General features: G+C 40.3%; 56 protein-coding genes and 1 riboswitch. Of the genes, 17 read left to right on the top strand and 39 right to left on the bottom strand.

Annotation, left to right across the window (positions count from 1 at the left end; all coding sequences use genetic code 11):
• Positions 1-30 precede the first annotated feature (30 nt).
• Complete coding sequence (locus tag I2483_RS15235) at positions 31-480, bottom strand: DUF1569 domain-containing protein (protein ID WP_207277966.1); 450 nt, start codon at positions 478-480, stop codon at positions 31-33.
• Between the two features lie 176 nt (positions 481-656).
• Positions 657-1,265, bottom strand: a complete 609-nt coding sequence (locus I2483_RS15230; RefSeq protein ID WP_207277965.1) for a hypothetical protein — start codon at positions 1,263-1,265, stop codon at positions 657-659.
• Between the two features lie 226 nt (positions 1,266-1,491).
• On the opposite strand from I2483_RS15230, the gene I2483_RS15225 reads away from it, so the two are divergent.
• Together I2483_RS15225 and I2483_RS15220 are read left to right on the top strand one after the other, a co-directional pair.
• Positions 1,492-1,815 (top strand): helix-turn-helix transcriptional regulator, encoded by a 324-nt coding sequence (locus tag I2483_RS15225; RefSeq protein WP_186671748.1) that lies wholly within the window; start codon positions 1,492-1,494, stop codon positions 1,813-1,815.
• Positions 1,808-2,836 carry a DUF4097 family beta strand repeat-containing protein gene (locus I2483_RS15220; protein ID WP_186671751.1) on the top strand — a complete coding sequence of 343 codons (1,029 nt, stop codon included), beginning with the start codon at positions 1,808-1,810 and terminating at the stop codon, positions 2,834-2,836. The genes I2483_RS15225 and I2483_RS15220 overlap by 8 nt, the downstream gene beginning before the upstream one ends.
• Before the next feature lie 287 nt (positions 2,837-3,123).
• Here the strand turns inward: I2483_RS15220 and I2483_RS15215 are convergent, their stop codons facing one another.
• Positions 3,124-3,627, bottom strand: coding sequence for a DinB family protein (locus I2483_RS15215; protein WP_207277964.1), 504 nt, complete (start codon positions 3,625-3,627; stop codon positions 3,124-3,126).
• A gap of 226 nt (positions 3,628-3,853) precedes the next feature.
• Between I2483_RS15215 and I2483_RS15210 the strand changes: the two genes are divergently transcribed.
• The 4 genes from I2483_RS15210 to I2483_RS15195 all read left to right on the top strand — a co-directional run bounded on the left by I2483_RS15210 (position 3,854) and on the right by I2483_RS15195 (position 7,501).
• Positions 3,854-5,179, top strand: a complete 1,326-nt coding sequence (locus tag I2483_RS15210) for a M20/M25/M40 family metallo-hydrolase (protein WP_207277963.1) — start codon at positions 3,854-3,856, stop codon at positions 5,177-5,179.
• 60 nt (positions 5,180-5,239) lie between these two features.
• Positions 5,240-5,686 carry a YaiI/YqxD family protein gene (locus I2483_RS15205; RefSeq protein ID WP_207277962.1) on the top strand — a complete coding sequence of 149 codons (447 nt, stop codon included), beginning with the start codon at positions 5,240-5,242 and terminating at the stop codon, positions 5,684-5,686.
• 192 nt (positions 5,687-5,878) lie between these two features.
• Positions 5,879-6,958 (top strand): type III polyketide synthase, encoded by a 1,080-nt coding sequence (locus I2483_RS15200; protein ID WP_207277961.1) that lies wholly within the window; start codon positions 5,879-5,881, stop codon positions 6,956-6,958.
• Between the two features lie 12 nt (positions 6,959-6,970).
• A complete protein-coding gene (locus tag I2483_RS15195; protein WP_207277960.1) occupies positions 6,971-7,501 on the top strand; it encodes an isoprenylcysteine carboxyl methyltransferase family protein in 531 nt (176 codons plus the stop codon).
• Between the two features lie 412 nt (positions 7,502-7,913).
• Here I2483_RS15195 and I2483_RS15190 read toward each other — a convergent pair whose 3' ends face one another.
• From I2483_RS15190 to I2483_RS15140, 11 genes are all read right to left on the bottom strand, one after another.
• Complete coding sequence (locus I2483_RS15190; RefSeq protein WP_207277959.1) at positions 7,914-8,855, bottom strand: hydroxymethylglutaryl-CoA lyase; 942 nt, start codon at positions 8,853-8,855, stop codon at positions 7,914-7,916.
• A gap of 15 nt (positions 8,856-8,870) precedes the next feature.
• Positions 8,871-10,088 (bottom strand): CaiB/BaiF CoA transferase family protein, encoded by a 1,218-nt coding sequence (locus tag I2483_RS15185; RefSeq protein WP_207277958.1) that lies wholly within the window; start codon positions 10,086-10,088, stop codon positions 8,871-8,873.
• 66 nt (positions 10,089-10,154) lie between these two features.
• Positions 10,155-10,904: an IclR family transcriptional regulator gene (locus I2483_RS15180; RefSeq protein WP_207277957.1), complete on the bottom strand. Its 750-nt coding sequence runs from the start codon at positions 10,902-10,904 to the stop codon at positions 10,155-10,157.
• Positions 10,905-11,066: 162 nt separating this feature from the next.
• Positions 11,067-11,513, bottom strand: a complete 447-nt coding sequence (locus tag I2483_RS15175) for a DUF3598 family protein (protein WP_207277956.1) — start codon at positions 11,511-11,513, stop codon at positions 11,067-11,069.
• A 54-nt stretch (positions 11,514-11,567) separates the two neighbouring features.
• Positions 11,568-12,980 carry an aldehyde dehydrogenase family protein gene (locus I2483_RS15170; protein WP_207277955.1) on the bottom strand — a complete coding sequence of 471 codons (1,413 nt, stop codon included), beginning with the start codon at positions 12,978-12,980 and terminating at the stop codon, positions 11,568-11,570.
• Positions 12,977-14,041, bottom strand: coding sequence for a nitrilase-related carbon-nitrogen hydrolase (locus I2483_RS15165; RefSeq protein WP_207277954.1), 1,065 nt, complete (start codon positions 14,039-14,041; stop codon positions 12,977-12,979). Before I2483_RS15165 ends, I2483_RS15170 begins: the two co-directional genes overlap by 4 nt.
• A 36-nt stretch (positions 14,042-14,077) precedes the next feature.
• Positions 14,078-15,310 (bottom strand): MFS transporter, encoded by a 1,233-nt coding sequence (locus I2483_RS15160; RefSeq protein ID WP_207277953.1) that lies wholly within the window; start codon positions 15,308-15,310, stop codon positions 14,078-14,080.
• Positions 15,311-15,456: 146 nt separating this feature from the next.
• A complete protein-coding gene (locus I2483_RS15155) occupies positions 15,457-16,515 on the bottom strand; it encodes a DUF1838 family protein (protein WP_207277952.1) in 1,059 nt (352 codons plus the stop codon).
• Positions 16,516-16,599: 84 nt separating this feature from the next.
• Positions 16,600-17,340 carry a DUF4437 domain-containing protein gene (locus tag I2483_RS15150; RefSeq protein ID WP_207277951.1) on the bottom strand — a complete coding sequence of 247 codons (741 nt, stop codon included), beginning with the start codon at positions 17,338-17,340 and terminating at the stop codon, positions 16,600-16,602.
• Positions 17,341-17,463: 123 nt separating this feature from the next.
• Positions 17,464-18,846 carry a dihydroorotase gene (locus I2483_RS15145; protein ID WP_207277950.1) on the bottom strand — a complete coding sequence of 461 codons (1,383 nt, stop codon included), beginning with the start codon at positions 18,844-18,846 and terminating at the stop codon, positions 17,464-17,466.
• Between the two features lie 48 nt (positions 18,847-18,894).
• On the bottom strand, positions 18,895-19,587 hold the full coding sequence (locus I2483_RS15140; protein WP_207277949.1) for an isochorismatase family protein: 693 nt from the start codon (positions 19,585-19,587) through the stop codon (positions 18,895-18,897).
• Between the two features lie 274 nt (positions 19,588-19,861).
• Between I2483_RS15140 and I2483_RS15135 the strand changes: the two genes are divergently transcribed.
• Positions 19,862-21,094: a 3-isopropylmalate dehydratase large subunit gene (locus I2483_RS15135; protein ID WP_207277948.1), complete on the top strand. Its 1,233-nt coding sequence runs from the start codon at positions 19,862-19,864 to the stop codon at positions 21,092-21,094.
• A gap of 18 nt (positions 21,095-21,112) precedes the next feature.
• Complete coding sequence (locus I2483_RS15130) at positions 21,113-21,610, top strand: 3-isopropylmalate dehydratase small subunit (protein ID WP_207277947.1); 498 nt, start codon at positions 21,113-21,115, stop codon at positions 21,608-21,610.
• A 606-nt stretch (positions 21,611-22,216) separates the two neighbouring features.
• On the opposite strand, the gene I2483_RS15125 is transcribed toward I2483_RS15130, so the two are convergent.
• From I2483_RS15125 to I2483_RS15060, 14 genes are all read right to left on the bottom strand, one after another.
• Positions 22,217-22,480, bottom strand: a complete 264-nt coding sequence (locus tag I2483_RS15125) for a GlsB/YeaQ/YmgE family stress response membrane protein (RefSeq protein ID WP_481886352.1) — start codon at positions 22,478-22,480, stop codon at positions 22,217-22,219.
• A gap of 330 nt (positions 22,481-22,810) precedes the next feature.
• Positions 22,811-23,221: an NUDIX hydrolase gene (locus tag I2483_RS15120; protein WP_186671764.1), complete on the bottom strand. Its 411-nt coding sequence runs from the start codon at positions 23,219-23,221 to the stop codon at positions 22,811-22,813.
• A gap of 48 nt (positions 23,222-23,269) precedes the next feature.
• Positions 23,270-23,635: a hypothetical protein gene (locus tag I2483_RS15115; protein WP_207277945.1), complete on the bottom strand. Its 366-nt coding sequence runs from the start codon at positions 23,633-23,635 to the stop codon at positions 23,270-23,272.
• 181 nt (positions 23,636-23,816) lie between these two features.
• A complete protein-coding gene (gene nhaC / locus I2483_RS15110; protein WP_207277944.1) occupies positions 23,817-25,214 on the bottom strand; it encodes a Na+/H+ antiporter NhaC in 1,398 nt (465 codons plus the stop codon).
• A 547-nt stretch (positions 25,215-25,761) separates the two neighbouring features.
• A complete protein-coding gene (locus tag I2483_RS15105) occupies positions 25,762-26,496 on the bottom strand; it encodes a thermonuclease family protein (RefSeq protein WP_207277943.1) in 735 nt (244 codons plus the stop codon).
• 28 nt (positions 26,497-26,524) lie between these two features.
• Entirely contained in the window at positions 26,525-26,881 is a 357-nt protein-coding gene (gene crcB, locus I2483_RS15100; protein WP_207277942.1) for a fluoride efflux transporter CrcB, read from the bottom strand.
• Complete coding sequence (locus I2483_RS15095) at positions 26,878-27,255, bottom strand: fluoride efflux transporter FluC (protein WP_207277941.1); 378 nt, start codon at positions 27,253-27,255, stop codon at positions 26,878-26,880. The genes crcB and I2483_RS15095 overlap by 4 nt, the downstream gene beginning before the upstream one ends.
• Positions 27,252-29,408 carry an ATP-dependent helicase gene (locus tag I2483_RS15090; protein WP_207277940.1) on the bottom strand — a complete coding sequence of 719 codons (2,157 nt, stop codon included), beginning with the start codon at positions 29,406-29,408 and terminating at the stop codon, positions 27,252-27,254. Before I2483_RS15090 ends, I2483_RS15095 begins: the two co-directional genes overlap by 4 nt.
• Positions 29,409-29,537: 129 nt before the next feature.
• A complete protein-coding gene (locus I2483_RS15085; RefSeq protein WP_207277939.1) occupies positions 29,538-30,086 on the bottom strand; it encodes a GNAT family N-acetyltransferase in 549 nt (182 codons plus the stop codon).
• Positions 30,083-30,670: an AAA family ATPase gene (locus I2483_RS15080; protein ID WP_207277938.1), complete on the bottom strand. Its 588-nt coding sequence runs from the start codon at positions 30,668-30,670 to the stop codon at positions 30,083-30,085. Before I2483_RS15080 ends, I2483_RS15085 begins: the two co-directional genes overlap by 4 nt.
• The gene (gene lepB, locus I2483_RS15075; protein ID WP_207277937.1) at positions 30,667-31,194 is read right to left on the bottom strand and encodes a signal peptidase I; all 528 of its coding nucleotides are present in this window, start codon (positions 31,192-31,194) and stop codon (positions 30,667-30,669) included. Before lepB ends, I2483_RS15080 begins: the two co-directional genes overlap by 4 nt.
• Before the next feature lie 184 nt (positions 31,195-31,378).
• Positions 31,379-33,379: a methyl-accepting chemotaxis protein gene (locus tag I2483_RS15070; protein WP_207277936.1), complete on the bottom strand. Its 2,001-nt coding sequence runs from the start codon at positions 33,377-33,379 to the stop codon at positions 31,379-31,381.
• Positions 33,380-33,564: 185 nt separating this feature from the next.
• Positions 33,565-34,149, bottom strand: a complete 585-nt coding sequence (locus tag I2483_RS15065; RefSeq protein ID WP_207277967.1) for a histidine phosphatase family protein — start codon at positions 34,147-34,149, stop codon at positions 33,565-33,567.
• A gap of 51 nt (positions 34,150-34,200) precedes the next feature.
• Positions 34,201-34,989 (bottom strand): alpha/beta hydrolase, encoded by a 789-nt coding sequence (locus I2483_RS15060; RefSeq protein WP_207277935.1) that lies wholly within the window; start codon positions 34,987-34,989, stop codon positions 34,201-34,203.
• 119 nt (positions 34,990-35,108) lie between these two features.
• Here I2483_RS15060 and I2483_RS15055 point away from each other — a divergent pair, with 119 nt between their 5' ends.
• A complete protein-coding gene (locus tag I2483_RS15055) occupies positions 35,109-35,621 on the top strand; it encodes a gamma carbonic anhydrase (protein ID WP_207277934.1) in 513 nt (170 codons plus the stop codon).
• 281 nt (positions 35,622-35,902) lie between these two features.
• On the opposite strand, the gene metK is transcribed toward I2483_RS15055, so the two are convergent.
• Entirely contained in the window at positions 35,903-37,099 is a 1,197-nt protein-coding gene (metK, locus tag I2483_RS15050; protein ID WP_207277933.1) for a methionine adenosyltransferase, read from the bottom strand.
• 190 nt (positions 37,100-37,289) lie between these two features.
• Positions 37,290-37,407: riboswitch (SAM riboswitch) on the bottom strand.
• 182 nt (positions 37,408-37,589) lie between these two features.
• Between metK and pckA the strand changes: the two genes are divergently transcribed.
• Complete coding sequence (gene pckA, locus I2483_RS15045) at positions 37,590-39,176, top strand: phosphoenolpyruvate carboxykinase (ATP) (protein ID WP_186671802.1); 1,587 nt, start codon at positions 37,590-37,592, stop codon at positions 39,174-39,176.
• Positions 39,177-39,291: 115 nt separating this feature from the next.
• On the opposite strand, the gene I2483_RS15040 is transcribed toward pckA, so the two are convergent.
• The 5 genes from I2483_RS15040 to I2483_RS15020 form a co-directional block, all read right to left on the bottom strand.
• The gene (locus I2483_RS15040) at positions 39,292-40,083 is read right to left on the bottom strand and encodes an alpha/beta hydrolase family protein (protein WP_207277932.1); all 792 of its coding nucleotides are present in this window, start codon (positions 40,081-40,083) and stop codon (positions 39,292-39,294) included.
• Complete coding sequence (locus I2483_RS15035; protein WP_207277931.1) at positions 40,073-40,534, bottom strand: NUDIX domain-containing protein; 462 nt, start codon at positions 40,532-40,534, stop codon at positions 40,073-40,075. The genes I2483_RS15040 and I2483_RS15035 overlap by 11 nt, the downstream gene beginning before the upstream one ends.
• A gap of 46 nt (positions 40,535-40,580) precedes the next feature.
• Entirely contained in the window at positions 40,581-40,889 is a 309-nt protein-coding gene (locus I2483_RS15030) for a transposase (RefSeq protein ID WP_255485789.1), read from the bottom strand.
• An 88-nt stretch (positions 40,890-40,977) separates the two neighbouring features.
• The gene (locus I2483_RS15025) at positions 40,978-41,154 is read right to left on the bottom strand and encodes a putative motility protein (protein WP_218624979.1); all 177 of its coding nucleotides are present in this window, start codon (positions 41,152-41,154) and stop codon (positions 40,978-40,980) included.
• Positions 41,155-41,223: 69 nt separating this feature from the next.
• The gene (locus I2483_RS15020) at positions 41,224-41,673 is read right to left on the bottom strand and encodes a Dps family protein (RefSeq protein ID WP_207277929.1); all 450 of its coding nucleotides are present in this window, start codon (positions 41,671-41,673) and stop codon (positions 41,224-41,226) included.
• A gap of 101 nt (positions 41,674-41,774) precedes the next feature.
• On the opposite strand from I2483_RS15020, the gene yidD reads away from it, so the two are divergent.
• Positions 41,775-42,005 carry a membrane protein insertion efficiency factor YidD gene (gene yidD / locus I2483_RS15015; RefSeq protein WP_207277928.1) on the top strand — a complete coding sequence of 77 codons (231 nt, stop codon included), beginning with the start codon at positions 41,775-41,777 and terminating at the stop codon, positions 42,003-42,005.
• A 159-nt stretch (positions 42,006-42,164) separates the two neighbouring features.
• Positions 42,165-43,148, top strand: a complete 984-nt coding sequence (locus I2483_RS15010) for a metal ABC transporter solute-binding protein, Zn/Mn family (RefSeq protein ID WP_207277927.1) — start codon at positions 42,165-42,167, stop codon at positions 43,146-43,148.
• Positions 43,149-43,327: 179 nt separating this feature from the next.
• Here I2483_RS15010 and I2483_RS15005 read toward each other — a convergent pair whose 3' ends face one another.
• From I2483_RS15005 to I2483_RS14985, 5 genes are all read right to left on the bottom strand, one after another.
• Entirely contained in the window at positions 43,328-44,773 is a 1,446-nt protein-coding gene (locus I2483_RS15005; protein ID WP_207277926.1) for an o-succinylbenzoate--CoA ligase, read from the bottom strand.
• A gap of 68 nt (positions 44,774-44,841) precedes the next feature.
• Positions 44,842-45,660 (bottom strand): 1,4-dihydroxy-2-naphthoyl-CoA synthase, encoded by an 819-nt coding sequence (gene menB, locus I2483_RS15000; RefSeq protein WP_186671824.1) that lies wholly within the window; start codon positions 45,658-45,660, stop codon positions 44,842-44,844.
• Positions 45,657-46,502, bottom strand: coding sequence for a 2-succinyl-6-hydroxy-2,4-cyclohexadiene-1-carboxylate synthase (menH, locus tag I2483_RS14995; protein WP_207277925.1), 846 nt, complete (start codon positions 46,500-46,502; stop codon positions 45,657-45,659). Before menH ends, menB begins: the two co-directional genes overlap by 4 nt.
• Positions 46,495-48,207: a 2-succinyl-5-enolpyruvyl-6-hydroxy-3-cyclohexene-1-carboxylic-acid synthase gene (gene menD / locus I2483_RS14990; protein ID WP_207277924.1), complete on the bottom strand. Its 1,713-nt coding sequence runs from the start codon at positions 48,205-48,207 to the stop codon at positions 46,495-46,497. The genes menH and menD overlap by 8 nt, the downstream gene beginning before the upstream one ends.
• Positions 48,200-49,585, bottom strand: coding sequence for an isochorismate synthase (locus tag I2483_RS14985; protein ID WP_207277923.1), 1,386 nt, complete (start codon positions 49,583-49,585; stop codon positions 48,200-48,202). Before I2483_RS14985 ends, menD begins: the two co-directional genes overlap by 8 nt.
• Positions 49,586-49,749: 164 nt before the next feature.
• On the opposite strand from I2483_RS14985, the gene I2483_RS14980 reads away from it, so the two are divergent.
• The 5 genes from I2483_RS14980 to I2483_RS14960 all read left to right on the top strand — a co-directional run bounded on the left by I2483_RS14980 (position 49,750) and on the right by I2483_RS14960 (position 53,336).
• Positions 49,750-50,661, top strand: a complete 912-nt coding sequence (locus I2483_RS14980; RefSeq protein WP_186671832.1) for a 1,4-dihydroxy-2-naphthoate polyprenyltransferase — start codon at positions 49,750-49,752, stop codon at positions 50,659-50,661.
• 181 nt (positions 50,662-50,842) lie between these two features.
• A complete protein-coding gene (locus tag I2483_RS14975; protein WP_207277922.1) occupies positions 50,843-51,565 on the top strand; it encodes a TraR/DksA C4-type zinc finger protein in 723 nt (240 codons plus the stop codon).
• A 342-nt stretch (positions 51,566-51,907) separates the two neighbouring features.
• Entirely contained in the window at positions 51,908-52,366 is a 459-nt protein-coding gene (locus I2483_RS14970) for a hypothetical protein (protein WP_207277921.1), read from the top strand.
• 122 nt (positions 52,367-52,488) lie between these two features.
• Positions 52,489-52,734 (top strand): hypothetical protein, encoded by a 246-nt coding sequence (locus I2483_RS14965; protein WP_207277920.1) that lies wholly within the window; start codon positions 52,489-52,491, stop codon positions 52,732-52,734.
• 113 nt (positions 52,735-52,847) lie between these two features.
• The gene (locus I2483_RS14960; RefSeq protein WP_207277919.1) at positions 52,848-53,336 is read left to right on the top strand and encodes a hypothetical protein; all 489 of its coding nucleotides are present in this window, start codon (positions 52,848-52,850) and stop codon (positions 53,334-53,336) included.
• Positions 53,337-53,646 lie beyond the last annotated feature (310 nt).

Genomic DNA, 53,646 nt, shown 5'->3' with positions numbered 1-53,646 from the left:
AGCACATCGTTTCATTTTGTTTTTCAATGTTTAAACTCCAAACTGTTTAAAATGATGGTCAAGGTGCTTGTATATTCCTTTACCCCATTGCTCAGAAGTAAGTTTCCCGAAAAAAGGATGCGGATGAGTTGTGCACTTCTCTGGTCCGTTATTTTGAAATGCGATAATTTTTTGTTTAAGCTTTTCTTTTTCTGTGTCAAATTCTCTATCATCTGCAATCAAAATGGTTGGAATTGTAGACAAATTATGGGGCAATGTCTTGTCATTGTAAATGATTTGTTTTGCAAACCTCCCTACTATTATTCCTAACCAACTCCTTGCTGGAAAAGAATTTCCCATTGCAATGTCTTGGAAAGAAGAACAATGTGCTAGCATTTGGGCAACATCCATTTTTCCCCATTGCGGTTGTGAATTTGGACTCAATTTGTCAATACGCTTTAAAACTTCTGCTGTGTGCATATGATTAAATATATTTTTCATTAGTGCATATCCCCTTTAATTATAATGAGTTAACCTTCTTAATTTATTTTGCCCGATAATTGAACACAAGTTAAACAACACTGTTCAACTAACCCGCTTGTTAGCGCAATAAGATAAGCATTATTGTTGTTCCGTTCAAGCACACGTTAGGTAAAGTAAGAAATTACTCTTTTCAATTACTTAATATGAAATTTCAATCTTCTTTCATCAAAAGTTTTTTCATCTTCGGTTTCAAATCCGTAACCATCAAAGATAATTGAATTTACTGGAACTAGCGGAGTTAATGCGATTTTCCAATTACCACCTTCCAATACAAGAACCACTAAAAAATAATTAACCCCATTTATGTGATACTCATTTTCGTGATAAACCTTATAATCAACCGCAACATAAAACGCCCTTTTAATACTGTACTTATCCATATAACGATCCGGTAAATAATTTTCAGCATAACCATATGGTAGCTCTTTCCACTTTATTAATCGAGCTTTTCTAATATTGAGTAAACCTACCTTTTTTTCCTGGTTTTCTTCATCATCCATAAAACTTTTCATTTCATTTGCTTCTTCCTTAACATACCACTTATCTACATTAATCCATCGATTTTCATTTATATCATTAAAATAGCCAGCGATTACTTTTATTGCAGATTTATATCTAACTTTAGTGGAGCTTTCGCGGATTGAAGGAGAAGTATCGTTGGGATTCGCAATTACTGTTCCATAATTCAACCCACAAATTAATATACTAATTAAAACCAACAGAAGAGGGCCACTTTTATTCAATATCATCACCCCAAATCATATTTGGGTTTAGTTTATGCAGTTCAGTTAAAACAATCCGTTGTAATTCAATGTTTTCTCCCCATCAACCGAACCCGTTAAAAAATCAAGTGCTTTTTGATATCCAGTACCTTGCAATGAACAATACCTTATGATATATTGTTGTCAACGAGTACTTTATATACGCCAGTACTGTTCATTAATTACTAGCGGAAGGAGTGTGTGTGAAGTGAATGTGCAATTCAAAAAAGGCGTGCTGAATTTATGCGTGCTTGTTCTTCTCGATAAGCAAGATCGCTATGGTTACGAGCTTGTGCAAAAGATTTCCGATCAAATTTCCATTTCTGAGGGATCAGTTTATCCCCTGTTGCGACGTTTAACGAAAGAAGGTTATTTCACGACCTATTTGCAGGAATCAACGGAAGGACCTCCCCGTAAGTATTATAAATTGACGGATGCGGGTCGTACCTATCTTCACGACCAATTATCGGAGTGGAAAAATTTCACGGATGGCGTCAATACATTAATCGAGGAGGGTGTACAGAATGACTGAAAACCAATTTATAGGTGAACTTGAAACTGCATTGAAACGACTGCCTACTGAGGAACGGAATGATATTATTCAAGATATCCAGGAATACTTCACTAACGGTCGTGAGGATGGAAAGTCAGAAAGTGAGATTGCTACTTCTCTAGGATCTCCTGTTAAAATTGCTGAGGAATTACTTGGATCGTATTCATTTGTGGAAAATAAAGCGGAAATCACATCGACGAATGAAGTCATTACAATCCAAGATGATCGATTTTTGAATGTTGACATCAACGTCCAGCATGGCGCACTAGTTGTCAGTCCGTCTGACAGTTCGGTGACGACCGCCGAACTAATTGGCTCCAATGAGAAATTGAAACTAACTGCGGAAGTGGTTGGCGATACATTGTTCATCCGGCTGAAAAGCCTACGCCACTGGTTACTCATGTTTAATTTCAACATGAAGGCAGTGACACTCAACGTGTTCATTCCTAAGAAGCTGTATCAAACGATTGTGATGAAGACAGATAATGGACGGATTTCTGCCGAGAAAATACTGTGCAAAAAAATCAGTGTGAATACCGATAATGGAAAAATCCAATTAAAAGAGATTGCTGCCACGTCGTTGACTGCCGAAACGGATAATGGACGAATTGAAGTTGATAAGGTGCAGGTCGATCATTTACGCACGAAAACGGATAACGGGCGAATTGAAATGCGTCATGTCGATGCGGACAGCATTGTAGCTGAGTCTGATAACGGTCGAATCGAGCTCGAACATGTTACGGGTTCCATTGTCGGCAGTACGGATAATGGACGGATTACACTTCAGACGGATAGCCTTGATCGGAATATTGATTTTCAAACGGATAACGGAAGTATTGTTATCCAATCAACCAGCAAGCCTACAAATGTTTCCATTCATACGAAAACCGGCCACGGTAAAGTCGATGTATTTGGCGAACGAAATTCACGGACGGTCATCGGCGCTGGTGAACACACGATTCGCTTGAAGTCGGATAATGGACGGATTACGGTAGGGTGATTGTGGATATGGTTGGTTAGCGAAGTTATATGATCGTTTGGCTAACGGATATGATTGGTCCGCAACGTTATATGCTCGTTTGACTTACGGATATGCTCGGTCCGCAAAGTTATATGCTCGTTTGACTTACGGATATGCTCGGTTCGCAAAGTTATATGCTCGTTTGGCTAACGATATGCTAGGTCTAAAACGTTATATGATCGCTCTCTAGGTCAACTAGTTAACTTAAAATAAAAAAAGCTGATGATACACCGATTTCCCGGTGTATCATCAGCTTTTCAATGTTTTCACACGACCGGCGCTTCTCCGCCAAACACTGCCCACTCTTCACGGGATGGTCCGTAGACGCCCGGTACACGCAAGCCGGCTTGCCTCATGAGAACTGTCATTTGACCGCGGTGATGCGTTTGGTGCGCTGTTAATATAGCTAGGACAGTTCCAATCGCCCATTGCTCCCCGTACATCTCTTTTAAATCCGCCAACGATCCATCAGTCCACTGTTCTTTGATTGCTGCAACCATTGCTTTATTTGTTGAACTGTAAGCTCCCGCGATTTCGGCAGCCGTTGTTGGTACAGCTGCATCGTGAGGATCCGCTTCGAAATCAAGACCTGTCCGTGACATCATCTCACCAAGTGTTGTGACAACATGCCACGCAATTCGGCCGAGGGTACGGTCTTCGGGTGATACTTCTTGTTCAAGAGACTTATCAGTTAATGCATCTAGTATTTTTTGTGTCGATTCACTTTCATGGCCCCAGTTAATAAGAAACTCTTCGATTGTTTTAAACAACTAAAATCCCTCCAAGTTTTGCTTTACTCTATAATCCTTTTCGCCATTTGTCGTAATTTCTCCTTCAATATCATAAAAATAGAGGACGAGGAGGCATCCTCTATTGGCTGATTGTGGAACTCTTCATTTTATCATCTTCCACAACTTCACTCATTATTCCCTATCATGGTTATAATGAAACAACATTGTCATGGTATATTTTCCAAAATTAGAATGGAGGAATCTTGTGGCTCGTAAAAGAATGCTGTTTTCATTCCTACTATTATTTTCTATCCTACTGACAGCTTGCTCAGCGAAAACACCCGGTGTGGATAGTCCAGAATTTGATCAAGCACAATCTGAATTTATCGAGGAATTAAACATTGAAAATATTTACGCTTCATTGAACGAATTAACGAAAAATCCTCGAGTAGCTGGCACAAGTTCGGAAATGCGGGCGGCTGCTTTTTTGACTGTACAATTGAAGGCGGAAGGATATGAAGTTGCCGTTCAACCATTCGATTTCGAAAGGTACGTCATACCGGAGTCGCAAAGCCTGACTGTCGAAGGCTTTGCGGGCCCACTCTCCCCTGCTCCATTTCAATATTCGGTTGACGGTAATGTCGACGGCCAATTGGTCGATGCAGGATATGGCTTGAAAAAAGATTACAAAAAAATTGATGTAAAAGGAAAAATTGCGCTTGTCGCTGTTGATAAAACCGCTTTTTCTGAACTGGTTTTATTGGCATCAGAGGTTGGTGCAAAGGCTATTCTTCTCTATTTCCCCGATGAATTAGAAATTGATAAATGGACGCTTGGTAAAGAGCATTTTAAAGAATTCATTCCCGCGCTGGCTCTTACTTATGATGATGGAACGAAGCTTGTTGAATTAGTCAAAAACGGCAGTCCTGTCAATGCGGCTGTTAAAATTAAAGGGGCCCGTATTGACAAGGTTGCATCACAAAACTTGATTGTCACTAAGCATCCCACTTTAGAAGTGAATGATGACATCATACTAATTGGTGCCCATTACGATTCCGTCGATGAAGCACCCGGTGCGAGCGACAATGCAAGTGGTACAGCAGTTGTCCTTGAACTGGCTAGGATGTTCAAAGCTGTTCCAACAAATAAAGAAATTCGATTCCTATTTTTTGGTGCTGAAGAAGAAGGATTACACGGATCAGAAAAGTATGTAAGTGCACTGACGAAAGATGAAATTAAGCGCTCTGCCGCTATGTTCAACTTGGATATGGTTGGCAGTGCAGACGCGGGAGATTTAGCCATTCAAACGATAGATGGAGCGGACAATACCGTTACAAAAGCTGCAAGTAAAGCGAACGAGGCACTGAATGGTGATCCAATCGAGACTGACTTTGGAGACAGAAGCGATCACACACCTTTTCATAATGCAGGAATCGACGCAGCATTGTTCATTTATGATCCAGTGGAAGAGTGGTATCATACGCCAGAGGACACTATTGAAAAGTTAAGTAAGGACCGTCTTGTTAACGTCGCCAAAATTGTTGGTACATCGGTTTTTGAACTGACTTTTTCAGGAATGATTGAAGAGTAATACAATAAGAGTTCTTTATTCACCCAATTTGGCATACTAAAGATAAAGGGAGGCTGCTTAATGACGACCATTCTAATCGACGCGGATGCGTGTCCGGTTGTGAAAGAAACGATCCGAATAGCGGGGACCTTCGGATTTCGCTGCATCCTTATCTGCGATACAACCCACGAAATGCATCGGGATGGTGCAGAGACAATTATCGTCTCGAAGGGGGCGGATGCAGTCGATTTTGTGCTTGTAAATCGTGTAAAGAAAAATGATATTGTCGTTACACAAGATTACGGTTTGGCAGCGATGGTGCTAGCAAAAAAAGGCCATCCAATCGATCAAAACGGGCGACTCTATACGGAGGACAACATCGACCAGCTGTTATATGCCCGCCACACAGCTCAAAAAGTCCGAATGGCTGGCGGACGATTACGCGGTCCAAAAAAGCGCTCCAAAGAAAGTGATTTGAAGTTCGAAGAGAGTTTGAAGAAGTTGTGTACGGAACTTGCGGAAATATAAAGCAAAAGCCTGTCGGTATATCGACAGGCTTTTTTCACCGGTTAGTAATTTTTTGTACAAGCTACGCGTATGTTGGGTATATACAAACTTTCAGGATAGCATTTCCTTTGCAATCCATTCATAGGATTTCAACCTATCTTTAAAATCTGGTAAATCTGTAATGAGTACTATTAATGAAGCCGGAGGTAGCCTATGCCGAAAATTCTATCTGTCAGTACTTTTAAACCGCCTCATGAAGTTAAACAGCAACAAGCAGTTGAATTGACTCGATCCCTATTTAGTGAGAAATACAATGATATTGAACGGCTTTTGAAAGTCTTTCAAAATGGCGATATCGAGACAAGAAATGTTTGCATGCCCCTGGAATGGTATGGAAAAGAGCATGACTTTGAAGAGCGCAATAATTTATACATTCAACATACTGTCGACTTCGGTGTACAAGCCGTGCTGTCGTGCCTCCAAGGGGAGGGTATGCTTGATGAACCGATTGAACCGTCTATGATTGACGCCATTTACTTCATTTCCAGTAGTGGGATTTCAACGCCAAGCATTGAAGCACGCATTATGAACCGGCTTCCCTTTCGAGATAGTACAAAACGGGTTCCAATCTGGGGACTTGGTTGTGCTGGTGGCGCTACGGGAATTAGCAGGGCCTACGAATATTGCCTTGCGTTTCCCGAAGCGAACGTCCTTGTCCTCTCAGCCGAATTATGCAGTTTAACATTTCAGAAAGATGATTATTCAAAAAGTAATCTAGTGGGGGTCTCACTGTTTTCAGATGGAATTGCATGCGCATTGGTTTCTGGCGATAAATCTTCGGTGAAAGTGAAAAAAGCGATGCCTAGGGTTATTGCTACCACTTCGAAACTGATGCCCGATTCCGAGAATGTTATGGGCTGGGACGTAAAAAACGCTGGACTGTATGTTGTTTTCTCAAAAAGTATTCCCGCTGTCATTACAAATTGGCTTGGGCCTTTCGTTCATGAATTCCTCAGTGAGCATGGGCTAACAAAAGATGATATTACACACTTCGTTGCGCATCCTGGTGGTAAAAAGATTCTTGAAGCATATGAAACAGCATTAGGATTTGATCAAAACAAAACGGACATTTCACGGGATGTATTGCGTTACAATGGCAATATGTCATCCCCTACAATTCTTTACGTGTTAGAGAAGTTCATGAAAAGTGAGCCTGCTGCGGGTGAGTATGGATTAATGGCTGCACTGGGCCCTGGTTTTTGCGGCGAATTGCTGTTATTGAAATGGGAATGAGGTGTTTTGAAGATGGTATTTGCCATTGTCATTTCAATTGTTATCTTACAGCGTCTTATTGAACTTATTGTCGCGAAACGCAATGAGAAATGGATGCGTAGCCAAGGAGCATTCGAAGCGGGTGCCGCCCACTACCCCATTATGGTTGCCATGCATGTCGCATTTTTCATTTCCCTTTTTGCTGAAGTCATTCAGCTCAATAGGTCACTGTCGTCAGTATGGATTATATTTCTCGTCATTTTTCTAGTGGCTCAAGTGGCACGGATCTGGTGTCTTACTTCGCTTGGGAAGTTCTGGAATACAAAAATCATCATCTTACCCGGCGCGGACGTTGTGCAGAAAGGTCCGTATAAGTGGATACGCCATCCGAATTATGTAATTGTGACGACTGAGCTCTTGGTACTTCCCCTCATGTTCAGCGCTTATTTAACAGCAATCATTTTTACATTACTGAATGTGTGGATGTTATCCGTGCGGATTCCCGCAGAAGAGAAAGCATTGAAGGATGCCACAAATTATAGAGATAAGTTTTCGCTGGACTAATAATTCACATCTCCATCCGTTACCAACTTTGCTAAACGATAAAAAACGCTGAGCTTAACTGGTCAGCGTTTTCTAATTTTCAATTGTCAAATAGCACGTCTGTTGAATAACCACATTCTTACATTAAGCACCTTTACATAGAGTGTCTAGTGTCTTATCACAAAAGTAAGCAGTCACTTACTGGATAACCTTGGATAATTAACAAATAAGCTTATGCAACCTTCAATATAGACTAAGTGCTTCCAAAATTGATGAACTGCTCTTTAAGTACAGCATTATTCAAAAAAACTTCATGGAATAGTATGTTTAGATACGTAAGAAATAGGCTACCCCAAGTTCATTTTGAACTTAAGAAAGCCTATAGCCCATTAAAATTTAAAGGAATAACATTCTCATGAATGCGGCAACTGACTTATTCACCCAGTTTCTTTTGACCTGTTGGAGCCATGTGTAGATCTGAACTTTTTCCAGCTTTTAATAAGAAACTATCCGATTGATTTGGGTAGCGAGATTGCAAAACCTTTGCAATCTCAATTATTTTATCAAGGTCAAGGTTTGTTTTTATTCCCATCTCTTCAAAACCATGGACAAGGTCTTCAGTTGCAATATTTCCGCTAGCATTGGGAGCATAAGGGCACCCACCTAAACCTGCTAATGAACTATCAAAATCAACAATACCCTCATTTAATCCTGAAACTGCATTGGCAAACGCCATCCCTCTTGTATTATGTAAATGGAGCGAAAAATGAAAGGAAGGAAAGTATTCCCTTAAACTGCGTGATATTCGTTTTATGCTTTCTGGGTTTGCCATACCAGTTGTATCAGCTAATGAAATATCGGTAATCCCTAATTGCTCATAGCGTTTACAAATTTCAATGTGCCGCCCAATAGGTACAATTCCTTCATAAGGACAACCAAATGCAACTGAAATCGATCCACCTAACTTAATCGCAGTCCTTTCAGCCCTTTTAGCAATTTGATCAAAACCTTGCATCGCCTCAAGTGTTCTTGCGTTCGCATTATTTAAGCTGTGGGAATCTGTTGCCGATAGCATTAGCTTGGCCTTATCAACCCTTGCCAGAATAGCCCGTTCTAATCCACGCAGATTAGGTACTAGCGCACGTAAAACAACTCCTTCAGGCCGTGTTATTTTTTGTAGCACCTCATCGGCATCGCTCATTTGCGGAACTGCTTTTGGGTGAACAAATGATGTAACTTCGACTTGCTTAAAACCACATGCTAAGATGCGATTAATAATCTCGATTTTCTCTTCTGTAGGAACCATCATTGGTAGGACCTGGAATCCATCTCTAGGACAAACTTCCGTAATCACGACTTCTTTTCTATGCTCCATTGGTAAACCTCCTTTTCAAATGATACTTTTCTCTTCCAGTAATCGAATATCTTCATCGGAAAGGCCAGCTAAATCTTTGAGAATAGTATCATTATCTGCCCCTAAATCCGGACCTATACTACGAATTGACCCTGGTGTTTTTGAAAACTTTGGAACAATCCCTGGCATTTTCATCTTCCCAAGCCTTGGATGTTCTATCTCAACAATATTTTCTCTTGCTTTAAAATGCTCATCTTCGAAAATATCTTCAATGCTGTTTATTGGGCTAATGGGTACACCACAATCATCGAGGTGCTTTTGCAATTCGTCACGATTTTTCGTTTTAACCCAATCCGCTACAATACCATTCGTTAAATCAAAATACTGCAAGCGCACTGAATTAGTATAAAAACGATCATCATTGAGCATATCTTCCCTATCCATCGCTTTAGCTAGGCGCTCAAACGTTCGATCGGAACTTGTTACGAGCACAACCCAATGTCCATCTTTAGTTTGAAATGTACCTGCTGGACTAGAATGGCCACTTAAACCTGGAGACCGCTCTTTAACAATGCCATTTTGGTCATAATCAGTAACTAAAAACTCCATCATACGGAAAACGGTTTCATATAGGCCAATATCCACGAACTGTCCTTCACCGTTTTTTACAGCATCACGGTGATAGAGGGCTGTTGAGGTAGCAAACGCAACGTAAACGCCTGTTATATAGTCTACTAATGAGAAAGAGGGGCTTATCGGAGGACGGTCTGTATAGCCTTGCAAGTAAGTAAATCCACTAAAAGCAGTTGCTGGTGTCCCAAATCCTGCTTTATGTGAATAGGGTCCAGTTTGTCCATAACCAGTAACACGAATCATTATTAAGTCATCATTAACTTTCTTTAATTCATCGTAGCCAACATTCCAACTTTCTAATGTGCCTGGTCGAAAGTTTTCAATGACAACGTCAGATTTCGCGACAAGCTTTTTCAAAATTGCTTGACCTTCTTCATGATGTAGGTCAAGTGTCAAAGACTTTTTATTCCTTGCTAATGTCGGCCAACGTAACGGTTCATCTTCCTTAAATGGTCCCATACCACGCAAAGTATCGCCTTTTCCCGGAATTTCAATCTTTATAACTTCCGCACCAAAATCACCTAAAAGAGTAGCCCCATAAGGAGCTGCAATCATCGTGGATAAATCTAGAATGCGTATCCCTTTTAACGGACCATTATTTTTATGTTCTTCATTTAACATTTTTTCGCCCCCAGTAAGAATTCACTAAACCCTCAATAAAATTACTGAATACCAAAACCGAACCCATTAATTATAAGGAAAATCAAAGTAGCCTAGCTTTTCGCAAATTCCCTTCGCACCATCCATTAATATTTTGACTAATTGTTCTTCACGCTCATTTGTTAGTCGTTGAATGGGACCTGCTATCGTTAAACTCGCAATCATAACACCTTTGTTGTCAAAGATTGGGGATGCTATTGCAAAACTACCAGGAACTCTCTCTCCTTTTGTAACTTCATAGCCTCTTAATTTAATCTTTTTAATATCTAGCTCCAATTTTTCTGTTCCAATTTGCTCCACATTTTTAAGTTTCTCTATAGTTTTTTCTAACTCTATAGGTGAAAGAAATGACAGCAATACTTTTCCCGATGCTCCAACATGAACAGGTTTTCTGTCACCAACGCGTACAAAGTTCCGAACATCCAGTGAACTATCAACCTTTTCAATACAGATTCGGGATATATCATCAATAATATTCAGCTCGACTGTTTCATTAGTTTCCTTGGCAATTTTTTTCATAACTGGTAGTGATGTGCTCCTAAAGTCTAGCTGTCCTTGATAAATACTGCCCAATCTGAAAAAATTAAATCCCAAGGAATAACGATGATTTTCAGCATTTTGTTCAATATAATTATAGAATTCCATCGTATTTAGAATCCTAAATATTGTACTCTTCGGAAATCCAATTTCTTTTTGGATTTCACTTATCGATAGGCTTGTTCTATCCATCGTATACAATCCTAGGATTTCAAACATCTTTTCAAATGATTTATTCATAACTACGTATACATCCCTTCTTAGAATCTATAAATAATTAGCAAACGGACCCGTTTTTAAAAGTGCTATAAAGAGAAGGATATTCCATACTTAAATTTCAATTTGTTGATGCATAATACAAATTCCAACTTAAGTGGAATATCCCATTGGATTTATTGTAACTTACAACACTTTTTCTTCCTTAATAATTGTACGTTTTGTCAATTCACCGTTTTCAAACCATTGCCATACTCGTGCACGGTGTTTACCGTCTGGACTCAGATTAATCATTTCATAGAGATAATTATTTGGCTCACTTACGTACTTCCACGTTAGAACGATTGTATTTTCATCGATTTCCCATGAGTGTCCATTAATTCTATCTGTATCAAAAATAATATGTTTATCTTTATAAGACCCTGGAAAACTAATTTTCTCAGATCGACCATCAGCCCACGTGTACGTGTTTGTTTGAAAGTAAGGATATTCCTTGTCATCTTCCCGCAAGTTACAAGTTAAATATGAATCATGTTGATCAATCACATTCCCCTTTGGATCTACTACTGTATATACACCCTTCCATTCTCCCTCGTGCCTTGCAAATACAGGCATTTCTTCGCGAATTCCCATTATATATTCCTCCTATTAGTTTACGTTTTGTCAGTACTATAACTCGGTATTAAATTACACTTCATACCACCATGGATCTTTTGCCCCAGTGTTAATAAGAAGAGCTTTTTTTCGGATGAAACGTTTGATTGAAGCAGAACCCATGCGCGATCCACCCATACCAGAGAGCTTAAAGGAATTCTTCTCCCCCTCGTACATGATTGCGGTTAGTGCAGCATCGTTAATACTTATGGCACCTGCCTCCAATTGATGTGCAACAGAGATTGCTTCTTCCTCTGTTCCAGCAAAGACAGCTCCGCCAAGACCAAAACTTGTAGCATTTGCAAAACCGATAGCTTCATCAACATTTTTAACGCTCATCACAGGAAGCAAAGGACCAAATGTTTCTTCTGTCATTACCTTCATATCGTGATTTACATTCGTTAAAACCGTTGGTCGACACCAAAGTCCCCCAGAATGCTCCTCAATAGTACCCCCACTATGAACTGTTGCTCCCTTGGTTCTCGCATCAGTTAGCTGATCATCAATAATTTTTGTCTGTTGTTCTGTTATAATTGGACCTATTTGTCCATCCTTAAACGTTGGATATGCTAGCTGTAATTTTTTCGCTTTCTGTACTAACGATTTAACGAAGCTATCAAAAATGGCTTCATCCACATAGATTCTTTCGATTGATAAACAAGATTGCCCTGCATTGGCAACGGATCCCCATAATATTGCAGAAGTTGCAATGTCTATATCTGCTGTTTTGAGTACAAGGGCTGGATCCTTCCCTCCAAGCTCGAGCGATGCTGGAATGAACCGTTTCGCACAAGCTTCAGCGACCTTTCTCCCGGTTGTAACACTACCTGTAAAGGTAACCAAATCTACATTATTAATTATATTTACTCCTGTTTCGCCTGCTCCGACGACTACTTCAAATACACCTTTAAGGGAAGGTACCTTTGAAATTGTATCCATTAATGGTTTTACAAACCGTGGGGTAAATTCACTAGGTTTGATAATTACCGCACTTCCGGCCAATAATGCAGGAATTGCATCTATTAATGAGAGTAAAAGTGGAAAATTCCATGGGCTAATTACGCCGACTAAGTGATAGGGTACATTTTCCCCTTCAATTTTCAGGAATGGAATAGATGAGGTCCTTCTATCATCCAATTTCAGTATATCTGGTGCTGACAGACTCCATCGGTCTATCATCGATAATATAGAATTAAACTCTAGTATAGATTCACTTTCACGCCCTGTATCCTCCACTAGGGCGCCAAGAACCTTATCTTTTTCAATTTCTAAAGCTGTTTTCCATTGATGTAACACTTCAATTCGTCCTGCCAAACCCAACTGAAGCCAATCAGACTGTGCACTTCTTAATGCATGACAGCATTTAGACAACTGTTCCGTAGTAGGCGGAGTAATGTGATAATCCGTTAAACCATTACGAGGATTACGAACGTTTAACTCACTCATTTTATCAATCCCCTTCTTGTTAAGCTGTCAATTACTTCAAGTTGAGTTTGGATAAAATGACTTCTCTCAGCTTTCTTTTCACTTAAGCTATTTGCCGGATAGATACTGATATCATTATAGATTGGTGCATATAATTCCAATCGTTGCCGGGAAATAATGTTCCCCATGCCCGGTCTACGCCGTGCGCGACGTAGTGCAGCAAGATCAATCTCCCCATTAGCAACCATACTCTCTCCTGAACCTGCCTCCGCAAGAATTAGACCGCGATAATCAATAATTGCAGATGAACCATCAGTTGAAGCCATCGGTATAGGTATATTTGACATGCCAGCCGAGTTGGCCGAAATAACATATGCCATATTCTCGATAGATCTTGCTAATCTGCCAATATGCTTCTGTGTTAATTGTGGACTTGCTACCTCTGAAGAAGAATGCAATAGAATTTCGGCACCTCTTAACATTAGAGAACGAGCGATTTCAGGATATAGTATTTCTTCAGAAGCAATCAAACCGATATTCCCAATCTCCGTCTTAGCAACGGGGAAAACACCTTCAATTCCATAGATATCAAGATATTTATCCCAAACGTCATGGGGTGTGGGAGCAAACATTGAATTTAACCTTCTATACCGTAGGACAACTTTTCCAGATGGATCAATTAGAAAGCATGTTTGAAAATAAATCTCTGGAAAGTGAGGGTCAAGTTCATAAACATTTCCTGATAAAAATATATTATTATCCTGCGCCACCTTACCCAACGCTTCATACTCTAAACCATCCATTTCAATACAAGCTTTACTTTTCCATTCTTCAATCGACTCTCCCATTGGGAAACCCGTTAGAAAATATTCAGGTAAAACGACTAATCGTGTATCTTTTCCGATGAAGTTAATACTTGCCCGAATTTGTTGTGAAATACGTTGAATCGTCGCCATCATTTGAGTTCTAACTTCTACTGTATCTGTTAATTGATTTACCGCATCACACGTCACCTGTAACGCAAGTGCACGATAGGATAAATCAGTATTGGCTTGACCTTTTTCTTCATTAGATATTTTCACTGTAGATCACCCCAAATTGTTATAATGAACGTTTACTTAAACTGATAATGCTACTTTTTCATTTTTCATTTCACTATCATCGACCCTAATGAATATGGAAGCAACCATAAATATGATAGTTCCAAAAATTAAGAACCCAATCCCAGCAGCGAATGAACCATTCATAGCAGTAATTAAGAATCCAATTGCCATCGGTGAAATAAAGCCGGCAATTTGTCCCGCGAAGTTAATTAAACCGGCAGCAGAACCAATAATTCTAGATGGGAAGGCTTTATGTGTGACAGCCCAGAACCCGCCCATTCCCGCCTGCATAAATAATCCAACCATAGCTTGGAAGAATATTGCCATTGCAAGTGATGAAGTCACATACATTGCATAAATGAAAACTGCTCCAAAGAAACCGGAAATCATAAATAAGTATCTCTCACGTCCTAAGAATACTTTACTTACTAAATAGCCCCCTAATAGTGTTCCAATAACGCCAACTGTTGTTGGAATTGCAGATAACATACCTGCATTGTATAAATTTAAACCCCTATCCATCATTAGATAAGAAGGCAACCAACTAGCAAAGCCCCACATATAAATACATACGCCAAACCACGCAATAACGAAACTCCACATTTTAGGAACCTTCAGCAATTCTCTGAATGATAGCTTAGGATAATTTGCATTTTCTCTTTCAAGTGCTAACTGATCACGTTTTGGAATAATTACATATGAAATTGCTAAAAATATTCCTACTACTGCAATAATCAAGAACATTGAACGCCAACCAAATAATACGATTATCGGTACTGCGATAAGTGGAGCTAATGTTAAACCTACCGGATCCCCAGACTTTACAAATGCTTGTGATTTCGGTCGTTTATCCTTTGGTATATATTCCGCAATTGCTTTTGTACTTGCTCCTGGGAAACCACCTTCACCAAGTCCAAATAAGAAACGAATTACAATTAATGAGGTAACTGACCAAGCCAAACCACTTAACCCGGTAAAAATTGACCATGTAATAATAGAAATAACGATAACTATTTTTGATCCGAACTTATCCGCTAACCATCCACCAGGGATAGACATAATTGCATAACCAAGGAAGAAGCTACTTAAAATAATTCCTTTCATTGATGCATCAAGGTCAAACTCCGCACCTATTCCAGTTATCGCCAAACTCATAACCATTCTATCAAATATTGAAACGACTGCCCCCAAAAATAATACTGTAATAATAAACCTTTCATTTTTCCCTATATTTTTAAGAAACTTCATCTTGTACCCCCCTTATCAATGTGGATCCCCATTCCCATGTGATTCGCTAGTTATTTTTCTAATAACTTCTACTTAGTTAACACTATGATAGTAGAGGTCCAGACTCACTGAACCCCGCTATCTTATTTACAAAATTAGTTATTTTATTATTCTAAACCTGCCCATTCTCTCCAAGTTTTGCCCACAGGTTTTAGAACATTAGTATAAAACGAAGTCCAACTAGTCGTATTTGGTTTAGAATCTATTGTTTTCAATGACGATTTGTACAGTGGATAATTTTCTTCTACTTCCTTCCTTATCCAATCCGGCAAGTCGTCAAAACCATCCATTACTTCACCACGGGCATGAAAAGTTAGATTACCAGCATATTCGTTTTCATCCAACCCCATCCATGGTGTCCACGGACTAACCCGTGACCATGTATTAACAATAGGAAGTGTCCCTTTAGGTACTTTCTTTCCTTTCATCTTTTTTAAATATTTATTCGGTACCATAAAGTCAAAGAACTCCGCAGAGGCATATATGTCGTTTTTCAAGTTCATAGAATCACTGATGTTGTAACGCTCTTCTAAATTGTAAAGCGGGAAAGCATCTGCATGAAATGTGTAGGTGTCTCCTATTTGTTCAGGAGCCTCAATTGGAAATGCTCCTATCTCCCTACCCCCAGCTTCTACTACCGCCTTTAGCTTGCCATCTGCTACTCTGTAATGAAAATTCACTTGATCATTTTCAATATGTGCTATTGGATATGTCTTTCCCGTCAAGGGATTGGTCCATTTTTTCAATATTTTACCTGTTTTTAAATCCGTGTAAAAGACTATCTCCCTTGTCAACACCATTAAATCATTCGTTCCCTTTACTTGTACTGCCTTGCGAATGTTATAACCTTCTATACCAAATAACGGGGTTCCGTGTTTTAATGCTGGTTTAAATAGATCACCTGGAACGTATGCATAGGCTTTCCCTTTAATGTGATAGACCATATCTTCTCCATCGGGACGGGCAAGCGCATTGAAAAACAATCGTTCTTTTGGATCTGTGAGTTGTAGAAATAGTTCAGCAGGTTTAGTTACCTCTGGTGATTTTGTACTGGCTAGTTCAGCTGCTATTACGATATTTGGATTCATACTAAAACTCGAAGTAATCAACATAATTGCAGAAAGTATAGCCAACATCAAAATGTTCTTCTTCCTTTTAACTATCATCTGAATGATCCCCCTTTATTACTAATTAATCCAATTTACCAGGTGTAAACTTAATATCCATAGACAATTGAATAGCTAATCATTCTATTCTATAGGTAACTCCTCCTTTTCTACGTATGTAGTTTTTAGCGGCCCATCTGTACGGAAAAATGTTAAGCATCCCCGTGCAGTGTTAAAATCCCCATGGGGAATTTCCGATGGGCGCCAGAAATAACTGCCCGCTTTAAATGGTCCCCCACTTGTATCCAATTCCCCTTGTATTTGAAACCCTTCTTCAATAACTGGGTGAATTTCATATCGGCTATCTTTAAATTGAGGTAATACACCAAGAAGCCATGAACTTGCACCTGTTTCGGCATTTTGATATAAACTTTTCCGCATTGCCCCAGTCGGAAACCCGGGAGTTATAGTGCCTTGCCAAGGTAATTCATATGTGTTATTTATTTGAATCCCTTTATCATTCCCGTTCATATTCTTATCTACTAACTCTACTTTACCTTCTGTCATAAATAATAATTCGCAACCATTTTGGGATGTCAATGACCTAAGTTCTTCGCCTGAATCGATGAAGAAGTGTGTTAAATCACTATACTTATTCCCCGCAATTTTCAAATCGCCCGTTAACAACATTGCTTCAATGGCTACAGAGTATCTACCACCATCATTTGTTGTTCCTGGAGGGAAATAGATGATGCTAGTCGAGGCACCACTTTCAGTATCATAGCTTAATAGTTTCTGTTTCATTTCCTTCGAAAATCCTGGGAGCTCAAATTCATGCCAGCTCATTTCGTGCGTGTTGATAAATTCTATATGCTCACGAGACAATCTTATCCACTTCCTCTCATAATAGATGTCTACCATCATTCCACAGTTGGTTTGGAAACGCCCTACACGGGAATTTTCTTGCTACTTTGATAACTATCAAAATTGAACTTTAGTGAATCAGAATTAGATTGATCTCCTAATGTATTTGCCACGTCCATTTTCCTTCGTTAATTTTCCATCCTTATAAATAACTTCCCCCCTACTAATGGTATAGACTGGCCAACCCACAACTTCTCTCCCATCAAATACGCTATAATCGGAAGCTGAGTGTGTTCTTTCGGGTGTAACTACTTCTTTTTTATTAATATCAACTATTGCAAAATCAGCATCAGCACCCACTTCGATTCTTCCTTTTGATGGAAGGTTAAATGATTCTGCTGGTTGATATGAAGTAATATCTGCAATTCGTTCTAAAGGTAAGCCACGTTTTATATGCCCTTCTGTAATCATTATTGGTAATAATGCACCGACACTGGGAAAACCATAAAGTGTGTCAAATACATCTTTTCCCGCACTGTATTTTTTTTCTATGGAATTTGGAACGTGATCGGTTCCTATCGAATTAATAGTTCCATTTTTAATCCCTTCCCAAAGTCGGTCTGAGTCGTGTTGCCCGTGTATTGGAGGTCCTACCTTTGCATGTAAACCAACATCAGAATCCTCTGTCAAACATAAGTAATGAGCACAAGTTTCGACTATTGCTCCTTTTTCAAGTAGCCAAGGCATTGATTCAAGTACATCTACACTAGCTGCAGATGTTAAATGAACAATATACACATTCCCTCCAACAATTTTATTTAAATATAATGTACTTAGCATTGACTCAGCTTCAGCATAGCCAGGACTTGTTAAAGACCATGTTTTTAGACCATCATTTGCCCCTTCAGCTTTGTACTTTGTTATTAAATTACGATTTATATCCATATTCTCACAATGGATAGCAAGTAATAGTTTCGGTGAAATGGCTTTAAATTTCTCCAATATTCGTATAAGATCATACGAAGATAAATCAATTCCATTACTGATTTTAAACTTTTCGTTCAATTGTTTTTCATAGTTTCTAAAGAACTTAAATGATGTTAATCCAAACCTTTCGACCGTTTCTTCCAACTCATCAATATGTTGTTCAGTCAAAATGCCCAAGCTGTAAGTAAAATCAATATAGCTATTTTTTTCACCTATTTCCAAGACTTTAGGAAAGAAGTCTAAATAACTAACCACTTGACGATCGTAATTAACAACGGTCGTTACACCACCAACTGCATGTTGTTTTGTGTCAATAAAATCATTTTCAACACTGTTATAGATACCTAGATGTTCATGAGCATCTACTAATCCAGGAAATATGTGAAGCCCTGATGCATCAATCACTTCATTTGCGTCAATACCATCTATTTCTTCAAAAATTCCAGTTATTTTCCCATTCAACACACCCAAATGGACTTCTTTTACACCTATTTGTGGAAAAACAACTAAACCATTTTTAATTAGTAAATCAACTTTCATTGAACATCCTCCTCAGTAATCATTTCATCCCCGTAACAGGGATTAGCATCATCCTTCATTTATGCTTTCAAAATATGTAAGCATTTCAGTAGAAGTAGAAATATCACAATACTTCATCCATAAGTCTAACAATCCTGCTTTATGTGACAGTTCAATTCGGTCATATACGCAATCTTCTACAACAGCAACATTAAAGTTATGCGTTACTGCATCTACTGCCGTTGCACGTACACAACCACTTGTAGAACCTCCTACTATAATAAGTGAATCTACACCCATCTTTATTAAATAACTAATTAATGGTGTCCCGAAGAAAGCGCTTGCATAGCACTTATCAACAACAATATCAGTGTCATCCGGTGTCAATTCAAAAACGATCTGTGTTTCTGGTTGTCCGTCGATATATTTTGATTGATCTCTCTTGGCCTTTGCAGCAAAAGAATCAAAGTTGCTTGTTTTCTTCTGTACATTTCTCGTATATAGAACAGGGATATTATTTTCTTTCGCGGACTTTTTTAACTGTTGGATTTTCCGAATTGCCTTCCATCCCTCTTCACCGCCACCGCTTGGCCAATCGTCAAGCTGCTCGATAATCGGTTTGTCATCTCCAACATAATTGTATTGGGCATCGATAATGACTAATAGTGGGCTTTTTCCAAGGCCCCTTTTCACCCCATATCCTCCTTTTTTAATAACAATCCGATCTGCCTCCGTTAAATTATCTTCCCAAATATAGCCCACTATACGACAACCCCTTCTATTTTTCATTGCCAACCTGTTCCACAATATGGAACGCGTTCTATTAATTAATTACATCATAACTACGGAAAAATAATATGTCAATACGGAATTTCATTTATTTAGAATTGGCTGATTACCTACAACTATTCATGTTGACAATTTTCAGATATCTATATACTATTAACTCAAGCTAGTTTTTAGAACGCGTTCCGTATAGTGGAACATCGGGTTATCTTCCTATCAACGTTATCTATAAATAGAGAGGTGAATCATTATGGGCCAAACAATTATTGAGAAAATCATTTCTAATCACTCATCACAACCAGCTTCCTCAGGAGATATCGCGGTTGTCGATGTGGACTTAGTGATGGCTACCGACACTACCGCGCCACTCACAATTAGAGCATTTCAAGAAATGGGTGGACAAAAAGTATGGGATAAAGACAAAATGATTCTTGTAATCGACCATGCTTCACCAGCCCCTAATCAAGGAATTGCACTCCTTCATGATTTAATGAGAGAATTTGCAGAAGAACAAAATATCAAACTATATGATGTAGGAGATGGAATTTGCCATCAACTAATGATAGATAATCACCATGTCCGACCTGGTCAACTTGTCTTAGGCGCTGATTCACACACTTGCACGTACGGTGCCGTTGGAGCTTTCTCAACTGGGGTTGGCTCTACTGATTTGGCGGGTGTCATGTTAACCGGGAAAACATGGCTTAAAGTTCCTGATACAACGAAGATAATACTGAAAGGAAAGCTATCAAAAGGGGTTGTAGCAAAAGATCTAATTTTATACTTAGTTGGTAAATTGGGTATTCAAGGGGCTACCTATCAAGCAATTGAGTTCGCTGGGGAAGCCATTGAAGCAATGAGTTTGGATAGTCGAATGACTATGGCGAACATGGTTATTGAAATGGGTGCAAAAGCTGGATTCGTAGATACGAAAGGCTTGGACCTTCCCTATCCGTTTGAACCCGTTGAAGCAGACAAAGATGCTATTTATGTAAAAACATATGAAATAGATGTAACTAATTTAGAGCCGCAAATTGCAATTCCGCATTCACCAGATAATATTAAGGGGATTTCAGAAGTTGATGAAGTCTTCATTCAACAAGCTTTTATCGGCAGTTGTACAAATGGAAGACTGGAAGACTTGCACGCAGCTGCAGAAGTACTAAAAGGAAAAAAGGTTCATCCAAAAGTACGATTGATCATTGCTCCCGCTTCGAGGAAGGTTTTTCAAGATGCATTGTCGGACGGTACAGTTGAAATTTTATCGGCCGCAGGAGCAACATTTCTCCCTTCAGGTTGCGGACCTTGCGTAGGAACCCACCAAGGAATTCCAGGAAATGGAGAGAACGTAGTTTCATCTACTAATCGAAACTTCCAAGGAAGAATGGGTAATCGTAATTCCAATATTTATCTTGGCTCTCCAGCCTTTGTTGCTGTCGTTGCATTAACAGGTAAAATTACAAATCCGTTATTACATATTTAAGGAGGTTGATTGTGAATCATGAAACTTAAAGGAAAAGCTCATGTTTATGGAGATAATATTGACACTGATCGGATTATTCCAGGAAAGTATACAAAAACGTTAGATATGCAACAACTTGCTAATCATGTTTTAGAAGATTTAGACCCAGACTTTCACAAGAATGTCCGACAAGGGGATATCCTTGTTGCCGGTGAGAATTTTGGATGTGGCTCATCACGAGAACAAGCACCACTTGCTTTAAAGTCCGCTGGTATTTCTGTTGTAATTGCTCATTCGTTTGCACGTATATTCTTTCGTAATGCCATTAATATCGGGTTACCTTTAGTTGAACTGAAAGAGTATGCTATTAATAATGGCGATAATCTAGAAATTGATATAACGACAGGAATCATCGTTAACCTAGAAAGTAATCTAAACTACCAAGGTGCAAAAATGCCCGAGGTCATGGTAAAAATCCTTAATGAAAATGGTTTAGTTGACTATTTAAAAAAGTATAAGTCTTATCCCACAGCTTAATTATCAATTTTCCAGCTTTAAAAAGACCTGTAACCAGTTTGTATTATCTGGTTACAGGTCTTTTTATTTTGTATGATCATTATCAAGAATCGATTTCTAATGTAGCCTATTCTACCTTATCTTTAATTCACGTACTCGTATAATCCTAAAGTTATTATGTAATTATAAGTCTGTTGATTAACCACTTTATTACATAAACCACTTGTAAGGAAAGCTTGAGATTATCCATTTCCACTTGTTCGTTTTCAGCTTGCTTTGGACAAAATGATCAAGTCAACTTTACCGAGGGGGAAGTATGGCTGAATAGGAAAGTGGTTATTCAGTCGTCCCCAAAAGTTTTAGAACTTCGTGTATCTGCACTTTTGGAGAGCGAAGGACGAACGGTCACCATACGATTAACGAAAAAGCTGCGAGGGATGCGACTTTTTCGCATCCCTCGCAGCAAAATACTCCTCCCCAATTGTGCAGTAGTCGTTCTAGTCCAAAGCGACTCGATAGCATCTGTAAATGGAGTGTCAGTGTTTTATCACAAAAGGTAGCAGTCGTTTACTAGTTAACTTAGGTTAATCAACACATGTGATCAAATAACTATCATTCAATTAGTTATTAATATCTTCTACGCATGGATTTCATAATAAAACTCACAACAATCACTATGATAAGTGCTCCGATAATTGCAGGAACAATGTAAAACTCAGCTAATTTTGGACCCCAATTCCCTAGCAACCTACTTCCAATCCATGCACCAATGATACCAGCAATCACATTTCCTATGATTCCGCCCGGCATATCTTTACCTGCGACTAATCCTGCAAACCAACCGATGATTCCGCCAATAATTAAATATAATAACAATCCCAAGCAATACATCCCCTTGTTAGTTATTTTTAGTTTTCTTTAGTATATGAATTAATTATGAAAACGATAAAAATCCATTTCTTGAAAATTAACTAGTATGTTTATGAAGCCTATCGAACACTTAAAAACTTCCCTGAATAATTGAAGAAACAAATGGCATGTCGTTACTCCTCCCCATATCCATCAGTTCCCTTTTTCTTATTTCAATGAAAAGTTCGCATTTCGTATTCTTTATAAACTAATACGCTTTGAGATTCTTGAATATACCTTTTCTTCATAACTCTTTCCAATACATTTTCCCATCCGCTAATCCCATATTCTATCTTTTTAGCATCCCTCACTTTACACTTGAATTGTATAAGCCGAAGATGATTTAAGTAATCTTTCTACTCCGCCAGGATGATAAGGCATTAACCCATTCGCTGTCGGCAAATCTACCCACTTTATTTCTAAGATTTCTTCTTCGTCTTGAATGGAGCATTCCCCGGATACGATTATTGCTTTAAATGTTAGAAATAAAGCGTGATGTCCTTTTGCATTAAAAAATGCTTCATTTACCGCCACGATACGTTCAACTTCAATCGTCAAACCTGTTTCTTCCTGGGCTTCACGAATAATTGCTAGTTCCAACGTTTCCCCTTCTTCAACGTCACCGCCAGGAAAAGACCATCCGCTACCTTTGTTATTAACCATCAGTACTTTTTGCTCGTCTTCTTTATAAATAAGTGCATAGACAACATTTACTTTTTTCATTTCTGCCATCCCCCAAAATGTCGATTATCTACAACAGAATTCCCTAAACTACCCTTCATACATTCCTACATAGGGTATCTCCTTACCGTCTACTACTACAATATATGCGAGCGTATCCGTTTTATATATCTTTGTTCCAACAGGTAATTTGTTAGATGTACCACTTTTAAACTTCCAAGCTTTGCTCGTTTGTTTTGTTATTTCTCCCACTTGCTCCCCCACTATATAAGGTAATTCTTTTAGCCATTCTAGATCTTGGGCGTTCGAGTAGACGATACTATCTAAAACAAAGATACCCGCATCAATACTTCCAAGAAAATCTTTCGGCGTAAGATTTCCTTTATAAGCTTCTTGACAGCCTGATACTACCAATAGTAGTAAAGTTATAAAGAATACGAATCGACCGATTTTCATGGATATAACCTCCTACATTCGTCACAATACGGAACAACTCTACTACTTATACGTTGGTAAAGTTCATATGGTTCCATAATCTAGAAATAATAGGATTTTTACAGGTTTCACAACATAATCTCTTTGATAGTAATTTCAAAATGAGAAGGAGCACTCCCTCTCAGGCGTGCTCCTTCGCATTTTATATTTTAACCTTGTCGTCAGTCAGATACGTTAATGTTTTGCCAGTAAACCCGAACAATACCGTTAAAATTGGTGACAACAGACAAAAGAATGCGAATGGCAAGTAATCGAGAGTTGCGACACCTAACATACCCGAAATAAATATACCGCAAACGCTCCATGGTACCAATGGATTCACGACCGTTCCCGCATCCTCCATCACCCGACTTAAGTTCTTGCCCGCAAGACCTACCTTTTCATATTGTGATTGAAAAGCTTGCCCTGTCAATAAAATCGATAAGTATTGTTCGCCAATCAGCACATTAATCCCAATCGCAGTTAACGCGGATGCAAAAATGACCGAGGATACTTTCTTCAACACACTTTCAATTTTCCCGAGTAAACATTGGACAATTCCAAGTGTAAATAATAACCCACCCATACTAAGTGCCAACAATACCAATCCAATTGTAAACATCATGCTTTGCATTCCTCCACGCGTTAGTAGCGCATCAATATCCGCAATCCCTGTCGTTGAAACAAAGCCGTTAAACAAAATCTCAAACACTTCTACAGCGCTGAAACTCTGATGGAAATAGGAAACTGCAATTGCACTTGCAGAGCTTATCGCCAATGCCATAAGCGCAGGCACTTTCAGTATCGTCAGGGCAAACAAGACAACTAGCGGAATGACTGTATACCAGTGGATCATCCCTGTATCCAACAATCCATCTTGGAAATAGGCAATTTTATCAACATCAGTTAGCGTACCGCTTGGTGACAGTAAGCTGAAGATAATCAGTGATAACACAAATGCTGGGATAGTCGTCCAAGCCATATTTCGAATATGTTCAAACAAATCAACACCGACGATGGAAGATGCCAAATTCGTCGTATCTGACAGTGGCGACATTTTATCTCCAAAAAAGGCTCCGGAAACAATTGCTCCAGCCGCTATAGGCAGTGATAAATCGAGCATAGTCGCCATCCCAATAAATGCGACACCCACCGTTGCAACCGTAGTTAACGAACTACCGATTGAAATTCCAACAATTGCCGTAACCACAAAAACAATGGCAAAGAAAAAGGACGGTGTAATCAAATTAAACCCAGCATAGATCAACGTAGGAATCGTCCCACTCATGATCCAACTACTCACTAAAATACCGATGAAGAAAAACAGGAAAACGGCACTCATACCTGCTCCTGCTCCATCTACTAAGCCACCTTCTAGCTTGCGGTACGGAACTTTTTTGATAAGACCATAACAAATTAATAACAAGATAGAGAACAAAATAGGCAAATGCGGCACCGATCCAAATTGAAGAATACTAACGTTTATTATGGTTACTATTGCCACTACTAGTGCGGCCGCCTCTATAAAAGTAGGCGATACGACTTCCTTTATTCGAAACATGATGACTTCCTCCTCGATGGTTATAGAATGCGCCTGCTTAGTAGCGACAAGCGCTGGCCGACTAAGATCGCCACGTCCTGTGGCAACGTCGCACTAGTACGTCCTGTACGTCGAAGGCTTGCTGATAAAGGCGTTCTTTTCCTTTATCAGCAAGCCTGAAGCGACTTGAGCGGCTGGCGCCTGAAGCTAGACCTAGAAAAAATGGGTACAGAAAAAGCCCCTTCAATCCCTTGGAAAGGGACGAAGAAGCTCTCCGCGTTACCACCCTAATTGATGGACCAGTTTTGGCCTGGCCATCCACTTCATTAGTAGTTGAGAAAATCGGACGGCGTACTTCATACATATTGTTGCCTGAATTCTCACCTACCATTCAGTCTCTTGCTGCTGCTCACAATATGATTACTGGACCATCTCTCAAATATATTTAATTATAATGATTATCTTTTTCGCAAAAGTTATTGATTTGAATCTTATCACGTTCAGCGGGCATGTCAAGCAGTTTCAGAAACACAGAAAACTAAGTATTTTCCATTTCTTCTTCCAGGCGTCAGCGCTCGCACGCAAAACCGTCTTTATTGCCGTCCATTTTTTCTGAGTAAGCAGGATGCCCTTTTTTCACGCCATTCGAATATTTCTTACGCAGTTCTGTACAGTTTTTGAACTCTTCTTTAGCACCAGATACAGGTTTGGTTTCAGGTTTCTTTTCTACATACGTTTCACTGTCAAATCCGCGATCAGTCGCATAATCTTCTAGTGTCCAGATACCGATTCCCGCTTTTTTGGCCTTCTCTTCTGCTTTCTTATAAGCGTCTAGATGACGTGTATTTGGCGGATAGACGTACCCCACGCGGGCAAGCCCTTCTTCCAGCAGTTTTTCCTGAACGCTAACGCCATCAATATAAATATAGGCAAGCAGTCTGTCGTATTTATCTATTTTCCCACCAACATCGAATTCGATTTCAAGTTTCCCGCTGTTCATCAGCTCAAGATTGCGCTCTTTTGCTTTCTCGCCGAAAGGCTGCTTTCCGAGCCGTGGATGATTCGTTTCTGGGGTATCAATTAGTAAATATCGGACATTCTGTTCTTTACCTTCATACTTAATTTTAATCGTATCTCCATCGATTGTCTTTACAAGTTCGACCGGGATTAAATCGGAACGACTTGGCTCTGGTTCTTGTTCTGGGAAAAACACATTGTATACAATTACAGCAAGCAAGGCGAGACCGATACTCACTTTGCCAGCCGTTGTTTTCCACATTTCATTCTTTTTTTTCTTCGTCATCTTTTTCATTCCTTTTTTCGCTCAACGTTTAGATTAACGCTATATAATAACCGATTGCTGCGAGAATAATCCCACCACCATATGTTAACAGGAAATACAGTAAAGCATGCTTTTTTTCATCATTTATCCAAAGTTCAATCAGTTCTTTATTCATCGTAGAAAATGTCGTCAAGGCTCCTGCAAGACCCGAAGCTACTAATAAAGTCCACATCCGTGGTATTTCCATTCCAAAAACGCAGCCGATCAATAAAGCACCAGCTAGATTGACAACCAATGTACCTCGGGGAATTTCACCTGGACGATTCATGAAGGTTGAGATTAAATACCGAATGATAGCCCCGAAAAAACCACCGATGCCAATCATCAAAAAGTCGATACTCGTCATATAAGCGCCTTCTTCCTACCTAGACGGAAGCCAAGTCCCCCGGCAGAAAGTCCACCTAAGATACTGCATAGGACATATAATCCTGCTAGGATAAACTGGTTATTTTCTACAAGTAAAACAGTTTCCACACTCAACGCGGAAAACGTTGTGAATGAACCAAGAAAACCCGTTGTCACTATATCTTGCACATCTTTATGTGCGGATAGTGTGCGAAAAGCGCCCGCAATGATGAAACATAATAAGAACGTTCCAATTACATTCACGGCCAGCGTCGATATGGGAAATCCCGATACATTCGGAACTGCCTGTCCAATCAGCACCCGTATGGTAGCTCCTGCCGCTCCGGCCAAACCCATCCATAAAACCTTTTTCATAGGGGAACCTTTTCAAGGAGCCTAAGCGAAAGCACCGTTTCAAGATCAAGCCGCTTCTCTACTTTACCGAATTGAATATGGACTTCGTCACCATCACGTCGGGTGATTTCACCATTTCCGAATACACGGTGTTTGACTGCTGTGCCAACCGTGAGCTCGTCACTGTCTTGTATACCATCAGGATTGAGTGCAATCGTGGCTTTCGTAATCTTCACGGGTTTCTGCTCTTTTTTCGCTTCACCCGGTTTCAAAAGAAGGCCCCTTACTTCATTCAAAAACCTCGAATCTTCTTTCGGTTTCCCTTCGTCTTGGCCGTATGACAACAATTCAAGCCGTTTTTTCGCACGTGTCATACCGACGTAGAAGAGCCTTCGTGCTTCCTCCAACATAGCTACGTCACTTTCATCTTCCTCAGAAGGAATGACCCCTTTTAGCAAGTCAATCATGAACACACGCCGAAACTCCAGTCCTTTTGCGCTGTGAAACGTTGATAATGTCACCGCATTTTCGGGTGCATTGAATTTTGCGTTTTGCACTGCCTGTTCAAGCTCTTTCAAACGCGTTGCAAATTCCACCATCGTTCGGAGTTGTGAAGCAATTCCTTCAAGCGTATCTAAAATGCTAAGAAGACTCTCAAAACGGAATCCAAACTTTTCTGCCCTACTTTTAAGTGCCGCCTCATAACCAAAATCATTCCGGATCAGCTGAATCACTCGTTCCGGGCGCATGCCAGGAATCACAGCGTACCCTTTTTTATAGTCAGCTAACTTTTTCACTTGACTGTCTTTCATTTCAACCGTTTGAATAAATGCATCGAACACATTCCCAGTTGTTGCGGTATTTTCAAACTGGGTGAGCATGTTTCGTGAAATAAAGGCATTCATTTTCATGATGATTTTCGCAAATATATCTTTCCGTTCCATATTAAAACTAAGACGCATAAAGTTCAAAATATCCTCGACAATCCAATGCGTGAAAAACTTGTCATCTGCATCCTTCATATAGAATGGAATCCCTCGTCTGTGCAGTTCGCTTACAAACATCGTTGACGATGAATTATTCCTAAACAAAATCGCAATCTCATTCAAATTCTTCTCGTTCAACAGTTCGTATGTTACGTATTCCAATTGCTGTTTCGGACTATTAAGCTGTTTAATATAAATCGGCTCAACTTTGCCGTTTTCTGTATGCATGTCTTTTAGATAGCGCTTTTTGTTCCGTTTGATAAATTTCGAAGCCATTTCAACGATTTCTTTTGACGAACGGTAATTGCGTTCCATCATCAGTACTTGAGCATCCGGGTAAACGCTCTTAAAATCCAGAAGATAATCCGGCTCTGCCCCGCGCCACGTATAGATCGACTGGTCATCATCCGCAACAACGCAGAGATTGCCGTGATGTGCTACAAGATGCTCAACAATTTTATGTTGAACAAGAGACGTGTCCTGGCTTTCGTCAGTCAGGAGATAGTCGTAGAGGTTCCGAAAGTGCTCACTTAGCTGTTCGTCTTTTCGAAGTGCCTGTTCCGCAATCGTCAACATATCGTCGAAATCAAGTAGCAAATGACCACTTGTGCGTGTCTTATACTGTTCATATTTCCTGGCGATGCGCCCTGCCTTGTCAACAGGCCCATCTAGCTCCTCCCATTTTCCAAGTGGTATCATACGGTTTTTAATCCCACTGATGAATGTCGAAAGAGATGACAGTTCATCATCGGTACAATCTTCTTTCAATACTTCTTTATAAATCCCTTTCAATAAAAATGCCTTATTGATTGACTGTCGCCCTGTCTTATTTCCTTCAATCAACTCATAGGTTGTGCCCGTTTTCTCCAAGTAGCCACGGGCAATCATAAATGCCAAACTATGGATTGTGGAAAAGTCAACACGGGCGCTATGCGGGAAAAACCTTGTAAAACGCTCCGTCATATCTCGTGCAGATGCACGGCTAAATGTAATTGCTTTAATACGCTTCGGATTGACGTTCTTTTCTTCAATCAAATAGCCAATTCGCATAATCATCGTTGTCGTTTTCCCAGATCCCGGGCATGCCAAAAGAAGAAGCGGTCCCTCCGTTTGAAGGACTGCTTTCTTTTGTACTTCATTCAAATCTATATTCAGTTCGCTCTTTTTCCGTTCAAAAAAATCATTCATTTTACCGTAACTCCTTTTACTAACACTGTACTTAATTTACCATACGAACGCCTATTTGTAGAGGAATCAAACATCGTTCACACAAAAAAGCCTCCGCACAATAGTCTGTGCGGAGTACTCGTGATATTCTTAATCATTTAGATTCCACTCGGTGTGCAGAATTGAAAATATCAACGCATCGTGGGAATGTCCACTTTGGAATAAATAACTTCTCAACTTGCCTTCTTCCACGAATCCATTTTTCTTTAACAGTCCGATAGAGGCACGATTTGCAGGAAATGTGACTGCCCCCATACGGTGCAATCCCAGTTCATCAAATGAATAATCCAAAACCGCTTGTAATGCTTCAGACGTAATACCACTTCTCCAAAAATCCGGATGTATTTCAAATCCGACTTCTGCTTTTTTCATACCGAGCGCCAAGTTATTCAATCCAATTGTGCCTATAAAATGAGTTCCGTCTTTTAGCGTAATCGCCCAGCGGATTCCTTTTTTGATTTCATAAGTACTTTTGAAATGCTCAATAATTTTTTCCGCCTGAGCCAACTCATGCATCGGATCCATCCCATAATACTTAACTACTTCAGGGTTTGAAAAAATGGTAAATAGTGCAGACGAATGGTCTTGTTCCACTTCGGTTAATCGAAGCCGTGGCGTAGTTAAAACTGGAAATGTCATACTAGTCCCTCTTTCACTTCATTTTCAATTATATCTGCCAAGGCTAACGGATTGCATTGTTCTATATACTTTTCTTCCGCGGGAAAATACCGTTTTTCATACTTTAAAGCGATTTCTTCCTTATCCCCCATATAGATGTCCCTATCTGAGATACGTTGTAACCTCGTCTCTTTATCCAACTCTAGGTAGATGACTGTTTCAAAATACGGTCTTAGTTCAGGGCGTTGTAGAAAAACTCCTTCAACGATTACTGAAGTTCCAACCGGAATTTCAGTTTTCTGCAGCATATACCTGTCAGTTTCTCTGTTATACACTTCTATTGTTTCATTCACAGCCAAACCACTTTTCAATGGTAACAGTAATTTTTGTATTAAATAATCATACCGCCATTGTAAATGATAATAGCAATACCATTCTTCATAATTATTGTTATAACGAACTTCTTTTTTGTGTACAAAATCATCAAGGTGCAAGATCACTGAGCCCTCTAACTGTTGCTGCAATTTATTGGCATACATCGTTTTTCCCGATCCGCCAAGACCATCAATTCCAATGAGAGTAGAACACTTAGCGTGATTTTTCATTTCGGTATTCCCATTTCACGAAATGGATAGAACCTGAATTTCACTGAACCAATGACTGATTTTTCGTCTATGAAACCGATGATCCTACTATCTGTACTATTTCTTCGGTTATCACCGAGCACGTATAAATAGCCTTCAGGTACTTCCACTTTAAAGTCTTGTGTTAACTTTTGGCCTTCGAAAATGTCTGCTTTATTCTTTTGCACATAGTCCTCTTCATATTCCACACCATTTATATAAAGCTTGTCGTTGTTCATGACGACTACATCCCCTGGAAGACCAATTACCCGCTTAATGAAATTATCCTCTGAATCCGGAGCATGGAAAACAACCATATCAAAATGGTCAATCTTATACACTTTTGAGATGACGATTTTGTTATCATTTTCAAAAGTCGGTTGCATAGATTGACCAGATACAACGACTGGTGTAAATAAAAATTGACGTATGACAATTGCAATGACGAATGCAATTGCTACTGATTGTATCCACGAAATGAGCTCACTTTTCCCGCCTTCCTTCATACGATACCCCCATCCACTGTATAATTCATAGTATTTCCCTTATAACGTTACTATGCACTATATTCTATTCATTCTTCTGAAGTCCTGCCCAGTTTAAAAGATTCTTTCTTGAATACTACCTGTGACCTAGGTCTATTCCCTGTAAAAAATACCGCCCTCCGTTTGAAATGGAAGGCGGTTCTTGTTAAACTTTGAAATGGTTCATTGCGGTGTGCAGATTGTCACTTAACCTAGCAAGTTTGTCTGCTGCTTGTGCTACTTCGCGAATTGCACGAAGCTGCTCGTCTGTCGATGCACTGATTTCTTCACTTGCTGCCGCTGTTTCCTCTGCTGTCGCCGCCATTGTTTCAATTGTCTGCATGACTGTTTCTTTATGTTCGACAACTTTATTTACTTCGTCATAGACACTACTGATTGATTGTTCCAGCTTGTTCATGAGCCCCGAAATATCTCCGAACGTAATTTGTGTAGCTTGTACTACTTTACCTTGTTGCTCGAACGTTTCCCCGGTTTCTCTCATTTGCACGGAAACTTGACGAGAGCCATTTTGAAGCTCTTGAACGGTTGCTTTTACTTTCTCTGTAGCTTGTGCCGATTGTTCAGCAAGTTTCCTCACTTCGTCAGCAACTACAGCAAAGCCTTTACCATGTTCGCCAGCACGTGCCGCCTCAATGCTCGCATTGAGCGCCAACAAGTTCGTCTGCGTGGAAATTTGAGTTATCGTTTCCATGACAATTCCAATTGCCCCAACTTTCGCTTCCAAATCTCCAACGACATCCGCCATCGATTGCAGGTTTGTCTTCCAGCCATCGAAAGACGATTGAAGCTGGTTGACTTGGCTGAGCCCACTTTTATTGACCTCTTCAGCTTCTATCGCAATGCCTGTCATAATAGTCGCTTTTTCTTGAATCCCTGTAAGTTGTTCGCTTAAATAATCAACTGTTTGCGTCACATCTTCTGTATCATGTGCGGATTTCGTTGCACCCGATGCGATGTCATCGATGGCCCCCGCCATCTGCTCACTAACGGCATTCGTCTCCTCCGCGGATGCACTCAAGCTTTCTGCCGCAAGACGAACTTCATCGATAGAACCGTTAACCAGTGTGATAACGTCACGAACTTTTGAAGTCATAGCATTAAAATTGTTGGCCAGTTGACCAAATTCGTCCTTCGATTTTACATCCGCATATGCATTAAGGTTTCCTTCTGCCACCTTATCCATCGCTACACGAATCTCACTCAAAGGACTAACGATTCTTGCAATCAAGAACCACAGAATAACAATCATCACTATTCCTGCCAGTATGAAAGTGATGATGATTAAGTTCCTAGTTTGACTAACAGAACCATCAATTGCATCTTGATTGAAAGCGGCACCAACTGTCCAACCGAAATGCGGGATTTCTGTGAAGACACCGACCATTTTATTCTTATCTTCATTGTATTGTCCGATTCCTTTGGTTTTTTCATCATTAAATAATGCCGTTAAATAAGATAAATCAGCCAATTCCTCTTTGTCTGTTAGTAAATGAGGATGAACGATTGCCCCATCATTACTGTCAAATAAGAATGGGTAGCCTCCAAATCCAAATTCACTTTTAGATACACTGTCCGTAATATTCCCCAAACTAATGTCTACCCCAATAACACCAACAAGTGAATTATTTCGTTTCATCGCTTTAGATGCCGTAATAACATAGCCACCTGACGCGGCATCGACATATGGATCCGACCATACCACTTTGTCCGGTTGGTCACTTGCTGCTGTATACCATACGCGGCTAGTCGGGTCAAATCCATCAATAACGAGATGCGGAACAAATTTGGTGTATTTGTTTTCGAATCCAAAATACATTAAATCCGTATCCGTCAATTGCCCCATATAATCAGTAAACGCTTTTTCGATGCCCCGGCCTAATTCGCCATCATTTCCGTTGCCGTACTGCGTCTCTATAAAAGATGTGACTGCCGAATTTTCGGTAAGCAAATATAACGTTTTTTCATATTGCAACATATTGTTTTCAATTGATCGACTCATTTCCTGTACAGCAACTTCACTTTGATTTATGAGTACATTTTCTGTTTGCTTTTGCATTTGAAGATTAACAAACAAGTTCACTACTGTAAGGATAATGATAAATAATGCTATTACACTCACAATGATTTTTGCTTTAATCGACTTCATTTCACTTACCTCCTTCTACTTCGATTCGGCATACTTCGCCAATAAACTCTAATTTTATAAGCCTATGTTTTTGATTATAGTCTAATAGTCACCGGAATGAAAGAATATTTTAAATCATCCAACATATTTCGACATCATAAATATATGCAAAATAAAAAACGCCATTCTCTGGCGTTTTCGACTGTTTACTCAATACTTTGTAAATGTTTCGTACAATTAAACAGCTCACATAGGTTTCTATCTTCTTGTAATTTAATAATCGTGATTGATGTGTTTGCCAAGTCAACAGTTAAATCCTTGTAAGGAACAAGCTCTTTTATCAATCGACCAATAAAACCACCATGGCTGACCACCAAAATTCGTTTATCAGGAAATAATTCTTTCATTTCCTCTATGAAATCAAGTCCGCGTGAAATAATTTCCTCCTTCGGTTCAAAACCTAGATCAAGTTTTCTCCAGGAGTGCCCCCATTTTTGTACACGCTCCGTTAACGTCAATCCTTCAACCAAGCCGCCCCCTGATTCCCGCAGGCGATTGTCTGATAAAAGACGGATATCAGGCATACTGTCCGCGATGATTTCAGCTGTTTTTGCGGCACGAACTAAAGGACTGGTGTAAATGACATCCCATTGTTCGCCGGAAAGCCTTTGGGCTACACGGTGTGCCATCTCAATTCCTTCTTCATCTAATGGAATATCTGTACTTCCTTGCGCTCTTCCTTCTTTATTCCACGCGGTAACGCCGTGTCGAACAAATCCAATTGTCGTAATCGTAAACACCTCTCACTTTACGTTTATTAATTAACCACTTTCAAGCATTTCTTATACGACATATCCGAGCGATCTTAGTACATTATTCATAAATGATTCCGTATACAAGTAAACTTCCTCACGCTCAGGTTCCTGATAAATGTCATGATACAGGCGTTTCCATTGCTTAAATTGAAACTCTGAAAGTTCCTGTCGGATAAACCATTTCTTAGCAAGCATTATATCTGTGATTTTATCATCTTCTGCAACATGCATGAGCACCGGTATGTCATGAATACTTCTTTCATGCTGAGCAACCAATTTCATGAATGATTGTAATTCTTTATACCAGGATACGGTAAATTCATCTTTATATAGGTCGTCTTGCTTAGCTTCTTCATATAAATCACTATTGCGTGTTAACATCTCTATGCCAATTTGATGATTCAATTTCATTGATGATGAGAATTTTGACAATACGTTCGAAAATTTAGGCGGCTGATGGCGCAGTGCTAACCACGGGGAGCTAAAAACAGCCCCTGCACATTCAATTTTCTTTCGCTGTAACAGACGCATCACGAAGGTTGCACCTATTCCATGTCCAATGATGAACAAAGGTAAATTATCATCGAGTCCGACCGCTATTAATTTTTCCACAAATTTAGCGTATGCATCAAATTGCGCATCGTGGATTTTCCCGACGCCTTCCGCCCCATGTCCGGGTAAATCACCTGTCACGACGTGAAAACCGCTGTTTCGGAGTTTCTGGATTAGCCATGCATTTCTACTATGATGTTCGTACACATTATGGACGATAGCCACGACAGCTTTTGGTGGCCCTTCTGCTTCCCATTTCCACATGGTCATCTTCCCCTTATCTACCTGTTTCTTTTATCTATCTATTCCCCTATTTAACTATATTAAAAACCTAATCTTTGTTAGGATAATTATACACTACCTAAAGAAAAGAGGAGAGCATCATGATTTATCCTTATAAAGGAAAAATGCCTGTAATTGATCCGTCCGTTTTCATTGGAGATTTCACGACGATTTCAGGTGATGTGACAATTGGTCCTGAATCGACAATTTGGTTCAATACGGTAATCCGGGGTGACGTATCTCCAACAATTATTGGACGTAAAGTAAACATTCAAGACTTATGCTGCCTTCACCAGAGCCCACAGTTCCCGCTTATACTTGAAGATGAGGTGACAATCGGACACCAAGTAACGTTACATAGTTGTACGGTGAAAAAAGGGGCACTTATCGGCATGGGTTCTATTATTTTGGACGGTGCTGAAATTGGCGAAGGGGCATTCATTGGCGCAGGCAGTCTCGTGCCGCCTGGTAAGAAGATTCCGCCGAATATGCTAGCACTCGGGTCGCCAGCCAAAGTTGTGCGTGAGCTGAATGACGAAGATCGTGCGGATATGGAACGGATTGTTCAGGAGTACGCCGAAAAAGGGCAGTATTATAAGAGTTTGCAACACTAATGAAAGAGCTGCCCTTGAAGGCAGCTCTTATTTTTTTACGTATAAAAAGATCACTAAGCCAATTAGCACAAAAAACAAAACAACCCCAACTAGTAGCAACAAACCTATTAAGCTTAAAGCCCCCATACTTTCTCCTCCTCAATCGTGTTTACTTTATAACAATTGTAACAGTTGATTATTGCTCGTCTAATGAGAGTGTGTACACTACGCCAAACCAAACATCCTCGACAGAAAAAAAGCCGGAAGACAGAGAGACCCTGGCTTCCGGCGTTTATACTAAATTATTTCCCTGCTAACTCTTTCAACGCTCCAGCTTTATCCGTTTGTTCCCACGGCAAATCAATGTCTGTACGGCCGAAGTGACCGTATGCAGCTGTTTGTTTGTAAATTGGACGGCGCAGATCTAGCATTTTGATGATACCTGCTGGACGAAGGTCAAACAGTCCACGCGTAAGCTCAACAAGTTTGCTTTCATCTACAGTGCCTGTCCCAAATGTATCAATAGAAATCGATACGGGTTGTGCAACACCGATTGCATAAGCTAGTTGCACTTCACAACGATCTGCAAGTCCTGCAGCCACAATGTTCTTCGCAACATAACGAGCCGCATATGAAGCTGAACGGTCCACTTTCGTCGCATCTTTCCCAGAGAACGCACCACCTCCATGACGCGCATAGCCACCGTATGTGTCGACGATGATTTTACGGCCAGTAAGTCCTGCATCTCCCTGAGGTCCCCCTATTACGAAACGGCCAGTTGGATTAATGAAGTACTTCGTGTCTTCATCAATTAAATCAGTTGGTACAACCGGGTTAATGACGAATTCTTTAATATCACTTTGGATTTGCTCAAGTGTTATTTCAGGGTGATGTTGCGCTGAAATAACAATTGTATCGATTCGTACAGGTTTATTGTTTTCATCATATTCAACAGTCACTTGCGTTTTCCCATCCGGGCGTAGATACGTAAGCGTTTCATCTTTACGCACTTGTGCAAGTCGGAATGATAATTTATGGGCTAAGCTGATTGGTAACGGCATCAGTTCCGGTGTTTCATTACAAGCGTAACCGAACATCAAACCTTGGTCACCTGCTCCAATTGCTTCAAGTTCGTCATCAGTCATCGAACCTTCACGTGCTTCAAGTGCCTGGTCAACGCCTGCTGCGATATCAGCTGATTGCTCATCGATTGCAGTTAAAACCGCAGATGTTTCCCAATCAAAACCGTATTTCGCACGTACATAACCAATTTCTTTAACAGTTTCACGCACAACTTTCGGAATATCGACATATGTTGTCGTCGTAATTTCCCCTGCAACAAGGACAAGCCCTGTAGTAATTGTCGTTTCACATGCAACACGCGCATTCGGATCTTCTGCCAATATAGCATCTAGAATAGCATCCGAAATTTGGTCACACATTTTGTCTGGGTGTCCTTCAGTTACCGATTCTGAAGTAAATAGTCGGCGGTTTGTCATTTTATTTCCTCCTTATATCCTACGAGATTGATACGGTACTCATATGTCCCATGTAGAGTCTTTTCTATATAGAAGAGACTACAAGCCATTGCGAGCTCTATACACGAGGATTAAGGGCGATATCATATAAAAAGCCCTTCGCTCACGTACTAATACATGAGGAAAGGCATGATTTCATAAGCACCTTTCACTCTTATCATACAAGGACCGTGCCTTGCTACAGGTTTGGCACCTTCGCGCAGACAAAATGTCTTTGCAGGTTGCCGGGTTTCATTGGGCCTGACCCCTCCACCAGCTCGGGATAAGAGTATCCGTTCAACTATATATGCTACGAAAAATCCTGTTGCATGTCAAATCTTTTTACCCATTTCACGTATAAATACTTGAGGTTTGAATTAGTATAGTTTATTATTCTTAATGTGTTATACTAATTCAATAATGTGATGACACCCAATTGATTGGGACTATATGCAAAGGACGGTACATACTTATGATATCTGCGAAAATTAGTGATGACCTTAACAAACTTCTTTCTGGTAAGAATGTAAACATTCAACTTTCAGTTCCACAACTTGTTGAAAAAGCTATTTCACGTGGTGAAGCTCAATTGACATCAGATGGAGCGGTTACGGCTCAGACAGGAAAATATACAGGTCGTTCACCAAAGGACAAATATATTGTTGAGGAAGCGTCCTCCAAAGACAAAATCGATTGGGGCAACGTCAATCGTCCAATCTCTTCTGAAATTTTTGATTCATTATATACTAAAGTAATTACACATTTAAAAGCAAAAGACGAGCTGTTCGTCTTCAAAGGTTTCGCTGGCGCAGATCCAGCTTCACAATTATCCATTCAAGTTGTGAATGAATTTGCATGGCATAACCTGTTTGTTCACAACTTGTTCATCCGCCCAACTGAAGAAGAGCTCATGAAACATGAATCACAATTCACAATCGTTTCGGCTCCTTCATTTAAAGCAAATCCTGCAATCGATGGTACGAATTCTGAGACATTCATTATCGTATCGATGGAAAAACGCATTGTTCTTATCGGCGGAACTGAATACGCTGGCGAAATGAAAAAATCAATCTTCTCAATCATGAACTACTTGCTTCCTGAAAAAGGTATTATGCCAATGCACTGTTCAGCAAACGTTGGTGAAGACGGCGATGTTGCACTATTTTTCGGTCTTTCTGGAACAGGTAAAACAACACTTTCTGCAGATGCAAACCGTAAATTGATCGGCGATGACGAGCACGGCTGGTCTGACACTGGCGTCTTCAATATCGAAGGCGGTTGCTACGCAAAATGTATTAATTTATCACAAGAAAAAGAACCTGAAATTTTCGGCGCAATTCGTTTTGGTTCCGTTTTGGAAAACGTTGTCGTAGACCCGGAAACACGCATTCCTGATTACGATGATGGTTCATTGACTGAAAACACGCGTGCGGCTTATCCTATCCAAGCAATTGATAACATCGTTGACCCTTCTGTTGCTGGTCATCCGAAAACAATTGTGTTCCTGACAGCAGATGCATTCGGCGTATTACCTCCAATCTCGAAATTAACAAAAGAGCAAGCAATGTATCACTTCCTAAGTGGTTTCACTTCGAAACTTGCAGGAACTGAGCGTGGCGTTACATCACCTGAAGCAACGTTCTCAACATGCTTTGGTTCACCTTTCCTTCCACTTCCAGCGACAGTATATGCTGAAATGCTTGGGAAGAAAATTGATGAACATGATGCACAAGTTTTCCTTGTTAACACAGGCTGGACTGGCGGCGTCTACGGCGTTGGTAAACGTATGAGTCTTAAATATACGCGCGCTATGGTTCAGGCAGCTCTTGCAGGAGAACTGAACGACGTTGAAACAGAAACGAACGGCGTATTCGGTCTTGAAATGCCAACATCCATTAAAGGCGTTCCCACAGAAGTGTTGAACCCTCGCAATGCATGGGCTGACGGCGAAGCTTACGACGTAAAAGCAAACGAATTGGCAAACATGTTCCATGAGAACTTTAAGAAATTCGGTATGGTATCTGAAGAGATTACGCTCAAAGGCGGACCAATTGCATAATTATCAAATTAAACAGTGTAGCACATTGAATGTGCTACACTGTTTTTTTGTGCATTGGATTTGTAACTGCAGATCCGTACCTCTAAAGGCAACTTCATTTTATTCAAAAAACCACTTATTTCCCTTGTCTCCTCATCCAACCACATAAATCACGAACAAGCTGTGCATTCATGACGGGCGGTATGAAGTGCGTATACGCTGGGAAATACCATGTCTCGTACACTTTTTTATGTTCACGCAGTGCGTTTTCCAGCAATACCGCCTGTTGAAATGACACGTTCTCATCAATCATGCCATGAATAATAAGTACGGGTGCATCGATTTCATCCACGCGAAACAAAGCCGTACGGTTCCTATATTCATCTGGCATATTATTTGGTGTGCCGCCGATAACTCTTTTCATCATCCGCCGCATGTCTTTCCGTTCATGGTATGTAAATACGATATCGGATACACCAGACCATGTGACCACCGACGTAATATCTTCACGTAAAATTGCTGTCCAAAGAGCCATTATACCGCCTCGCGAAAACGCAAACAGGTGAATTTTCTCCACGTTTGTCTTCCGATTTTGCTTCAGTACATCAACCGCGTTCACTGCATCTTGACGATCGGCACCTGCAAACTCATCCCGTCCCTCACCCCCACGGTTCCCGCGATAATAAGGAGCGAAAACAACAAATCCTTGCGAAGCAAACTGTGCAATTCGAGCAGGGCGAACCATACCGATATGCTGCATGCCGCCTCGCAAGTAAATGATGCCCTCATAGTTCCCTTCTGTAATTGGTTCTGCCATGAGTCCTTTCACTTTTAACCCATCTGACAAATATGTAATTTCTTCAAGCGTAACATGCGGGTTTGGGGATGGGTATGGCCTTCGATGCATAATCAAACCATCATGACTCATGTTCTTCTACCCACTTTCTTAATGTTTCCATGCCTGTATCATTCATAAGGAAACTCAATTCTTCACACTGGTCAAGTTCTTCATTAGTCATCCACATAGCTCCTTCCGTTTCATGAAGGGCTGGATTTTCATCGATTTCCGCAACTTTTCCTGTAAAAACAGCTTTGCAAAATGTACTATTGCTTCGAACGACATACTCTGCAAATTTCACCAGATTTGTAATCGTCACACCTGTTTCTTCAATCGCTTCGCGTATAACCGCTTCCTCGATTGTTTCTCCAAGCTCTGCTTTACCGCCTGGAAATTCAACGCCTCGAACTGAATGCCGAGTAAGTAACCATTTACCATTATGTTTGAGGATAACAAGGACATGCCGAGCTGGCATTCCAAATTTATTTGCTTCGAAAGTCAGCTCGACACGACCACCATTTACATCATCGAAAATAAGCATTGCATTCACGTCCTTTCAACCAGTGTAGCGAAGGACAGCAATCCTTTCAACGAAAATACGGAAGCTTTTCGATAAAACGCTTCGACTTGTCATCTGTAAATTCATGAATAAGCGCATAGATTTTCATCGTACGTTGATCGACGTTGTAATTATTTCGACCAAAATGATAAGGCATAAACGGTAAGTGCGACCTCAGGAAATTTCGGAATTCAAGTTCATCTATCTGTTTAAATAAACGTTGAAAAATTGGAACATACTCACTTTCGACGTTGACTTCAAATTCCCATGGCGAATCATCCGGGTAATTGTATACTTGCTGATTTACGACAGAAACGTACATTTTGTATTTCTCCATGCTACACCATCCTTTTTTCTTTTTAGCATGGCTTACTATGAAAAAAGCATGCATCCCCTTTTACTGGAGATACATGCTTTACTGCGATTTACGCTTGTACGTCAACCGAGGCTCCCTTATGAGGATGGGCCGCAACAGGCTGATTTGATAAACTTTTCAACATATCTGTTGCCGCTGCAGTGTTCATTGATAGTGCATTATTTAACACGCTCATCTGAACAGTCGATTGTAAACTTCTCAATTGACTTGCCATGATGGAATTCATATCCACTTGCCATCACTCCTTTCACCAACCTATTATCGGCATTTATCTACGGTTTTCAATGAAAAGCAATTAATTATTGCCTTCACCAAGGAATGCATTGAGCATCCATTGATGTTTTTCGATACTCTGATGGGTCGCATTCAACAAGTCTTCCGTCATGCCATCGCCATCTTTCGCAGCCAACTCCATGCCTTTTTTCAATGATTTCATAATTTCACCAAAGTCACTGGCGACGGTTTTCACCATTTCATCGGTCTTTTCTTTACCTGTCGCTTCTTTCACGACAGACTGTTCCAGATGTTCTTTCAACGTAGCTACCGGCATTCCGCCAAGTGTCAATATACGTTCCGCAATTTCGTCCATATGCAATGTCGCTTCATTGTAGAGTTCTTCGAATTTTACATGCAAAGTGAAAAATTGATGTCCTTTTACATACCAGTGATAATTATGGAGCTTCGCATACATGACTGACCATGTGGATACTTGGACATTCAATTCATCGATAAGTTCTTTCGACATAAAAATCTCTCCCCTTTTTGTTAAATATAATTCATCTCTCTGTTAATTTACCACTGAAGCATCTACAATAAACATCGAGGCATTTATAAGGAGTTTTTTAAATGAAAAAGATTTTAATTGGTTTTATTAAACTTTATCAAAAAGTGATTTCACCACTTACACCACCTTCATGCCGTTTCTATCCCACTTGTTCCCACTATGGGATTGAGGCAGTCGAAAAGCATGGTGCACTAAAGGGTTCATGGCTTGCCGTACGTCGAATTTCAAAATGCCATCCGTTCCATGAGGGTGGGTTTGATCCTGTTCCAGATAATGATGTGCATAAAAACTAATTTCTTTAGACAAAACGGATTGACATAATCGTCGAGCCGTTTTTTTCGATTAAAATAAAATCGCTTATTTAGTTGCCAAATTAGAAACTCTCTTGTATGATAAAAAAGTCAGTTAGACAAATCGTAATCATTACTATTAAGACGCGGAGGATATATCTAATGAATAAGAAACTATTTTTTATCATTTCATTACTAACAATTATTCTACTCAGTGCTTGTGGCGCTAAATCCACATCTACAGAAAAAGTGGCAACTGGGACAAAGAAATTGTCTATTTTTACAACGGTATACCCACTTCAATACTTTACAGAACGAATTGGTGGCGAATACGTTGATGTGAAATCCATCTATCCCGCTGGTGCGGATGAACATACTTTTGATCCTACACAAAAAGATATGATGGGACTTGCCGACTCGGATTTATTTTTCTATATCGGACTTGGCCTTGAAGGTTTTGTGGAAAATGCGGAGAAAACTATGAAAAATGAACATGTAAAAATGATCGCAACAGCGGAGGCAATTCCTGATGAGATGTTGGATGAAGGTCATAGCGATGAAGGTCACGACGAAGATGCAAAGCATGATGAGCAAGGACACGAAGGTCATAATCATGGCGTTGTCGATCCTCATGTATGGATTTCACCACTACTTAGTGTCGAACTTGCGACTTCTATCAAAGATGCATTAATTGTATCAAAACCTGAAATGAAAGACGAATTCGAGAAGAACTATGAACAACTGAAGGTAGAACTTGTCGAACTTGATAGCAAATTTAAAGTTATGGCTTCCAATGTACCTTCTAAGACATTTTTTGTTTCACATGCGTCATTTGGTTATCTTGCCGATTCGTATGGACTTGAACAAGTCGCGATTGCAGGACTGAACTCACAAAGCGAGCCATCACAAAAGCAATTAGCACAAATTGTCAAAGAAGCAAAAAACAAAAACATCCACTATGTGCTATTTGAACAGAATGTATCATCGAAGCTAACAAATGTCGTACGGAAAGAACTCGGCGCTGAATCACTCATGCTCCATAATCTTGGCATATTGACAGTGGATGATGAAAAAAACAACGAAGACTATTTTTCTTTGATGGAACAAAACATTGAAACGCTGAAGATAGCGTTAAGTGGAAAGTAAATGAAGAAAGGCTGTCCCGTATACCAGGTTTAATCTGGTATATGGGACAGCCTTTTTTTGCGTTTGAGTGGATTGCTGTGATAGTCCGGAGTTCTTCTTACAGTTTAGTCGGTTGCCATGACAGTCTCAGCAGTTCCCCTTACAGTTCATCGATTTGCAATGACAATTCGACGGCACCTCTATTTCAAATCCACCAACTCTTTCAATTTGCGACGCAATAACTTATTAGATCCATTACGCGGTAGTTCATCAATGAAGTGAAACGATTTTGGCACTTTGTAACGCGCCAATCGCGCTTCACAATAAGCTATTAAATCATCTTCGGTTACATTTCCTGATACTACGACAAACGCAACCGGAACACTACCCCACTCGGAATGGTCTTTTCCGCAAACGCCTGCCTCTCGAATATTCGGATGCGCTGCCAGTACATTTTCAATTTCAGCAGGATAAATATTTTCTCCTCCTGAAATGATCAAGTCGGATCTTCTGTCAACAATATACAAATAACCTTCCGCATCGAGATAACCGATATCACCTGTCGGAAGCCAGCCATTTTCCAATGGATCTACTCCTTCAAAACGACCGATATATCCAGGTGTGACGTGCGGACCTCGTATAAATACTTCGCCTTTTTCACCTGGAGTATCTGTATCTTTGATTTTGATTTGATTGAAAAACAACGGTTTGCCTGCCGAGCCCATTTTCCTCATCGCATCGCTTGCTGCTAAGGTCGCTGTTTGCGAACTAGTTTCTGTCATTCCGTACGTTTGGAGAACTGGGACATCAAGCGCTTTTGCCCGCTTCAAATAATCAATTGGAACCGGACCACCGCCTGCTAGCATCGATTTAAATGATGGATGTGCAACACTATATTCTTTTTCCAGTTCACGCAGAACTTTGTCCAATGTAAGGGATACAACAGACATTCGTGTGACGGACCCATCCCCTACCGCTTTCGCTGACTTGATGGCATCAAACTTTTCATGCAACTGAACCTCCATTCCGTAAAGTACAGAACGAACAAGAATCGAGAACCCGCTAATATGGAATAAAGGCATCGCACAAAGCCAGACATCGCCTTCATCAAGCCCTAGGTTTAGAACAGACGACAGTGCACTCGAAACGTGATTACCTGCTGTTTGACGCACCCCCTTCGGAAATCCTGTCGTGCCCGATGTATACATAATCGTAATGGTCCTGTCTGATTGCCAACTATCCTGAATGACAAATGGCAGTTCAGCACTGCCCTTAATCGCAGTAAACAGTAGCTGACGCACCGGTGTATCGGCAACAACACTACTCAGTTCATTCGACACAATAACCGTCGTCGCGCCTGAATCATCCAATTGATATGCGATTTCCTTTTTTGTCAATCGACTGTTTAGCATAACAATTTCAAGGCCTGCTAGCATACATGCGTGAATGATGACCACCATTTCAGCATTGGAGGGCCCAAGTAATGCAATACGTTGCCCTTCATTTAAACTGTTCGCCCTCAATTTCCGTGCAAGAATTACCGCATCATCTTTTAACTGTGCGAATGTCCACTTTTCCTCTTCGAACGATAAAGCTACTTTATCAGGCGTTAAATAAGCCCGTTGCATTAACCAATTTGGAATCATGCCATCACCATCCATTCAGAAAAAGCTGCCCGATTAGAGGCAGCTTTCTTAGTTTTTATCTAGTTTTATCAAGGAAAACGTGGGAATTGTCCGAAGTCCGGTTTACGTTTTTCTTTGAACGCGTCACGGCCTTCTTTCGCTTCGTCAGTTGTGTAATAAAGAAGTGTTGCGTCACCAGCCAATTGTTGAAGACCAGCAAGTCCGTCCGTATCCGCATTCATTGCTGCTTTGACGAAACGAAGTGCCGTAGGGCTCATGCCAAGCATCTCTTGACACCATTGAACCGTCTCGTCTTCCAGTTGTTCATAAGGAACTACCGTGTTGACTAGACCCATGTCGAGTGCTTCCTGTGCGTTGTATTGACGGCATAGGAACCAGATTTCGCGCGCTTTCTTATGACCGATGATTCGTGCCAAGTAGCCCGAACCATAACCTGCGTCGAATGAACCGACTTTAGGTCCTGTTTGTCCGAAAACTGCATTTTCTGCTGCAATCGTCAAATCACAAACGACATGAAGTACATGTCCGCCGCCGATTGCATATCCTGCAACCATTGCCACAACCGGTTTCGGTATAACACGGATTAGACGCTGTAAGTCCAAGACGTTTAGACGTGGAATTTCATCGTCCCCTACATAACCGCCATGCCCTCGCACGGATTGGTCTCCGCCTGAACAGAATGCTTTCTCGCCTTCGCCTGTTAATACGATGACTCCAATGCTTTGGTCGTCTCGTGCGCGTGAAAATGCGTCGATTAACTCCGATACCGTTTTAGGTCGGAATGCATTGCGCACTTCCGGACGGTTAATTGTTACTTTTGCAATCCCGCCATACTGTTCATATTTGATGTCTTCGTATGTACGTATCGTTTCCCATTGACGTGTCATAGTGACCCTCCTCGATTTTTCAACTCTGAAATATGCTTCTCTATCATTGTAGCAAATGTAGCCGGTTTTTCCACATGAATTGCATGTCCAGCATGTTCTATCGTTTCGTGACGGACATTAGGGAAATTCCTCTGCATTTCCCGGGAAATATTTACGAACTTCGTGTCGAGTTCCCCCGTTATGAGCAAAACCGGAAGATTGATTGTTCCTAAGCTCCCCCAATAAGAAGATTGGCTGCCTGTTCCAATCCCACGTAAGCTGTTCGCAAGGCCCATTTCACTCTGACTAAGTCGTTCATTTCTCACAGCCAGCTGTTTTTCTTCTGACAAAATCTTCTGAGACGCGAACAAGGGAATATTTCCCCAAAAATCGATGAATGCTGGTAATCCGTCAGTTAAGATTCTTTCTGACAGCCGCCTGTCAGCTACTTGTCGTTCTTCTCTCTCCACTTTCGTTTTCAATCCTGGAGAAGAACTCTCGAGAATCAACGACGATACCCGTTTCGAATGACGCGCCGTATACGCTAGTGCAACGCGCCCCCCCATTGAATAACCAACTAAGATGAATTGATCAAGAGAAAGCTCAGTAAACAGTTCCTCAAGGTCCTCGACTTGCTGGTCCATGGAGTAGCGGTCAATGTCTTCCGGAATAGTCGATTTCCCATGTCCCGTCAAATCGACAGCTATTGTTTGGTAGTTCCCCTTGAGCAACTTTGTAATTTCACGCCAAGATATGGTGCTCCCCGTAAAGCCATGTAGAAATACGATAGCAGGCAGATTCTCTTCACCTTGGATTTCCACATGCAGTTCAATTCCACGCACGTGGATAGTCTTTTCATACATTATGATCAAGCCTGTCCGTGATTAGTGTCCATAGATCACGGTGAGCTTTCACATTCGCTTGACGATTTGTGAACACTTCAATAATACGTACCGGTTTTTCCTTCGCTTTAACGAGCTCCATTGCGAACTCTTCTGGCGTGTGAATTGCCGCATACTGCGCATCATACATCGTCGCAATATGGTCGAATGTTAAGCCTGTCGGTGTACCGAACAGTTCTTCGAAATGATTGCCTGCTTCAGCTTGTGGAAGATACGAGAATATTCCACCTCCATCGTTATTGATAATGACAATGGTCAAATCTGCCTCGTGGAAACGAGTAACAATCAGTCCATTGACATCATGCAAGAACGATAAATCGCCAATTAACAGCCATGTAGGTCGCTTTCTTGCCGCCTGGATACCAAATGCTGTTGATACAACGCCATCAATACCATTAGTCCCGCGATTTGCAAAAATTGTGATGTCCTTATCCGTCTTCCTGAAAAACGTATCAACATCACGGATCGGCATGCTGCTGCCGCTTACGAGGTCGCTGCCTGTGGGAAGGTGCTCAAATAACATTTTTGCAAAGATCCCCTCATCGCCAGCAACACCCTCATAATTATCCGTAATCGCGGATGCCACGTCATTCGCCGCCGTCCACAACTCCGTATAAGATGTTTTCGGTTTATCCACAATAATTTGCATGATTGTTTCGGATGAAGTCTGGATATGATGCGTCACGACGCCAAGCGAATCCCTGAATTCCGGCGATTCATCTACTGCAATAACTGTAGCCGGCCGCACTATTTTCAAATAAAGCGACAGTGGCTTCGCTACTGGCTGTGCACCAAAACGAATTACAGTATTAGGTACGGCTTTCTTTTTGAATACGTCACTTTTTAATAGCGCATCATAGTGATCAATACAAAGCGCAAGGCATTGTTCGGGCACTTCTGTGCGAAGATTCGATAGTGGGTCGCATAATACTGGCCATTTTAGTGCTTTGGCAAAGTTCCAAAATGCTGCTTTATCGAACCCTATCGGCATTTCACCTGCAATGATGAAGCCTTTTTCTGACATTGCAAGCAACTGTGAAATTTGTTGGGCAGTAGATGCCTCCAAGCTATTTACACTATTAAATCGTTTTAGGAAAGTCGTTTTTGGCGTTTTCCTATCAAAATCGATAAGAAGCGGTTCTCGAAACGGCACATTTAAGTGAACCGGTCCTCGAGGAGCTGAAGTTGCAACTGACAATGCGCGACTGACATGCCGATCGATAAAGTCTTCGATATCCGGATTATTTTCAGCAAGCGGGAAATCTACACTGTATTTCACATGCTTACCATACATTCGGATTTGATCGATTGCCTGCGGAGCACCGACTTCCCTTAATTCATGCGGACGGTCTGCCGTAATGACGATAAGCGGGATACGGGCATAATACGCTTCTGTTATTGCAGGATGATAATTCGATGCCGCGGTACCTGACGTACAGAGAAGGACGACAGGATTACCTGATGCCTTAGCCAAACCTAGTGCGAAATAGGCAGCCGATCGTTCATCGACCTGCATATAGACATCAAGGTCTTCCGTTGAAGCGAAAGCATAAGCAAGTGGTGTCGAACGAGAGCCCGGGCTAATAACTACCGCTTTCACATCCGCCATCATCAAAGCAGCCGTCATTCTTCGAACATAATCCGTCAAAACTGTACGGTTATCCATTCAGTTTTCCTCCAAGCGCCCGCATAACCGGTCTGAATTTCACCCATGTTTCATCGTATTCTATATCTGGTTCAGAATCTGCTACAATTCCTCCACCAGCGTACAAGTACGCACTATCGCCGTCGAGAAGTGCAGAACGGATTGCCACAGCAAATTCACCATTGCCAGCAGTATCTGTCCAACCAATTGGTGCAGCATAATAACCCCGATCTAAGTTTTCCTCAGAACGGATCATTTCCATTGCTATATCAGTTGGGACTCCGCCTAGGGCCGGTGTCGGGTGAAGTGCTTTAACCAAACTGAAAATATCAGTCCCTTGTTCAACTTCTCCTTCAACTGGCGTAAACAAATGCTGAATATCACGGACTTTCATCAGTTTCGGTACTTTCGAAATTTTGATGTCCGTGCAAAATGTTTTAAACACTTGTGAAATCATATTAACGACATATTGATGCTCTTCCCGATTTTTTCTATCTTCAAGAAGTTCATCGCCAAGTTCGCGGTCTTCGGCTGCCGACTTACCTCGTTTAATGGAGCCCGCGACACATGCTGAATACGCACGACCATTTGATATTTCAATTAAACGTTCCGGTGTAGCACCAAAAAATAATTGGCCATCTTTTTGCAATCCAAAGTGATAACTTTCCTGCTGTTCATTGGATATATGATGTAGTGCAGTGACAGCCGGTACTTCATCTGCAAAATTAAGTTTTACCGAACGTGCTATTACCACTTTTTCAGCTTCACCATTATTAATTTTCTTTGTGACATCCGCAACGGTTTCAATATAATGTTCTTTCGAAAGTTCCTCTATTGACACGACTTTCGGTTTTGTAAGCAAAGCGGATTCCTCCACTTGTGCGATATGAATTAGACGATCTCTTTCATCCCTTAACTTTTCAAACTGTTTTGCCGCATCGTCGCTTTTTGTTACAAGGTTAATGGAAATTTCTGTCTTGCCATTCGTAATAGACAACTGGAAAGAAGGTACAACGAAATGAGCAGATGGAAATGCATCCCACTCTGATTGCTTAACACTTTTCGGATCAAACGAGAAACCTCCAAAAAGAACAGGTTCCCGGTCATTTTCTTCTTTAATAAGCGCACTACATAACTTTTTCCAACTTGTTGAAATATGTGTGAAACGATCACCCGTTCCATCGCTTGTTAATACCGTAGCATGTCCAATTCCAACAAGCGTTAATGTTTTATCTGCATTTTGCCAATAGAAACGTTCATCTTTATAACACGAATCCCCTGCTTCGAAAAACGCAAGTGGTGAAATTCGCCCCGCATCGACAGTTTCTGTGAAAAAGCGCAACTCATTCTGCCTGACTTTTAATTGAGATTCACGGGTAGCGGTCAACTTCCGATTCATTATATTCCCTCCGTACATTCATTCGACTGATTAAGTGTATATACCTATATTCTATCATACCGAATTCGCGTCGTTTCAGCACATAATAAGCAGTCCATATGTTCAGTCCACCCATTTTGGAGTACAATGGATAGGGTCATTAAAAGGATAGGGAGAGAACAATAATGCAACAGACAATAAAAGCGGATACAGGTTGGCGTATTTGGTGGCAGCTTACACGTCCACATACACTTACAGCAGCTTTTGCACCTGTATTTCTCGGTACAATGATTGCACTAACTTACGGGAAAATACATTTCCCTTTATTCTTCGCCATGCTCATCGCAAGTGTCTTCATCCAAATGGCAACGAATATGTTCAATGAATATTATGATTTTAAAAGAGGGCTTGATACAGAACAATCAATTGGTATCGGCGGTACAATCGTCCGTAATGGCGTAAAACCAAAAACCGTGTTGAATCTTGCCTTTATGCTTTACGGGATTTCCGTCCTTATCGGTATTTATATATGTATGGAAACCTCGTGGATGCTCGCAGTCGTCGGTATCCTGTCAATGATGGTCGGCTACTTTTATACGGGAGGACCGTATCCAATCGCCTACACACCATTCGGGGAACTATTTTCCGGTGTTGTCATGGGAATGCTACTCATTCTTATTGCATTTTATATCCAGACAGAAACAGTAACGACAGAAGCAGTTCTGCTATCCATCCCAAGTATGTTGCTTGTGGCAGGTATTATGCTGGCAAACAATATACGTGATTTGGAAGGCGATAAGGTAGGCGGGCGTAAAACACTTGCTATTCTCGTCGGCCGCTCCAATGCAATTACAATCCTAATGCTATTTTTCATCATTTCATATGGCTGGATTATTGCAATGGTTGTCTTTGGACATCTTACGCCATGGGCACTGCTTGTATTTCTTAGTGTCAAAAAACCGGCTATGGCGATTACCGTGTTCCGAAAAAATCACATTCCTATACATGTGATGCCCGCGATGAAAAACACTGCAGTTACGAATACTTTATTCGGATTACTATTAGGTATCGGAATACTCATTGGACATCTACTCTAACTACTAAAACGCCCGAAGCATCGATTTACGTCGATGCTTCGGGCTTTTTAGTAGTCGCATGTTTAAATGATTTGAAATAAAGGGAAGTGTAGTAACGACAGTCAATAATCTTTACTTTTGTTTGTTAAGCACAATGTATATGAGCATACTATCGTTATTACTAAAAAGGACGTGACAATACGTGTTGAATGATAAACAAAAAGCCACTCTTAAAAATGAGTTAAATGAAATGAAGGAACATTTAACAATTACAGAAAAAGAAACAGATATTAAAGAAAGTGCTCAAGAAGATTCTGGCGAGCTGTCGATGTATGACAACCATCCCGCTGATTTAGGTACAGAACTCTATGACAGAGAAAAAGACATGGCTCTGCACGTACATGCTGGCTCTGAATTAGATAAAGTCGCAAGCGCCTTACAAGCGATGGAGGACGGTTCTTACGGGAAGTGTGAAGTATGCCAAAAAGATATACCATTTGAGCGGCTTGAAGCAGTTCCTTACACAACTCTTTGCATCGATCATGCGACGGAGCAAGAAGTACCCTACGACCCACCTGTCGAAGAGGACATGCTTACCATGGCCAACCCAAATTCATTTGCTGGAGCAGCACGAGATGGCGAAGACAGCTTCCAGGAAATCGCAAAATCCGGAACATCAGAAACCCCTTCCGATTTCACCGGGGATCGCGATAACTATAATACGTTATACGACAGCAAGATTTCAGACGGGGCAACCGAAGAAATTGAAGAATTCACAGGTACCGATATTAATGGAAAATCACGCGGATTCATCAGATCCGATGCCTCTGAGAAATATGAAGCGGAACTGGATGATGAAGGAATCGAATCCCCTCTTGGAGACATTCCTTATCATGAAAAAGACAGTTATATTGAGGATAAATAGAAGTGAAAGAAACTCCTAAAGCTATTTTTGGTAACCCGTTAAGTTTAGAGGTACTAAACTTAAAATAACGCCGCACATATCAAAACAAATAAAACTAAATTCAAGTATAAATTAGCATTGCTTTTAGCAGTGCTTTTTCATATTTTCATCCAAGTATTCCAACAATATAAGGGATTTATTATTAACGTGGTAAGATTATTGAAAGATGCAGGTTTAAAATTCTATATAGTATCAGTGAACTGTTTTGCAACTTTCTCAAACAGAATTCGTTTAAATTTTTATTAAAGAATTCATCAGCTTTGGGAATGAGGGGTAAATATTAGTAAAAGACGGAAAAAAATCATGATAATAGCTATCGTGATACTGTTCACTATTATTTCAATAATAGTATTTAAAAAAGATTTATGGGAAGTTAATGAAGAGCTACTGAAACAAGAGATGTTGAACATTGGAGAATCCGTAGAATCAGTGGATTTATCCAATGTAACTCCATTTGAATGGGATATAGTGTATTCTTTTAACCCGTATACATCTAAAGATACAATCTATAAAACCGTTGGCTATAAGTGGGATACTATCAGTGAAACAGTAAGTGAAGGTATGAACCAATTAGTTTTTATGAAAGAAGAAAAAGTGGTTTGTTATTTATATGGATATCCTGCGAATAATGGATATGGAATTTATTTTAATAGTGGAAGTGATACCAGATTAACTTCTGCTTCTATGCTTAGTGTCGATGATGATTTAACTTTTCAAGTTGTAAGACGAGATAGTATTATTTATTTAATGAAAAATGAATGACAAATAGATTCTTCAACTAACGGGGCAGGCTAGCGGAAGAAGAAAAACTATATAGTCAATTAGTTAAACAGGGGGCGGAATTTGGATATTATCGAAGTTTAGAAAAGGGAGGATGTCATAAATTGGTCAGAAGACGCGGTAATTATGAAATAAGGATTGTAGGTAAACAGCTAAGCTGTCCCCACTGTGACGGTGCAATTTTTAGTCATCGGGAGGTATATATTGATGTAGTCCCGTTTGTAGATGAAGAGCAAAAGCAGCAATTAACACTGCAGTCTTTAACTTGCAAAGACTGTGGTAATATTCAGCAGTTCCAACAACTAACGAAAGGGATGGAAACGAATATCGTTTACAAACAGGTAGATTAAATATGGTAGAAGATTTAAGCTGTGAGGAAAGTCAAATTACTATTTTGAACCGACCCCTTATTTGTCTATTCTGCGAGCATGATGTATTTATTCCGTATAGGACGTACAGAAATGTGGAAAAGCCAGGGATTGATGTGTTTTATGTAAACTATACCGCAGTTTGTACGCATTGTGGTGGTGTGATACAGTTTGTAGATCCGAGCTACTTTAATAATCGAGTGGGTGTTTACGTCTGGGCTTTTGATCAAACTCCCCTTCATGCACGTCCCCCAGAGCCACCTATTATCCGCATAGTAGATGAGGTAACATTGCAGGCACAAAAAGTATGCTTACATTTAGCTCTGCGGCTACTCGTGCAAGAGAAAAATGTAGTTGATATAGTGCTTTCCTTAGCTGAGGAGGAACAGTATTGTAAAGTAATAGCATTATTGGAGTCAAAAACGTGTCAGGTAGTTGAAGAAATCAATGCTGAAAAATGTTTAGCGTCAGTGCTACAACAGTTAATGACGCACCGTATCGTCGACAGTAATCAATTGCTCTCCATCGTAATAAATGAAAGCTATCCAGGAATTGAGCCATTTTTAAAGCAGTATATAAAATGAAAAAGCCTATAGTTCGTTCAAAGCGAATTATAGCGTGATGAAATCACACATAGATTTACATGTAAATTTTAAATAAACGTTTTTAAGAATACACATGTCAAAATAGAATTTACAATGGTAGAAATATATGTTGTTTAACTAACGTGTGCATTACTTCAAAGAAGGAGTGAAGCCTTTTTTCTTTTTGAACTAAAGAAGCAAGTTAGTTAAATAGTGTTGTTTAACTTGTGTTCAACAATCGGGCCAGCGCGACAAGTTCTGTGATAAATGCCTTCGGCATGAAAATACAGGGGATTTAACATAAATCTTA

It is taken from the genome of Sporosarcina sp. E16_3 (assembly GCF_017347125.1).
GTDB lineage: Bacteria > Bacillota > Bacilli > Bacillales_A > Planococcaceae > Sporosarcina.
Note: the sequence above shows the minus strand (reverse complement) of the source record. Positions and strands in the feature narration are given on the sequence as shown.

Excerpts from the sequence above, each read along its gene's own strand:
- I2483_RS15095 (WP_207277941.1), bottom strand. The coding sequence starts at position 27,255 with ATGAAAAAGGTTTTATGGATGGGTTTGGCCGGAGCGGCAGGAGCTACC.
- I2483_RS15220 (WP_186671751.1), top strand. The coding sequence starts at position 1,808 with ATGACTGAAAACCAATTTATAGGTGAACTTGAAACTGCATTGAAACGA.
- I2483_RS15120 (WP_186671764.1), bottom strand. The coding sequence starts at position 23,221 with ATGAAAAAAGTAAATGTTGTCTATGCACTTATTTATAAAGAAGACGAG.
- I2483_RS15085 (WP_207277939.1), bottom strand. The coding sequence starts at position 30,086 with ATGACATTTCCAGTTTTAACTACGCCACGGCTTCGATTAACCGAAGTG.
- I2483_RS15185 (WP_207277958.1), bottom strand. The coding sequence starts at position 10,088 with ATGTTAAATGAAGAACATAAAAATAATGGTCCGTTAAAAGGGATACGC.
- I2483_RS15125 (WP_481886352.1), bottom strand. The coding sequence starts at position 22,480 with ATGTATTGCTTGGGATTGTTATTATATTTAATTATTGGCGGAATCATC.
- I2483_RS15040 (WP_207277932.1), bottom strand. The coding sequence starts at position 40,083 with ATGAGTCATGATGGTTTGATTATGCATCGAAGGCCATACCCATCCCCA.
- I2483_RS15190 (WP_207277959.1), bottom strand. The coding sequence starts at position 8,855 with ATGGAGCATAGAAAAGAAGTCGTGATTACGGAAGTTTGTCCTAGAGAT.
- I2483_RS15115 (WP_207277945.1), bottom strand. The coding sequence starts at position 23,635 with ATGAAAATCGGTCGATTCGTATTCTTTATAACTTTACTACTATTGGTA.
- I2483_RS15130 (WP_207277947.1), top strand. The coding sequence starts at position 21,113 with ATGAAACTTAAAGGAAAAGCTCATGTTTATGGAGATAATATTGACACT.
- I2483_RS15105 (WP_207277943.1), bottom strand. The coding sequence starts at position 26,496 with ATGACGAAGAAAAAAAAGAATGAAATGTGGAAAACAACGGCTGGCAAA.
- I2483_RS15170 (WP_207277955.1), bottom strand. The coding sequence starts at position 12,980 with ATGAGTGAGTTAAACGTTCGTAATCCTCGTAATGGTTTAACGGATTAT.
- metK (WP_207277933.1), bottom strand. The coding sequence starts at position 37,099 with ATGACAAACCGCCGACTATTTACTTCAGAATCGGTAACTGAAGGACAC.
- I2483_RS15205 (WP_207277962.1), top strand. The coding sequence starts at position 5,240 with ATGACGACCATTCTAATCGACGCGGATGCGTGTCCGGTTGTGAAAGAA.
- nhaC (WP_207277944.1), bottom strand. The coding sequence starts at position 25,214 with ATGTTTCGAATAAAGGAAGTCGTATCGCCTACTTTTATAGAGGCGGCC.
- I2483_RS15030 (WP_255485789.1), bottom strand. The coding sequence starts at position 40,889 with ATGGAGAAATACAAAATGTACGTTTCTGTCGTAAATCAGCAAGTATAC.
- crcB (WP_207277942.1), bottom strand. The coding sequence starts at position 26,881 with ATGACGAGTATCGACTTTTTGATGATTGGCATCGGTGGTTTTTTCGGG.
- I2483_RS15005 (WP_207277926.1), bottom strand. The coding sequence starts at position 44,773 with ATGATTCCAAATTGGTTAATGCAACGGGCTTATTTAACGCCTGATAAA.
- I2483_RS14970 (WP_207277921.1), top strand. The coding sequence starts at position 51,908 with ATGATAATAGCTATCGTGATACTGTTCACTATTATTTCAATAATAGTA.
- I2483_RS14980 (WP_186671832.1), top strand. The coding sequence starts at position 49,750 with ATGCAACAGACAATAAAAGCGGATACAGGTTGGCGTATTTGGTGGCAG.
- I2483_RS15080 (WP_207277938.1), bottom strand. The coding sequence starts at position 30,670 with ATGAAAAATCACGCTAAGTGTTCTACTCTCATTGGAATTGATGGTCTT.
- I2483_RS15160 (WP_207277953.1), bottom strand. The coding sequence starts at position 15,310 with ATGAAGTTTCTTAAAAATATAGGGAAAAATGAAAGGTTTATTATTACA.
- I2483_RS15055 (WP_207277934.1), top strand. The coding sequence starts at position 35,109 with ATGATTTATCCTTATAAAGGAAAAATGCCTGTAATTGATCCGTCCGTT.
- I2483_RS15155 (WP_207277952.1), bottom strand. The coding sequence starts at position 16,515 with ATGATAGTTAAAAGGAAGAAGAACATTTTGATGTTGGCTATACTTTCT.
- pckA (WP_186671802.1), top strand. The coding sequence starts at position 37,590 with ATGATATCTGCGAAAATTAGTGATGACCTTAACAAACTTCTTTCTGGT.
- I2483_RS15200 (WP_207277961.1), top strand. The coding sequence starts at position 5,879 with ATGCCGAAAATTCTATCTGTCAGTACTTTTAAACCGCCTCATGAAGTT.
- I2483_RS15235 (WP_207277966.1), bottom strand. The coding sequence starts at position 480 with ATGAAAAATATATTTAATCATATGCACACAGCAGAAGTTTTAAAGCGT.
- yidD (WP_207277928.1), top strand. The coding sequence starts at position 41,775 with ATGAAAAAGATTTTAATTGGTTTTATTAAACTTTATCAAAAAGTGATT.
- I2483_RS15195 (WP_207277960.1), top strand. The coding sequence starts at position 6,971 with ATGGTATTTGCCATTGTCATTTCAATTGTTATCTTACAGCGTCTTATT.
- I2483_RS15070 (WP_207277936.1), bottom strand. The coding sequence starts at position 33,379 with ATGAAGTCGATTAAAGCAAAAATCATTGTGAGTGTAATAGCATTATTT.
- I2483_RS15025 (WP_218624979.1), bottom strand. The coding sequence starts at position 41,154 with ATGAATTCCATCATGGCAAGTCAATTGAGAAGTTTACAATCGACTGTT.
- I2483_RS15035 (WP_207277931.1), bottom strand. The coding sequence starts at position 40,534 with ATGCTTATTTTCGATGATGTAAATGGTGGTCGTGTCGAGCTGACTTTC.
- I2483_RS15020 (WP_207277929.1), bottom strand. The coding sequence starts at position 41,673 with ATGTCGAAAGAACTTATCGATGAATTGAATGTCCAAGTATCCACATGG.
- menD (WP_207277924.1), bottom strand. The coding sequence starts at position 48,207 with ATGGATAACCGTACAGTTTTGACGGATTATGTTCGAAGAATGACGGCT.
- menB (WP_186671824.1), bottom strand. The coding sequence starts at position 45,660 with ATGACACGTCAATGGGAAACGATACGTACATACGAAGACATCAAATAT.
- I2483_RS15180 (WP_207277957.1), bottom strand. The coding sequence starts at position 10,904 with ATGAATAAATCATTTGAAAAGATGTTTGAAATCCTAGGATTGTATACG.
- I2483_RS15135 (WP_207277948.1), top strand. The coding sequence starts at position 19,862 with ATGGGCCAAACAATTATTGAGAAAATCATTTCTAATCACTCATCACAA.
- I2483_RS15175 (WP_207277956.1), bottom strand. The coding sequence starts at position 11,513 with ATGGGAATTCGCGAAGAAATGCCTGTATTTGCAAGGCACGAGGGAGAA.
- I2483_RS15060 (WP_207277935.1), bottom strand. The coding sequence starts at position 34,989 with ATGTGGAAATGGGAAGCAGAAGGGCCACCAAAAGCTGTCGTGGCTATC.
- I2483_RS15010 (WP_207277927.1), top strand. The coding sequence starts at position 42,165 with ATGAATAAGAAACTATTTTTTATCATTTCATTACTAACAATTATTCTA.
- I2483_RS14985 (WP_207277923.1), bottom strand. The coding sequence starts at position 49,585 with ATGAATCGGAAGTTGACCGCTACCCGTGAATCTCAATTAAAAGTCAGG.
- lepB (WP_207277937.1), bottom strand. The coding sequence starts at position 31,194 with ATGAAGGAAGGCGGGAAAAGTGAGCTCATTTCGTGGATACAATCAGTA.
- menH (WP_207277925.1), bottom strand. The coding sequence starts at position 46,502 with ATGTATGAAAAGACTATCCACGTGCGTGGAATTGAACTGCATGTGGAA.
- I2483_RS15090 (WP_207277940.1), bottom strand. The coding sequence starts at position 29,408 with ATGAATGATTTTTTTGAACGGAAAAAGAGCGAACTGAATATAGATTTG.
- I2483_RS15145 (WP_207277950.1), bottom strand. The coding sequence starts at position 18,846 with ATGAAAGTTGATTTACTAATTAAAAATGGTTTAGTTGTTTTTCCACAA.